Here is a 56,866-nt window from a genome sequence, read left to right on the forward strand (position 1 = left end):
GCAATCAGCTTCAGCCGCAGCCAGACATTCATCTCTTCGCCGGGCTGGCCGGGATTGGCGCGGCGAGGCGCCTGGTTGGTCGAGGTCTTGAAATGCTGGTTGCCGAAACCGCCATTGCCGCCCTTGGCCAGCAGGAAGCGCTGGCCGACCACGGTCAGGTCGCAGATCAGCGTCTCATTGTCCTCGGCAAACACCTGGGTTCCGGCCGGCACCTTGAGCGTCACATCGGCGCCCTTGGCGCCGGTCATGTTGCGGCCCATGCCGTGGACACCAGTCTTGGCCTTGAAATGCTGCTGATAGCGATAGTCGATCAGCGTGTTGAGACCGTTGACCGCTTCCAGCCAGACATCGCCGCCGCGGCCGCCGTCGCCGCCATCCGGGCCGCCGAACTCGATGAATTTTTCGCGCCGGAACGACACAGAGCCGGCGCCACCGTCGCCGGAGCGGATATAAACCTTGGCTTGATCGAGAAATTTCATTGGACTACGCAGTTTCTGTTGGCCTTGCGGCTTTGCTCTAGATCTTGCGCCTTGCTCTAAACCAAGGCGCGGCCAAGGGCGAGGCCGTTTTGCGACTAAAGCGCCGGATGCCCTTTTGTCGGGGACGCGGTAGCAGTGTTCGCGGACGGAGCTTGAGGGGCGCGGGAATGAAGGTTGTGAGCTACAACATCCAGTACGGTATCGGTCTGGATGGCCGCTACGATCTCGGCCGCATCACCGAGGCGGTTCGCGGCGCCGACGTGATCGCGCTGCAGGAAGTGACCCGCAACAATCCGAGGAACGGCAACCGCGACATGGTCGCCGAGATCGGTGAGGCGCTGCCCGAATATTTTGCCGCCTACGGCAGCAATTTCGAGGTCAATGTCGGCTCGCGCCTGGAGGCCGGCCGCGCCATCACCACCACTTTCCAGCTCGGCAACATGGTGCTGTCGAAGACACCGATCCATCTGTCGCGCAATCTGCTTTTGCCGCGCAGCCGCAGCCTTGAGGCGATGAACTTCCAGCGCGGCGCACTCGAGGCGCTGGTCGAGACCCCGCTCGGCTTCATCCGCTTCTATTCCACGCATCTCGACCATCGCAGTCCGGTTGAGCGCGCCAGCCAGATCCGTTTCCTGCGCCAGCGCCTGTTGAACTATGCCTTCGAGGGCGGCGGTCTCTCCGGCATTCCCGAGATCGGACTGCCGGACCTGCCCTATCCCGAAGCCTTCATCGTCATAGGCGACTTCAACATGCTGCCCGGCTCGCCCGAATATGTCGAACTCGTCGGCCGCCCGGACCATGAATTCGGCATGCCCTTGACCGCCGATCTCGCCGTCGACGTCGCCCAGCGCCTGAACACACCAGACGTCGTCACCTGGGTCGATCCCACGCGACCCGAAGACACAAGCCGCCACAAGCGCATCGACTACATCTTTACCTCGGCCTCGCTCGCCGGATCGCTGAAGCGCCTGTGGGTCGACCCGCAAGCGGTCGGTTCGGACCATCTCCCGATTTGGGTCGAGATGGGCTGAGTTGAGCCCGATCCACAACCAACGTTTCCAAACCTGTCGTTTGGAGGCACGCGCCTAGGTGTTGAGATTCAGGTCAGGCCGAGCCGAAAACACTGTCTTTCGAGAACCGGAGCGGAGTGTACTTAAGTACGTGCACCGGAAGCGCATAAAACCCGCGTTTGCAGGCCGGCCTCACCTGAATATCAAAACACCTAGAAATGCACCCAGTTTCGAAGACTGATCCAGGTCTTTCTGTCCAGCCGGTACCGCTCGACCGGCACCTGGCCGGCGACGATCGAGTTCAGCATGCCCTGGCCGGCATACTGGAAGCCGCATTTGTGGATGACCCGGCGCGAGGCCGGATTGATCACCCGCGTCGAAGCCTGCAGCACGTGGATCGACGTCCGTTGGAAGGCAAGGTCGACCAACGCGTGCGCGGCCTCCGTCGCATAGCCGCGCTTCCAATAGGGCTCGCCGATCCAGTAGCCGAGTTCCAGCCCGCGATCGGTCATGTTGAGGCCGGCGCAGCCGACGAAAATGTCGGTGCCGGCGAGCGTCAGGGCGTAGGCGATGCCGGCCCGGCGCGACCGGGTCATAGCCAGGAAGGCGCGTGCCTCGGCCTCGCCATAGGGGTGCGGCATGCGGGCCAGCATCTCGGCGACGTGACGGTTGTCGGCAAGCTCGACCAGTTGCGCGATGTCGGCTTCACACGGGGCGCGCATCACCAGCCGCTCCGTGGCCAGCACCGGGCAATCTATCGCGTAACTTTCGTCTTCGGTGTCTTCCGCTTCGGCAACCATTCGACGTCCTCCAGGCAAGAAAAAAGGGGAGATGGAAAACCCATCTCCCCTGATCCTTTTCCTGGCTCCATTCACTGGTTTGGCCAGACACCGGTTCCCGAGATGGGCGCCGGTTTTATAGTGCGGAACCGGCTACTCCGCGGCTTTGGTAATCGGGTTGACCGATACGTAGGTTCGGCCGTTGGCTTTTTTGTTGAAGGTGACTGCGCCGGTCTCGAGCGCAAAAAGGGTGTGGTCCGTGCCCATGCCGACATTGACGCCGGGATGCCAGGTGGTGCCGCGTTGACGGATGATGATGTTGCCCGGGATGACGGCTTCGCCGCCGAACTTCTTCACGCCCAGACGCTTGGAATGCGAGTCGCGACCGTTGCGCGACGAGCCGCCAGCTTTCTTGTGTGCCATCTAACTAACTCCGATGCGCCCTGGGGCGCTTGAATGGTCTTATGAACGCGTTCGCGTTCCGTTTCAAGTCCGATCCGGCGACCTTGTCGCCGGTTCGTTTTACTTCTTCGCCAGTTCCTTGGCCTGCTCGCGCCAGTCGTTGATCTGGTCGGTGCTGAAGGGCATGTGCGCGTCGATCTTGGCCACGTCCTTGTCCGACAGCTTGGCAAGCTGGGCGAAGGTGGTGATGCCCTGCTCGTGCAGCTGGCCGGCGGCAACCGGGCCGATGCCCTTGATCACGGCCAAATCGTCCGGCTCGCCCTTCGGCGCCTTGAACAGCGGCGCGGCGACGGCGGTCTCCGTCTTGGCTTCATCCTTCGGAGCAGCCTCGGCTTTGGCTTCCTTCTTCGCCTTGGCTTCCTTCGGCGCGGCCTCGGCCTTCGCCTCGGGCGCTACGTCAGCCTTGACTTCCACCTTGGCTGAGGCCTTCTTGGAAGGCTTGGCGCCACCCAGCAGGATCTCGGCGATCCGCACGGTGGTCAGAAGCTGGCGATGGCCGATCTTGCGGCGCGAATTCTGCCGGCGGCGCTTCTTGAAAGCGATGACGGTGCGGTTCTTGCCCTGCTCGACGACTTCCGCCGTGACCAGAGCGCCATCGACGAACGGGGCGCCGAAGGTGACATTTTCGCCTTCGCCATGGGCGAGGACGCTGCCGATTTCGACGATATCGCCGACATTGGCTTCGAGCTTCTCGATCTTCAGGAGATCGTTGGCGGCAACGCGATACTGCTTACCGCCCGTTTTAATGACTGCGAACATTTTTTGCCTTTCGCTGTTCGGTCGGCCTCGATGAGCCGCGTCACGCGGTTCGGCCGTCTTTTTGTCAGTCTGCGGGTTCGAAAAACAAGCGGCGTGGAAGAACCCTCCACGCCGATTGCGCGCTTCCCCTAACCGAAGGTTCGGTACGAGTCAAGGCAAACGGGCGGAATCCTTGGCCACGCCGCCTCCTTGCCGCCCCCGATCTCTCCAGTCGAGGACCGGTTGGCCCCATCTGCCGACGTGGCCGCAACGCAGCCCTCCAGACAGAGCCCGCACAGGAAGCTGAATTCCCCCGCGGATTTGGCCTTGTAACCTGCCCGCCCAGCCGTTATCTAGTGCGCCGCGCCGGCAACGGCCGACCATGACCGCGGAGAGGTGGCAGAGTGGTCGAATGCACCGCACTCGAAATGCGGCATGGGTGCAAGCCCATCGGGGGTTCGAATCCCTCCCTCTCCGCCACCCTACGCCCTGCGGGCTTCGGGTGGCAGGCCACCCGGAACCGAATCTGGGCGTAGGAGTGTCGCCCGAAGCTACGAAGTAGCGTAGGGGGACCGGAACGAAGCAGGATGCCCTCCGAAGCTTCAGCGTAGAGGCTGCCGCTAGGCAACGAGGCCTTGCCTGATCTGGTTTACCTCTTCGATCGGCACGGGATGCCCGGTGAGGAAGCCCTGCATCAAATTTACCCCCAGGCGCTGCAGCAATATGTACTGCTCCTCCGTTTCGACGCCCTCGGCGAGCACGACATGGCCGAGATTGCGAAGCAGCCCGACCATGTCCCGCAACAGGCTCAAGCCACGAGACGTCTGGCAATCGTGGAGGAAGCTGCGATCAATCTTGACCACGTCGAATTTGAAGCGGCGGAGCCATGTCAAGCCGGCAAATCCCGTTCCGAAGTCGTCCAGCCAGATCTGAACGCCGAGTTTTCGCAACCGCTCCACGTTTCTTACCGCTTGCGCCTCCAGAAAGATGTCACTGCCTTCGGTGATTTCGATGGCCAGTTTCTGGGGCGCAAGGCCGTGCCTGCCAAGAATCTCGGTGATCCGGAGTGAAAAGTTAGGAGCCTTGAGCTGAAGAACGGAGACGTTCACCGTCACGACCGAGCCCAATCCGTATTCCGCCATGTCACCGCAGGCTCGATCGATCAGCCACGTACCCAGTTCCACGATCGCTCCGGTCTGCTCGGCAACGGGTATGAATACGGACGGACTGATCATGGTGCCGTCGAAGTCGCATACCCGCATCAGACTCTCGTGCCCCAGCACGCGGCCCGACGCCAGCTCGCGAATTGGCTGGTAAGCGACAGAAACGAGCTGGTTGGAAACTGCCACCTTCAGCAGTTCTGAAAGATTTTCGCCGGAGCGATCCTGGCTGGTGGCGTGCGGGTCGTAAATCGTGAACGTAGCCCGACCGGCAAACTTGGACGCGTAGAGCGCGCGGTCAGCTTCCTGCAGCAGGATTCTAAGCTCTATGCTCTGATCGGCGCGCGTCAACGACGCCCCGGCACTGATCGTTACGATGTTGAGCTTGTCGCCCCGATCAGGGTGGTAGATATCCAAATCCTCTACAGCGCGACAGAATTTCTTCGTTATCTCATGAAGGTGAGCCCGCCCGGTGACCTTGCAGAGAATGACGAATTCTTCTCCGCCATAGCGGGCCGCGATGGCGTTGTTGGCAGCCGCCATCTCGGAGAGGACATGGGCGAGTTTGATCAGGCAATCGTCGCCGGCCTGATGACCAAGTCCGTCATTGAACCTTTTGAAGTAGTCGACGTCGATCAGAATGAGCCCTATCTCGTCGTCGTCCGCGGCCCAGTCTTCGCGCAGCTCCGAGAATTCTCGAATGATCGCCCTGCGGTTCTTCATTCCCGTGAGCGGATCGGTGTCGGCGATTTCGGTTAGCTTCTGCCCCTTCTTGATAGCAGCCTGCTCCTGGAACTGCGCCCGAAGCGCGTGCAGGAAGGTCTGGTACCGCTCCAGGCTCAGCCGCCACGAAAGATAAAGCGACAAGACGAGGCAGTTCACGAAATAGGCCGACAGCACGATGCGGCCGGCGATGTCGGCCTGAAGGGAGAACATCGCGGCGTACACAAAGCTTGCGGCGACCGTCGCGGAGGCAAGGGCTGAAAGCCAAAAACGGAAGTTGAAGAACAGATTCACACCCAGGATGAACACTGTGCCAAAAACCATGAAATGGGAGAGGGCATCCTGATGCTCTGTTCCAACAGCGGAGACGAGCCACCCAAGGGCACCGGAGACAATCGCCAGCGCTGCTACAAGGTGCAAGGTGGCAAGGGCAAAGCCCCGTCGGGCGACAAATTCGACAAGCGCCAGGGAAGTGACCCCTAGCGTAACGCGCGTCAAAACAAGCCGGCCGGCGACATCCGGAAAGAGAAACCAATCGAAAAGGCCATAGGCCACATAGCTGAATACAGCAGCCGCAATACCCCATCGCACAAGACTGCGATTCTCATCGGCATCCTTCTGCAGGAACAGTGCCAGCAGTTCCGGATCGGCGGAATGCCACCGCGGACGTCCAATCGCTGCCGCCACCTTCTGGGCAACGTCCTCGCTCAGTTGCATCGCAACGCTCCTCCGCGATCTGCAGTAGCGAATGCAACAGCCGACGTCGCCTGCGGTCGGGGAATGAAGACGTCCCTGTCCGCAAGAAAAGTCAGATGTCGCTAACCGAGGGTAAACGGGCGGTTCGGATTTAGCCAGTTTGCAGGATTGATGGCCATTCCGTTGATTCAAATTTTACTAAAATTTTATTAAAATTGTTAGCATTGGTTGGCGGCGCACCTATGCTGCTGGCCGGGGACCGGGGCGGTAAACCGGAGAGTAAACGGCATGCCTATCAAGCCAAAACTGCAGCTCGACCAATACAGCCTGGTCACCACCAGGCTGATGAAGAAACATGTTGCGACCTCCGAAGAGGCGGCTGACTCCGACGAGTTGAGGGACAGCACGGCCCAGCTCGCCCTGATACTGGACCTTGCTCATCAAGCCTTTGCGCGAAACAAACCGGCCGCCCCCGTCGTCCATCGTTTGGCGGGGCGACTCCACAAGCTCCGCCGGCAGGTTGCTACCGCGGTTTGGCAGAAACTCGTTCCTTTGGCTCAGCAGCATCGGGTCGCGGAATATTTGCTCCAGGACCCGTTCACGCGGTGGTCGGTCGAAAAACCGCGCGGGTATTCGGGCGATGCAGGCCTGCTGGATATTTACTACAAGCATCCGATCGCCGACGAGATCGTGGCCTCGTCGACCTTACTTGGTCGGCAAATCTATGCGTACACCAGTGAAGCTGCCAGTTCGGTGGCGGGGCGCGAGCGGCGGGATATTCTGGCCAGGACCGTGGACGAGACGGCCAGCAGTGTGGAAAAGGCTGAGGTGCTGGCGATTGCCTGCGGCCACCTCAGGGAAGCCGAACGCTCCGACGCGTTGGCCAGGCATAAACTGCAGCGTTGGATCGGCCTGGATCAGGACCCCGTCAGCGTAGCCACGGTGAACCACGACTTTGCCGGCACGGCAGTCGAGGCAGTCCAGGGTTCCGTACGCGGCATCCTGCGCCGCGCCTACGCCCTTGGCACATTCGATCTCGTCTACGCATCGGGGCTTTACGATTACCTGCCCCGTGCCATCGGCGTCCGCCTGCTTCAAAGAGCCATGGAACTCGTCAAGCCCGGTGGCGAATTCCTGTTTGCCAATTTCAGCGACGAGATAACGACGGATGGTTACATGGAGACTTTCATGGATTGGCCGCTCATCCTACGTTCGGCCGACGATATGTGGGACATCATCAATGCCGCCCTCGGCGGGAGTCCTTTCGACGCGAAAGTCTACTATGGCTCGAACCGGAATATCGTTTACGGCAAGGTGAGGAAGGGCGATATCTAACTAGGCGCGGGAATCGCGCGCGCATCCCCGTAACAAGGTAGGTCTGCCATGACGAGGCCATGCCTTCGCCGGCTTTCCGGCGACGGGCGAGCAGGTCGTCCGGGCTGCGGGCGGCCTACGCCGTGTTCGTTCTGCTTGCCGCCATACAGATGTGGCGGCGGTTCCAGCAGCACGACGGTGCTGCCCGCTCGGCGGGCTGCGTCTGGCCGTGTTGCTGGCACTGCCGCTGATCGCCAGGCTGTCGGTCGTGCAATGCAACGCGACTGGCCGGCCTGATCAGGCCTCGAAATAGCGGGCACGATCGAGATCGGCGATGAGCCCAAGCCCGGTCGGCTGCCATCCCAGCGCAGTGCGGGTCTGCTCACTTGACGCCGACAAGTCCCTGCCGATGAAATGCCCGAGAAAGCCGAAATGCGCAGCCGCCTCCTCGGGGCCTATGGAAACGACCGGCAGGCCGAGCCGGCGGCCGATGATCTCGGCGATCTCTTTGCTCGCCACGCCCTGTTCGGCAACCGCATGATAGCTGACGCCGCCCGCCCCCTTCTCCAGCGCCAGCCTGTACAGGGTGGCGGCGTCGAACCGGTGCACCGCCGCCCAGCGATTTGCGCCGTCGCCGACATAGGCCGAGACGCCCTTTTCACGCGCAATGGCAATCAGCATCGGCACGAAACCGTGATCGCCCTCGCCATGGACGGTCGGCGCCAGCCGCACCGTCGATGCGCGCACCCCGCGCGCTGCGAGCGCCACGGCCGTTGCTTCCGAAGCGCGCGGCATGGAGACCGATGGAGGCGCAGGTTTGTCGTCTTCGGTTGCCGGCCTTCCCTGAGCAAAACCGGCGAGTCCGGAGGTGACAAGCAGCGGCCGCTCGGAACCCTCGAGCGCCGCGCCGAGCGTTTCGATGGCGCGCTGGTCAACTGCGCAACTGGCGGCGAATCTCGAAAAGTCGTGGTTGAAGGCCGTGTGGATGACGCCATCCGATTGGGCAGCGCCGCTGCGCAGGCTCTCGAAATCCTCGATATCGCCGCGATGCGCCTCGGCGCCCGCGGCCACGATCGACTCCGCACCTGCTTCCGACCGCGCGAGGCCAAGCACCTGATGGCCCGCCCCGAGCAATTCCCGCACAACAGCCGAACCGACAAAACCGGTAGCCCCGGTAACGAACACACGCATGATCATTTCTCCTTGGTTTTCGGCGAAGGCCGTACAGGCAGCCCGTTGCCGAAGGAGATAGAAGGTTGCGATCATACGATCTATACTGTAAAATCCGAGATATCTTCGCAATCGTCCGAGAACGCTCATGGATCCGCTGTCAGACGTGCTGTCGCTACTGAAGCCGCGCAATTACCTGTCGGCTGGGCTGGAAACCGGTGGCGACTGGGCGATCCAGTTCCCTGACCAGCAGGCCGCCATCAAATGCGGCGCCGTGGTGTCCGGCCGATGCTGGCTGTCGGTCGAGGGCGTCCCTGACGCGGTGCGGCTGGACGTGGGCGACTGCTTCCTGTTGCCGCGCGGCCGGCCTTTCCGCCTTGCCAGCGATCTCGGCCTGCCGACGGTCGATGCGCGAACGATCTTTTCACCGGCGCGGACCGGCGGCATCACCGTCCATAATGGCGGCGGCGATTTCCTCCTGGTCAGCAGTCGCTTCACGCTGTCCGGCGACCATGCCGGCATCCTGTTGCGGATGCTGCCGCCCATCGTCCATATCCGCGGCGAGAGCGACCATTCGGCGCTTCGCTGGCCGGTCGAGCGGATGATGCAGGAATTGCGCCAGCGGCGTCCCGGCGGCTTTCTCATCGTCGAGCACCTCGCCCACATGATCCTGATCGAGGCCTTGCGCCTGCATATGACGGCGCAAGGCAATGTCGGCTGGCTGTTCGCACTGACCGACAGGCAGATCGGCGCGGCGATCGGCGCCATGCACGAAGACCCGGCCCATGGCTGGACATTGCAGAAGCTGGCCGAGCGCGCCGGCATGTCGCGATCGACTTTTGCGCTCAGATTCAAGCAGACGGTCGGGGCCTCACCCCTGGATTATCTGACGCGCTGGCGCATGATGCTGGCCGGCGACCGGCTGATGCATTCCGGCGATCCGGTTTCCGTCATCGCCCTGGCGCTCGGCTACGAATCCGAAAGCGCCTTCAGCACGGCATTCAAGCGCGTCATGGGCTGTTCGCCGCGGCAGTACAGCCGCCGGGAGCCGGACCTGACTGCGCAGGCCGAACGCGAAGCCGCCTGAGGCGGCGATCCGATCGCCTTGATCACCTTGCCCTTAAAGGCTGTAGCGCGAACGAAACTCGGTGAACGACATCGCCAGATGGTTCTCGTCCACATGGCCGGTGATTCCGTCCACACTGCGCGAGTCGAGTTGTAGCGGGCGAGCCAGAGCGGACAATTGCCGAAGCCGCTCGGATTTCCCAGCGCGCTTCGACCGCTGCGGCCCTTCTGCTCAGATCGATCCCTTGCTTGCTCCATGGCATGCGCTTGACAATCGACTGATTCGCAATCCTTCGGGAATATAAGTATTTCTGTTAACTTAGGGATAATCGGCAGCAGGAACTAGATTTCAGACGCTCAATTGGCACGAGCAAAATCGCGTTTTTCATGCTTTCAGAATGACTTGCTCGCGTGCTGGCGGTTAACCGGCACCAACTTCTCCGATTTCCTTGCCTCTACGGCTGGGTAGCGCAATAGGGTTAATTGCGCGATTGCTAATATGCCTATATCTTAGGCGGCGCGGGGGCCTCATATCTCCCCGCAGTGGCCGGTGCGGTGAAGCCCCACAAGCATGCCCAACCTGCACCGGCCATTCCCTATGGCTGGGTATGGTCTTCGCGCTCGGCAACTTTTCCAAGAGCTTCCGTGAAGCCTCTAGGACGCGTCGCGTTTCGGCGATGGTCGATTGCAGGGAGTCCAGTTGGCTCTCCGCTCGGAGCTGGCTACGGCGGGCGCTTTCAATGAACTGGTGGTCAGGTTCCCACCGGTCTTTCATCAGGCTTAGCCTCTCTGCAGACGAACGAACTTGTCGAGATGCAGGCGTATCCGCTGGCCCTCAGCATAGGACAGCGCAAACGGTTCAATCACGAATGATCGGGTAATTTCCTGGTCTTCCTTGGCCACAGGAACGGACCATTCGCCGCCGGTTCGACCACTTCCACGCAAGGCAATGCTTTGCGGATTGGACCCACGTTTCCACCACAGCCTCTATACGAAAAGCAATGGTAACCTCGAGTTTTATACTCCCGTCGAAAGCGGGTTTTCAACAACAAAGATGGTCTGAATCATACCATTCGGCTCAGCGGATCGCGGCTGCCGACGTAGCGTCTCCAAGGCCGAGAAAACCGCCACCCGCGCGCAACAGCGGGTTTCCATAATCACGGCTACATCCGAGAATCGACCGCTTAGATTCAGGAATGTGTGGTTTGTCGTCACGGTTCCATACAATTTGGAAGGCCATTCCCCTACGGCAGGGTAGCGCCAAAATGAAAGGATAAGCGGGCGGGCAAGTTGAAGGCGTACTGATGCCGGATCGGGCTTTGGTCCAGCAACACCCTTTCAGCCTGGCGTCTCGGAAAGGTGCGCGGCAATGGCGCTGACAAAAATCGCGCCGAACTCCTTGAGCTTGGCGGCGCCGACGCCATTCACCCCGGCGAAATCGTCGAGGTCTTGCGGACGACGCTCGGCCATGTCGATCAGTGTACGATCCGAAAACACCACATAGGCCGGCACCTGGCGTTCCTTGGCCAGACGCAGCCGCAGCGTCTTGAGCGCCGCGAGCAGCGACGCATCTACATTTTCGCTCTGGGGGCTCTGCCCGGCGCGAGCCGCGCGGCGCGCGGCGCGCGTGCGCATCTCGACCCGATACTGGAACGGCACCTCGCCCCGGCCGAGTGCGTGGCCCTTGTCCGCGATGGCCAACCCGCCATGGCCGGCCGGGTCCGGCATCAGGAAACCGTTCGCGACCAGCTGGCGAATCATAGATTGCCAAAAATCCTTCTTGTGCGCGGCGCCATTGCCGAAGGCTGCCAGCCTGTGATGCCCCCTTGCCGCGATCTTTTCAGTCTCGTGGCCGATGAGGATGTCGATGACATGGCCGGCGCCGAAGCGCTCGCCGCTCTGCGCCACCGCCGCCAGGATGAGGCGCGCCTCGGCGGTGCCGTCGGTGCGCGGCGCCTGTTCCAGGCAATTGTCGCAATTGCCGCAAGGGACCGCCTCTTCACCGAAATAACCGAGCAGCACCTGGCGGCGGCACTCGGCCGTCTCGCAATAGCCGATCAGCGTATCGAGCCGGCCATGCGAGCGGCGCTTGTGCTCGACAGCGGCGTCCTCGTCGTCGATGAACATGCGGCGCATGCGGATATCGCCGAGGCCGTAAAGCATATGCGCCTCAGCCGCCCGCCCGTCACGACCGGCACGGCCGATCTCCTGGTAATAGGCTTCCAGGCTGCCGGGCAGATCGGTGTGGAAGACATACGCGACATCAGGCTTGTCGATCCCCATGCCGAAGGCGATGGTCGCCACCATGACGACGCCCGACAGGGTCATGAAGGCGTTTTGATTCGCATCGCGCGCCTCCTTGCTCATCCCGGCGTGATAGGCGAGCGCGGCGACGCCGTTCTTTTCGAGGAAGGCCGCCATCTCTTCGGTCTTCTTGCGCGACAGGCAATAGACGATGCCGCTACGCCCCTGATGGCGTTCGATGAAGTTGAGCAACTGCCGCTTGCTGTCCTGCTTGGGCTCGATAGCGAGCTTGATGTTGGGCCGGTCGAAGCCAAGCACCTGCGTTTCGACACGCCCGCCAAACAGCCGTGTCTCGATGTCTGCCCGCGTCGTCTCGTCCGCCGTCGCCGTCACCGCAATGATCGGTACGTCGGGAAAGATGCCACGCAGCTGCGACAGGTCTTCATATTCGCGCCGGAACGCCGGCCCCCACTGCGAAATGCAATGCGCCTCGTCGATGGCGATCAGGCGGACATCGAGCCTGGCAAGCGCATCCAGCATCCGCTCGGTCATCAGCCGTTCCGGCGCGAGGTAGAGCAGCCGCGTCTGGCCCGACGCGACGCGGCGCCATGCCGCGACATTGGCATCACGATCGATCGAGGAATTGATCGTATCGGCGGCGACGCCGGCGAGGCGCAGTGCCGCGACCTGATCCTGCATCAGCGCCACGAGCGGCGAAACGACAATGGTCAGCCCACCCTTGACCAGCGCCGGAACCTGGTAGCAAAGCGATTTGCCGGCACCCGTCGGCATGACCGCCAGCACGTGGCGGCCGCCAAGCAGTGCCTCCATCACTGCGGCCTGTCCGGGACGGAAATCGTCGAAACCGAACACGTCCTTGAGGACACGTCGTTTGGGATCGTGCGTCGGTACGCTCGTCGTCGATATCTGCATCACTGATGTTTTCGATCGGCCGCCCGAAGCAGCGGCGTGGACAGAACGATTAGCGCAGCCCCTGCGTGACCACAACAAGCAGCAGCAACACCCCACCGGCGATCGACCTGGTTGGCATCGTTAAACCTATCTTCACCATGTTGCGGCACCGTCAAACCCTGCGGCGATGTTTCGAGTACCGCTGCGCCACGAGCGCACAGGCAACAGCCCGCGCCTCCCCAGGAGGCGCGGGTTTCCTGTTTCTGGAATTGCCGAAAAGGTTCAGGCCAGGAAATCGGCGCGGTGCGGGGTAAAGCTGTCGACCAGGCGCCCGGCCTCCAGCGCCTTGACGCCGTGCACCAGATTGGACGGCACGATGAAGCTGCCGCCGGTCTCGATGGTCGCGGTGCGGCCGTCGATGGTCACCTCGAAGCGACCTTCGGCGACATAGCTGGCCTGGACATGCGGGTGCGAATGCAGTGCGCCGACGCCGCCCTTGTCGAAGCCGAACTCGACCATCATCAGCTCATCGGTGGAGACGAGAACGCGGCGTCTGTTGCCGTCCGGCGTCGGCGTCCAGGCGCTCTCGCCGGGCTGTGCGAAAATCTTGGCTTCAATCATGACCATCTCCTCATCGCGCCAGCCAGCCGCCGTCCACGGGAACCACCGCGCCATGCATATAGTCGGACGCTGGCGCCAGCAGGAACACGGCGGCATCGCCTATGTCTTCCGGCCCGCCCCAACGTCCCGCCGGGATGCGTGCCAGGATGGCAGCACTGCGGTCGGGATCGGCGCGCAACGCCTCGGTGTTGTTGGTTTCGATATAGCCGGGCGCAATGGCGTTGACGTTGATGCCTTTTGCCGCCCATTCGCAGGCAAGCAGCCGGGTTATGCCGAGCGCGCCATGTTTCGACGCGGTGTAGGACGCGACACGAATACCGCCCTGGAAACTCAGCACCGAGGCGATGTTGACGATCTTGCCGCGCTGCCCGGAATCGGCCAGCACGCGCCTGGCAAAACCCTGGCTGAGGAAGAACAGCGTCTTCAGATTGACGTCGATGACGTCGTCCCAATCGGCCTCGGAGAAATCGACCGCATCGGCGCGGCGGATGATGCCGGCATTGTTGACCAGCCCGTCGATCGGGCCGGTCTTCTCCCACACCTGGTCGAGCATGGCCTTGGCGGCAACATGATCGGCAAGATCGCATCGCACCGCCTCGAACTGGCCACCGGCTTCCGCGACTTGTCTTTCCGTGTCGTCCATCGCCGAGCGGCCGACACCGATGACGGTGCCGCCGGCGCGCGCGATCGAGACGGCGATGCCTTGGCCGATGCCGGTGTTCGCGCCGGTGACCAGGATACGCTTGCCGGCCAGGCTGAAGGAGGAAGGGCCGCTCAACGCAATTCACCCAGCGGCACCGGGTCGACATCGGTGTAGTCGACATTGTCGCCGGCCATCGCCCAGATGAAGGCATAGTTCGAGGTGCCGGCCCCCGAATGGATCGACCAGCCCGGCGACAGCACCGCCTCCTCGTTAGCCATCACCAGATGCCGCGTTTCGTCCGGCTCGCCCATGAAATGGAAGACGCGCGCCGTCTCCGGCAGGTCGAAATAGAGATAGGCCTCCATGCGCCGGTCATGCACATGGCAAGGCATGGTGTTCCACACCGAGCCCGGCGCCAGCTGCGTCATGCCGACGACCAGCTGGCAGGTCTTGACGCCATCGGCATGGATGAACTGGAAGATCGAGCGCTCATTGCAGGTTTCCTTGCTGCCGAGGTCGAGCCGCTTGGCGTCGCCGATGCGGATCAGCCGGTTGGGATGGGTGTGATGCGCCGGGGCGCTGAGCAGATAGAATTTGGCCGGCGCTGCCTTGTCGGCCGACGCGAACGACACGTCGGTGCTGCCCATGCCGAGATAGAGCATGTCACGTGCCTGCAACTGGTGGGTCTCGCCATTTGCCGTCACCGAGCCGGCGCCGCCGATGTTGACGATGATCAGCTCGCGGCGGTCGAGAAAATTCTTGGTCCCCGTCGGCTTGATCGCCTCCAGCGGCAGCGCTGTCCCTTCCGGCACGGCGCCGCCAACGATCATGCGGTCATAATGGGTGTAGGTCAGGCTGATGCGTCCCTGCTGGAACAGGTCGTCAATATGGAAATTGTGACGCAGTTCGTCGGTGCCCATGGAAGCAGCGGCGACCGGGTCGATGGCGAAACGCGAGGTGAAATCGGTATGCGGGTGACTTTGAGTCATTGCTGCTCCAGCTGAATGAATGGCTATTTGGTTGCCGACGCCTTGACCGAGTCGGCGTAGTAGACCTGGCGGGCGTGCAGCCGCTCGCGGTAGCGCTCTTGGCTGGCGGTTAGATGAGCGCGCATCGCCTCGCGCGCGGCTTCGGCGTCGCCTGAGGTGATCGCATTCAGGATCACCAGATGCTCGCGTTGCAGCCCTCGCTGATAGCAGTCGGATTGCACCAGTTCGGTCGACCAGGGCGAGGTCACGTCGCAAGGAATGGCGCGGCGTCCGAGCACATCGAGCATCTCGACATAGAACGGGTTGTTGGTGGCGCTGGCGATTGCCCGGTGGAAGGCGAGATCGGCCGGACCGGTCGGCTCGCTGTTGAGAAGCAGCCGTTCGAATTCGAAGAACGCTTCCTGGATCGCTGCTTCCTGCGCGGCGTTGCGGCGAATGGCGGCGAGCCCGGCCGATTCGATTTCGACGGCCAGGCGCACTTCGAGCACATTGAGCGCGATGGAATCCTTGCTGCCCATGTCGGCGGCGAGCGCGCCGAACATCGTTGAGATGTGCTCGGTGACGAACACGCCTGCGCCCTGGCGCGCCTCGACCAGCCCGTCGGCGGCGAGCTTGGCCAGCGCTTCGCGGATGACGGTGCGGCTGACGCCGAAGGTCTCGGTCAGTTGTCCTTCGGTCGGCAATTTGTGGCCGGGCAGGATCTCGCCCGCCTGCAGCTGCTTGCGGATCGCTGCGACGACGGTCTCCGACAGTTTGGGTTTTCTCTCGACCCTGAGATCAACAGCGCTATCCGATGCCATATCGCACCCCTGTTTGAAGACGTCTATTTGAAGACGCCCTATTTGAACACGCTCGGCAACCAGAGCGAAATCGCCGGAATATAGGTCACCAGCCCCAGGACCACGATGCCCGCGCCATAGAACGGCCAGATCGAGCGCATCGCTTCCCAGACCGTAATCTTGCCGACGGCACAGGCGACGAACTGCACCGTGCCGACCGGTGGCGTGTTGAGCCCAATGCCGAGATTGAGGATGGTGATGACGCCGAAATGCACGGGGTCGACGCCGTAATGGGTGACCAGCGGCAGGAAGATCGGCGTGCAGATGATGATCATCGGCCCCATGTCCATGAAGGTGCCGAGCAGCAGCATCAAGACGTTGAGCAGAAGCAGCACCACCAGCGGATCGGTGGAGATGGCGTTCATGCCTGCGATCAGCAGCACCGGCACTTTGAGATAGGCCATCAGCCAGCTGAACGAGGCCGCCGTGCCGATGATCAGCAGCACCATTGAGGTCGTGCGCACCGCGCCCTTTGTGGCATGGACGAAATCGCCCCAGGCCATCGACCGGTAGACGAAGACGGTGACCAGCAAGGCGTAGATGATGGCGATGCAGGAGCTTTCCGTCGCCGTGAAAATGCCCGAGCGAACGCCGCCGAAGATGATGCCGATAAGCAGAAGTCCGGGGATGGCGATGACCGCCAGCTGGCCGACACGCGAGAAGCCGGGAAAGGCCTCGACCGGGTAGCCGCGGCTGCGGGCGACGAAATAGGCAGTGACCATCAGCGAAGCGGCGAACAGCAGGCCAGGCAGGATACCGGCGGTGAACAGGTCGGCGATCGAAATCTTGCCGCCGCCGGCGATCGAATAGATGATCATGTTCTGCGACGGCGGCAGAAGCAGCGCGATCAGCGCCGCCATCGAGGTCACGTTGACGGCGTAGTCGGCGCCGTAGCCGCGCGCTTTCATCTGCGGGATCATCAGCCCGCCGACGGCAGCGGCTTCCGCCACAGCCGAGCCGGAAATGCCGCCGAACAACGTCGCGGCGATGATGTTGACCTGACCGAGCCCCCCGCGGACATGACCGACCAGCGAGCCGGCAAAGGAAACGATGCGCTGCGCGATGCCGCCGCGCACCATCAGGTCGCCCGCAAAGATGAAGAACGGGATCGCCATCAGTGAGAACGCCGACATGCCCGACTTCAATTGCTGGAACACCACCAGGGGCGGCAGGCCGAGATAAAGCACGGTGGCGAAGGACGCCGCACCCAGGCAAAAGGCGATCGGCGTGCCGGCAAACATCAAAAGCGTGAAGACGCCAAACAGGATCCAGAGTTCCATCTAGGCCTCCTGCACGGCCGGCATTTCCGGCACTTCCTCGAGATTGATATCCTTGTCGATGTCGGCGCCGGACCAGCGCAGCACGATGCGTTCGGCCGAGAACAGGCAGATCAGAAAGCCGCCGGCGACCAGCGGCAGATAGTCGAAACCGCCGGGAAGCTCGAGCGCCGGGATGATGGTCCGCCAGGTCAGCCCGACCAGCTTGCAGCCGTACCAGACCATGCCGAAGCCGAAGCCGAACGCGATCAGGTCGGACAGGGTGCGCAGCGCCCACTTGCTGCCCTTGGGCAGGATGTAGAGCAGCACGTCGAAGCCCATATGGTAATTCTCGCGCACGCCGACGGCAGCGCCCAGGAAAATGAACCAGTTCATCAGCATGATGGCGGTGACTTCGGTCCAGCTCGGTGACGCGTTGAGCACGAAGCGGGAAAACACCTGGTAGGCAACAAGCGCGGTCATGGCGACCATCCCGATGCCCGCGAGATAGAGCGCACCGTCGCAAATCTTCGAAAGCACCGCGCTGAAGCGCGGTGGCGCTCCGCTCCTGGCCGTTCCCGCAGTCATCCGATCCTCCCGGTCTTTCCGTCCCCTAAAAGCGATTGGCGGGGCGGCGCCATGCCGCCCCGCCAGAAAATCACTTGGTCGCCTGGATGCGCGTCGCGAGGTCCTTGAGCTCCGGCGTCTTCAGATACTTGTCGTAGACCGGCTTCATCGCATCGATCAGCGGCTGCTTGTCGATCTCGCTGACCTTGACGCCGGCCTTCTCGACGATCTCTCGCGACTTCTTCTCCTGCGCGTCCCACAATTCGCGCATCTTGACGACGCTATCCTTGGCCGCCTGCTTGACGATCGCCTGGTCTTCCGGCGTCAGTCTGTCCCAGCTCGATTTCGACATCACCAGCACTTCCGGCACGATCTGGTGCTGGTCGACGGTATAGTGCTTGGCGACTTCGTAGTGCTTGGCGGATTCGAAGCTGGGCCAGTTGTTCTCGGCGCCGTCGATGACACCGGTTTCGAGCGCCGAATAGACCTCGCCATACGCCATCGGCGTGGCATTTGCGCCAAGCGCGTTGACCATATCGACGAACACGTCGGACTGGATGACGCGGAACTTCATGCCTTTCAGATCGGCGATCGAGGTGATGTCCTTCTTGGTGTTGTAGAAGGAACGGGCGCCGGAATCGTAGAAGGCAAGGCCGACCAGATCATGCGTCTCGAAGGCCTTGAGGATCTCGTCGCCGATCGGCCCGTCCATGACATGGCGCATGTGCTCGACCGAACGGAACATGTAGGGCAGCGACGGCACCGCGGTTTCCGGCACGATGCCGTTGAACGGACCCATCGAGACGCGGTTCAGATCGATGACACCGGTCTGCGTCTGCTCGATCGTGTCCTTTTCCTCGCCGAGCTGCGCCGAATGATAGACCTCGACCGAATAGCGGCCGGCGGTGCGCTCCTTGATGAGCTCGCCGAGATATTTGACCGCCTCGACAGTCGGATACCCGTCCGGATGGGTGTCGGCCGAGCGCAGTACGGTCTGGGCGCCGGCAACGCCGATCATCAGCGAGCCGAAGGCGAATGTGGCTGCCATCAGTTTTGAAAAATGCAACATGACTGTCTTCCTCCCTTAAAATTCCACGCGCCCGGCTCACAGCCGGTACGCCTTCTTGGCAAGCGTGTAGGCAAGCTCCCGCGCCAGCTCATGCGCCTCGTCCTCACGCAGCCGGTGCTCGGCGACGAGACGGGCGAGAAAGGCGCAGTCAACCCGGCGCGCCACATCGTGGCGGGCGGGTATGGATGGAAAGGCGCGGGTGTCGTCGTTGAAACCGACAGTGTTGTAGAAGCCGGCGGTCTCGGTGGTCATCTCGCGGAACCGGCGCATGCCTTCCGGACTGTCATGGAACCACCAGGCAGGCCCGAGCTTCAGCGCCGGATAGACGCCGGCAAGCGGCGCCAGTTCACGCGCGTAGCTGGTCTCGTCGAGCGTGAACAGGATGATGGAGAGGTCGCGCTCCAGCCCGACGCAGTCGAGCAAGGGTTTGAGCGCCGCGGCATAGTCGGTGCGGGTCGGAATATCGAAGCCCTTGTCGCGGCCGAATTTTTGGAAAACACCAGGCGAGTGGTTGCGCCATGAGCCGGGATGGATCTGCATGACCAGCCCGTCGTCGCGGCTCATCTTGGCCATTTCGGTCAGCATCTGGGCGCGAAACAGTTTGCGCTCGCGCTCGTCGTCCGAGCCGCGGCGGATGCGGTTGAACAGCTCTTCCGCCGCCGCATCGGAAAGATTGGCGGTCTCGGCCGTCGGATGGCCGTGATCCGACGAGGTTGCGCCGAAACTTTTGAAGAAGGCGCGGCGCTGGCGATGCGCGTCCAGATAGCCGGCCCATGTGCCGGTGTCGCAGCCGGCGATCTCGCCCAGGCGATCGAGATTGGCAGAAAATCCTTCGAAGTCGGGATCGACGACGGCATCCGGCCTGTAGGCAGTGACGACGCGGCCCTGCCAGCCGCTGTCGCGGATCGTCTTGTGCCATTGGAGATCGTCGAGTGCGCCCTCGGTCGTCGCGATGACCTCGATGTTGAAGCGTTCGAACAGCGCGCGTGGACGATAATCGTCGCGCTGCAGCAGGGCGGCGATGGTGTCGTAGTGGCGGTCGGCGGTGTCGGCGTTGAGCGGCTCTTCGATGCCGAACAGATGCTCGAGCACATGGTCGAGCCACAACCGCGTCGGCGTGCCGCGGAAGAGGTAATAGTGCTCGGCGAAGCGCCGCCAGATCGCCCTGGGATCGGTCTCGACCGGCGAGCCGTCGAGGGTCGGGACGCCGAGATCTTCCAGCCGCACGCCCTGGCTGAACAGCATACGGAAAATGTAGTGGTCGGGCACCACCAGCAATTGCGCGGGATCGGGGAATGGCTCGTTGAGCGCATACCAACGCGGATCGGTGTGGCCGTGCGGGCTGATGATCGGCAGGTCCTTGATGCCGGCATGGAGATCGCGCGCGATCGACAGCGCGCGCCCTTCGGCGGCAAAAAGCAGATCCGGATCGGTCAGTCCCGCCACGTCGTTCCTCCCAGGGGCGATATCGGTAGGATTGGAAAGAAATAATGTCAACATACAAAAACTGGATTGTTGTATGATGACTTTTAACCGGCGTCAGGTCATTGTGCGGCGGAAGAGCGGATGTTACGCCGCTAGCAGATCCCGCCCCGCACACCATCCAGCGACAAGCCGCGCCATGACCAGCAGACGCCTTTCCAACGCAACAGTGCAATCCTTGCCGGCCTCGGTCGCCGTCCCCGCCTATGATCGCGCCAGTGTCGCCCCAGGCATCGTCCATCTCGGCGTTGGAGCCTTCCACCGTGCCCATCAGGCCGCCTATGTCGATGACTGCCTAGCGGCCGGCGAAACCGGCTGGGGCATTGTCGGCGTCTCGCTGCGCAGCCCCGACACGCGCGATGCGCTGACGCCACAGGACGGGCTCTACACGCTGGCGGTGCGCGGCAGCGATGGCGAAGCGCTGCACATTATCGGCTCGATCCAGTCGATGCTGGTCGCGCCGGAAGACCCCGGCGCGGTGCTGGCCGCGCTGACCGACCCGCGCACCCGCATCGTCACCCTGACCATCACCGAAAAGGCCTATCTCAGGGCCGCCGACGGCAGCCTCGACGAAAACCATCCCGATATCGTCCACGATCTGGGCAATCCCGGATCTCCCAGGACAGCGCATGGATTCCTGGCGGAAGCGCTGGTGCGACGCCGGGCCGCCGGCACGCCGCCCTTCACCGTGCTTTGCTGCGACAACCTGCCGGCCAATGGCGCCACGCTGCACCGGCTGCTGGTCGGGTTTGCAAAACTGCGCGATGCCGGCGCTGCTGCTTCAGGCGACGCTGCCCTCGCCGGTCATATAGCCGATGACGTTGCATTCCCATCGAGCATGGTCGACCGCATCGTGCCGGCAACCACCGATGCCGACCGGGCGCGCATCGCGGTCGAACTCGGCCTCGAGGACGCCTGGCCGGTGATGACCGAGCCATTCCGGCAATGGGTGATTGAGGACAGGTTTCCAGCCGGACGGCCGGCCTGGGAGAAATTCGGCGTCACCATGGTCGAGGATGTCCGGCCGTTCGAGGACATGAAGCTTCGGCTGCTCAACGGCGCCCATTCGGGCATCGCCTATATCGGCCTGCTCAGCGGCCACGTCACGGTCGACCGCGCCTTCGCGGATCCCGCGATCCGCGCGTTCGTCGACCGGCTCTGGGCCGAGGCCATCCCGACCTTGCCTAGGGATGCCGGGCTCGACACCTCAGCCTATACGGCCGAACTTGCCGAACGTTTCTCCAACACAGCGCTGGCCCACCGCACGGCGCAGATCGCCAATGACGGCAGCCAGAAATTGCCGCAACGCATTGTCGCTACCGCCATCGAGCGCATCCAGGCCGGCCTGGTCCCGGAGCATCTGACGCTGGTGATCGCCGCCTGGATCGCCGCCTGCGAGGCGCGCGGCAAGGACCTGCCGGAAGCCCACTTTACCGATCCGCTCGACGCGGCACTGGCGGCGCTCGGAGCGCAGCCGACGCTGGAACGGGTGGTGACGGTGTTTGACCTCGCCGGCTTCGCCAGCGGCAGCCCCGACCGCCAGACGCTGATCGAACTGGTTGCCGCTCATCGCGAGCATATCCTGCAAGGCGGGGTGGCGCTCGCGCTCGCGGCACTGGGTATACCGGGAAAGACCAGGTGACCTGACGTCGCCCGGATACAAAAAGCCGGGCTTAAGCCCGGCCTGTTTCATACCTTTGCCCGACCATGACCCCTCGGATCACGTCCAGTCATTCTGCGGCTTACGCCGGCAGCAGCGCGCCTTCGAGCGTGGTAAGCTGGCTAAGGAACTGCTCCGCCTTGCTGCGGCTCTGGTCGTCCTTGGCGTCGGCGGCGTCTTCCTTGGCTTCCTGGATGCGGCGGGCGAGATCGGCGCGGTCGATATCGCCGACGGCGACCGCCGATTCGGCGAGCAGCGTGCAGCCGGCAGGGACGATGTCGGCAAAGCCGCCGAACACCACATAGCGTTCTTCCTTGCCGCCGGCGGTCTTCAGCGTGACGACGCCCGGCTTGATCGTGGTCATGACTGGCGCATGGTGCGCCATGACTGTCATTTCACCTTCGGCGCCTGGAATGACGACGGACTCGACCTGCTCGGAAACCAGGAGGCGCTCCGGCGAGACCAGTTCGAACTTGAAAGCTTCAGCCATGTCAATTTAGTGAGTAGGGAATAGTGAGTAGGGAGTAGGGAGAGGACAGCTGTCCTGATCACCCGGCCGCTATTCACTACTGACTACTGACTACTCCCTATTGCCTTGATTACGCTGCTTCAGCCGCCAGGCGCTGAGCCTTCTCGACCGCTTCGTCGATGCCGCCGACCATGTAGAAGGCGGCTTCCGGCAGGTGATCGTAGTCGCCGTTGCAGAGGCCCTTGAAGCCCTTGATTGTGTCGGCGAGGTCGACCAGCTTGCCCGGCGCACCCGTAAACACTTCGGCGACGAAGAACGGCTGCGACAGGAAGCGCTCGATCTTGCGGGCGCGGGCCACCGTCTGCTTGTCCTCTTCCGAAAGCTCATCCATGCCAAGGATGGCGATAATGTCCTGCAGCGACTTATAGCGCTGGAGGATCGACTGCACCTGGCGGGCGACGGCATAGTGCTCCTCGCCGACGACCAGCGGATCGAGCATGCGCGAGGTCGAGTCGAGCGGATCGACGGCGGGGTAGATGCCCTTTTCCGAGATCGCGCGGTTGAGCACGGTCGTCGCGTCCAGGTGGGCGAACGAGGTCGCAGGCGCCGGGTCTGTCAAATCGTCGGCCGGCACGTAGATCGCCTGCACCGAAGTGATCGAACCCTTGGTCGTTGTGGTGATGCGTTCCTGCAGCGCACCCATGTCGGTGGCCAGCGTTGGCTGGTAACCCACGGCCGAAGGAATACGGCCGAGCAGCGCCGACACTTCAGAACCGGCCTGCGTGAAGCGGAAGATGTTGTCGACGAAGAACAGCACGTCCTGGCCCTGGTCGCGGAAATATTCGGCGACCGTCAGGCCGGTCAGGCCGACGCGGGCACGCGCGCCCGGCGGCTCGTTCATCTGGCCATAGACCAGTGCCGCCTTGGAGCCTTCGCCGCCGCCCTTCTTGTTGACGCCGGACTCGATGAACTCGTGATAAAGATCGTTGCCCTCGCGGGTGCGCTCGCCGACGCCGGCGAAGACCGAGAAGCCGCCATGCGCCTTGGCGACGTTGTTGATCAGCTCCTGGATCAGAACCGTCTTGCCGACGCCGGCGCCGCCGAACAGGCCGATCTTGCCTCCGCGGGCGTAGGGCGCCAGAAGGTCGAGCACCTTGATGCCGGTGATCAGGATCTGCGCTTCCGTCGACTGTTCGACATAGGTAGGCGCCGGCTGGTGGATGGCGCGCATCTCGATGCCGTCGACCGGGCCTTCTTCGTCGACCGGCTCGCCGATGACGTTGATGATGCGGCCGAGCATGCCCGGGCCGACCGGAACGGTGATCGGCGCGCCGGTGTCATAGACGTCCTGGCCGCGAACCAGGCCTTCGGTGGAATCCATGGCGATACAGCGCACGGTGTTTTCGCCCAGATGCTGGGCAACTTCGAGCACCAGGCGGTTGCCGACATTGGAGGTTTCGATGGCGTTCAAAATGGCCGGCAGATGATCGCCGAACTGCACGTCGACGACGGCGCCGATGACCTGGCGAACCTTGCCGATGGCGCCGGTCTTCTTGACGGCAACGCTCGTCGTCTTCACTGCCGGGGCCGCGGCCTTGGCGGGCGCGGCCGCCTTCTTGGCCGGAGCGGCCTTCGCCGCTGCTGCCGGAGCCTTTGCGGCCGCCTTGGGGGCCGTCTTCGCGGGGGTCGCTGCTTTCGCCATCGTCTTTACCCTTCTCGTCCTTTGTTTCTCACGCTCCATCAGAAGGTCGATGACCTCCTGGCGGTCGCGCCTAGAGCGCTTCGGCGCCCGAAATGATTTCGATCAGTTCCTTGGTGATCTGCGCCTGCCGCTGGCGGTTATAGGTGATCGACAGTTTGTTGATCATGTCGCCGGCATTGCGCGTTGCATTGTCCATGGCGCTCATTTTGGCGCCCATCTCGCCGGCTGCGTTTTCGAGCAGCGCGCGGAAGACCTGGACCGAGATGTTGCGCGGAATGAGGTCGGTGAGGATCTCGCCCGGCTCCGGCTCGTATTCGTAGACGGCATTGCCACCCGCGGTCGCTTCGGCGGGAGCGGAAGCCACGCCGGCAGGAATGATCTGCTGCGCGGTCGGAATCTGGCTGATCACCGACTTGAACTGCGAATAAAACAGCGTGCAGATATCGAAGCCGCCTTCGCCGAACAGATGGATGATCTTACGGGCGATCGCATCGGCATTGACGAAGCCGAGCTTCTTGACATCGCGCAGGTCGACGCGGTCGATAATCAGCGAGGCATAGTCTCGGCGCAGAATGTCGAAACCCTTCTTGCCGACGCAGATGATCTTGACCTGCTTGCCGTCGGCCAGAAGCCGGCGGATATGGTCGCGGGCCAGACGTGCGATCTGCGAGTTGAAGCCGCCGCACAGGCCGCGCTCGGCGGTGCAGACGACGAGCAGATGCACATCGTCCTTGCCGGTGCCGGTCATCAGCGCCGGGGCATCGCCGCCGCCGCCGATCGCCTGCGTGATATTGGCCAGCACTGCACCCATCCGCTCGGAATAGGGACGCGCCGCCTCCGCTGCTTCCTGCGCGCGACGCAGCTTCGCCGCGGCGACCATCTGCATCGCCTTGGTGATCTTCTGCGTCGCCTTGACCGAGGCGATACGGTTACGAAGGTCTTTTAATGAAGGCATGCTTCAAACCTGATCCCGAGCGTCCGGCTTCTTCTCAAGCGAAGGTCTTGGCGAAGGCGTCGATCTCGGCCTTCAGCTTGGCGCGCAGATCGTCCGACAGCGCCTTTTCCTTGCGGATGCCGTCCAGCACGTCCTTGCCGGCCGAGCGCATATGGCTGAGCAGGCCGTGCTCGAACTTGCCGACCTGGTTCAGCGCAAGCTTGTCGAGATAGCCGTTGACGCCGGCGAAGATCACCGTGACCTGCTCCTCGACCTTGAGCGGCGAGAACTGCGGCTGCTTCAGAAGTTCGGTCAGGCGCGAGCCGCGGTTGAGCAGGCGCTGCGTGGCGGCGTCGAGATCGGAGCCGAACTGCGCGAACGCAGCCATTTCGCGGTACTGCGCGAGCTCGCCCTTGATAGAGCCGGCGACCTGCTTCATCGCCTTGATCTGCGCCGACGAACCGACGCGCGACACCGACAGGCCGACGTTGACCGCCGGACGGATGCCCTGGAAGAACAGGTTGGTTTCGAGGAAGATCTGGCCGTCGGTGATCGAGATCACGTTGGTCGGGATGTAGGCCGACACGTCGTTGGCCTGCGTCTCGATGATCGGCAGCGCGGTCAGCGAACCGCCACCCAGATCGTCGTTGAGCTTGGCGGCGCGCTCGAGCAGGCGCGAATGCAGGTAGAACACGTCGCCCGGATAGGCTTCGCGACCCGGCGGGCGGCGCAGCAAGAGCGACATCTGGCGATAGGCGACGGCCTGCTTCGACAGATCGTCATAGCTGATCAGCGCATGCATGCCGTTGTCGCGGAAATATTCGCCCATGGTGGCGCCGGTGAACGGCGCCAGGAACTGCATCGGCGCCGGATCGGAAGCTGTGGCGGCGACGATGATCGAATATTCAAGGGCGCCGCGCTCTTCGAGAACCTTCACGAACTGCGCGACCGTCGAGCGCTTCTGCCCGATGGCGACGTAGACGCAGTAGAGCTTTTCCTTTTCCGGCCCGTTGTCGTGCACGGCCTTCTGGTTGAGCATCGTGTCGAGGATGATCGCGGTCTTGCCGGTCTGGCGATCGCCGATGACCAGCTCGCGCTGGCCGCGGCCAACGGGGATCAGCGCATCGATGGCCTTGAGGCCGGTCGACATCGGCTCGTTGACCGACTTGCGCGGGATGATGCCTGGCGCCTTGACGTCGACGCGCTTGCGTTCGGTCGCCTTGATCGGGCCCTTGCCGTCGATCGGATTGCCGAGCGCGTCGACGACGCGGCCGAGCAGGCCCATGCCGACAGGCGTATCGACGATGGCGCCGGTGCGCTTGACGATGTCGCCTTCCTTGATGTCGCGGTCGGCGCCGAAGATGACGACACCGACATTGTCGGCTTCGAGGTTGAGCGCCATGCCGCGGATGCCGCCGGGGAACTCGACCATTTCGCCGGCCTGGACATTGTCGAGGCCGTAGACGCGAGCGATACCGTCACCGACGGACAGCACCTGGCCGACTTCGGAGACCTCGGCCTCCTTGCCGAAATTCTTGATCTGGTCTTTGAGAATTGCGGAAATTTCCGCGGCGCGGATGTCCATCAGCCGACCTCTTTCAGTGCAAGCTTGAGCGAATTGAGTTTGGTTTTGAGCGACGTATCGATCTGGCGCGAGCCCATCTTGACCACCAGCCCGCCGAGCAGCGACGGATCGACGGTAACAGTGATGGCCACGTCCTTGCCGGCGACGCTTTTCAGCGCGGCCTTGAGTTCCGTCTGCTGGGCAGCCGTCAGTTCATGCGCCGAAGTGACCTCGGCTGATGTCTCACCGCGCTGTTCGGCAGAGATCCGGCGAAATGCCTTGATCATGCCGGGCACCGCGAAGAGCCGGCGGTTGCGGGCGACGACGCGCAGGAAATTGCCGGTCAGGCCGGTGATGCCGGCCTTGTCGGCGATCGACGCGATTGCCTTGGCCTGGTCCTCGCTGGAGAACACCGGGCTGTTGATGAGGCGCGTCAGGTCGGCGCTGTCATCCAGCATCTTGGCGAAACTGTTGAGGTCGGCCTCGACCTTGGCCACCGAATTCGACTGCCGCGCAAGTTCGAACAGCGAACCCGCGTAGCGTTCTGCGACACCTGAGATTGGCGATGACGATTGAGCCACGGACCGTCTTTTCTCTTGTCTGAGGGGCCGCAGATTGTTGGCGCGAGCAAAAACTCTGGCTAAATCTTTGACCTTACTAAGTTTTTCCAAGCACGGAGGCGCGGCTTCCGCTATCCCCGGCCGAAAGTCGATTGCCGTCTAGCACAGGCATTTTAAGACCGCAATGCGTCGTTCCGCATGCTTTTCGGGCACTATTGTCGCATCCGGCCGCAGAGTTCAACCGAAGCCTTTGGATTGGCTGCCGATTCAGGGCAGAAAGCCGAAGACGAAGGCGAGCGGCAACGCGGCCAGGACGAGTTCGACGACGATCGACGCCCAGTTGAAAGGCGTGTTGGCGCCGTCCGACATCATCGACAGCAAACGGCCAAAAGCGGTGAACAGCCAGGAAAAGCCGAGTGCCATATAGAGCCACGGCTGCGCCAACAGAATGCAGCACAGGCTGACGCCGAGATAGAAGCCCGACATCCGGCCGCGCCCTTCCGCGATTGCCGCTGCCCTTTCGGCCCGGACCTGCAGCCGCAGAATCCGAAATGCCAGCCCTGGCGCGAGGAAAAACAGCAGACCGAGCGCCAAGGTGACGACGGCGCTAGACCAAGCCAGCCATTCGCCCTGGCTGGTCGGCCACGGAAACGCGAATTCCATCTTGCTTTCATCCCCTCACAGCAATGCCGGATGCATTGAATGTCGCTGCAAAAAGAAGTCAAGCGCGCGGCAGTTTTGGCGCGCAATTCGTGAAGGAGCGGAAGGCTGTTTAGGCCGCGCGCGCGTCCGGCCAGCATCGTGGCCAACCTGTATTGTCAGGCGACGCCTCCCTCCTATCTGCAGGACCGGTTTTGCACAGCCAAAGGCCCCGACACCGGTCGCCTTTATTTCCTGACCGGGCACCTCAATCTGGCCGGCACTGAAGCAGATCGATGGAAGCTGAAAGTGGCCGGCAGCGGCAATGTCGCCGTGGCTGCCCAGCCCTGATCCTTGTTTTGACCCTTCAGGGCAGCATGAATGCGACCGCCGCCTCGGCATGGATGCGCGTGGTGTCGAACACCGGAATGTCGAAATCGCGCTCGCCAATCAACATGGTGATCTCGGTGCAGCCCATGATGACGCCATCGATCTTCTCATCGCGCCGCAGACGGGCGACCTCGTCGATATAGGCCGCCTTCGATGCCGCGTTGACGATGCCCCGGCAAAGCTCGTCGTAGATTACCTGGTGCACCATGTCGCGCCCGGCCTGGTCCGGCACCACGGGCTGCAGCCCGTATTTCTCCGTCAGCCGGCCCTTGTAGAAATCCTGCTCCATGGTGAAGCGGGTCGCCAGCAGCGCCGGCCGCTTGACGCCGGCGCCCTTGACCGCGACGGCCGTGGCGTCGGCAATGTGGATAAGCGGGATCGACACCGCCGCCTGCACCCGGTCGGCGAGCTTGTGCATGGTGTTGGTGCAGATCAGCAGACCCTCGGCGCCGCCCGCCTCCAGCTTGCGCGCCGCATCCGCCAGCAGCACGCCCGCACTGTCCCAGTCGCCATGATGCTGCCGGTCGGCGATTTCGGCGAAGTCGAAGGAATAGAGCAACAGTTTTGCCGAATGCAGCCCGCTCAGCCGCACGCGCACGATCTCGTTGAGCAGGCGATAATAGATCGCCGTCGATTCCCAGCTCATGCCGCCGATAAGGCCAAGGGTTTTCATGCGCTGAGCCTCCAGCAGGACCGAACGATCTCTCTCACAGAAAAGCTTTACGGGTCGATGTCAATCTTAACGCGCGCCGTACCACGCTCTTCGGCCCGCCTCCACAAACATCACCGCGCGCCCGATTCGGTCATCCTCGCATTGGCGCCGAGATGATGCAGGCTTTGTATCGTGTGCCTTGAACTCCAGGCAACCGGCGGATCGGGCAGATCGAGATCGAACTGTGCCCGCCCGAGCAGCGAATTGACGATCTTGGCGCTGCGCCAAGCCATCAGGCTGAGCTGCGGCTCGGCTATGCCATGGCTGAGCCGGCCGGCATTGAGCGCGTAGATCCGGCGGTCGTCGGGCCCGTCCCATTCGACCTCGAAGCTGGCGTTGAGCCTGTAATGACCGCGCTCGTCCAGCGCGATCCTGTTCATGAGCGGCGCCATGCAATCAGGAATGGCAAAGGCATAGCCGGTGGCCAGAACCACCGCATCGACGGTGCGCGTCTCGATGGCGCCGTCGAAGCCGTTGCGCATGATCAGCCGGTATTCGCTGCCTTCCCGCCTCACGTTCAGCACTTCGCGGTGCGGCGTCATGTTGACCGCCGTCGTTTCCTCCGAGAGGTGCCGCAGCGTGTAAAGCTGGCGATAGATCGCCTTCAGTGTGCTCGTCGATGCGCCGTCACCGGCAAGCAGTTGCTGTTCCAGGATCGTCTCACGCCGCCCTTGCGGCAGCCGATGGAAGCTTTCGACATAGCCCGGCGTGAAGAGTTCGTCGGTGAAAGGCGAGTCGTCCAGTGGCAGGAAATTCGGCCGCATCGAGATCCACTCGATTTCGCGGCCGGCGAAGCGGTCGGAGGAGATCAGATGCAGAAGCACTTCGGCGCCGCTCTGGCCACCGCCGATCACGGCGACACGCTGTCCGCTCAGGCGATCGAGGCGGTTGGCGGCCTGGGCGTTGTGGAAGCATTGATCGGAGGCCGCCGCCCGCGCCCAGGCGGGGATGTTGGGCACCAGCCCGACGGCAATGGCGAGATTGCGCGCGTTCACCTGCTCGCGGCCGATACGCAGCCTGAAATTCGTTCCGTCGAAGTCGATCCGGTCGACGGCGCTGGCGAAGCGCAGCGAAGACAAGTTCTCGCCGACCCATCCGAGATAGCGGGCGAATTCCGGCCGCGGGATGGCTGAGAAATCCGCGTTGAGGAATTCATAGAACCGCTTCTGCGCGACCAGATAGGACATGAACGACCATGGGCTGGTCGGATGCGTCGCGGTGACGAGATCCTTGAGGAAGGATGTCTGCAGTTCGACGCCCGGCAGCATCATGCCCGGGTGCCATTCGAGCCGCGTCGCCCGATCGAAGAAGCGCGCTTCGACGCCGTCCACCGCATCGAGATGGGCGGCGAGGCTGAGATTGAACGGCCCGATGCCGATGCCTGCGAGGTCAAGCGTATGGGTCATGGCGAACTCCTTATGGAGCTGGCTGGGCTGATGGGAGATCGCCGGGCTGACTCGGGGTTAAGCGGATTGTCGAGCGGTGTGCCAAGGTCGGGCAGAGGGCGTTCGCCGCTGTCGCCGTAGCCGATGGCGAAGCGCACCTTGTTGATGGCGATGCGTGGGATCTTCGGAGCAAACAGATCGAAGAGCGCGAACCGTTCCGACAGCTCAGGGTTCTGCGCCTGGTAGCGCCGGATGGCGGCGGCCAGGATGGCGTAGAAAGTCCTCTCGTCGAAGCGGTCATAGGCGGCCAGCGCCTCGGATAGGAAGCGCAGAACGCTGACGATGTGTCCCGTTTGCAGATGCTGGAGAAGATGTGCCGGCGGCCGGCGCTTCAGCGTCGACAGGATTTTGGGGTCGAGGCCGGCCAGTTCGGGAAACGGCTGGTCGACGAGATCGAGGTCGCCCTGGAAATCCTTGACCGCCACGCCGAGAGGCGTCGCTCCGTCGAGGATGATGGTGACGTTCTGGCCATGGGCGATGAAGCCGACGCCGTAACGGCACATGAAGTGGTAGAGCGGCACAAAGGCCGTGGAGAACAGGCGATCGAGCCATGCCTCCGGACCAAGGCCGGACTGCTCCATCAGGGCGCTGGCGATCGGCCTGCCATGGGCGTCGCGCTGCGGCAGGGCGCCCATCATCATCGGCCGCTGGCCCGCTGTCAGATCCTTTTCGGGGCTTTCGCGCCATATGGCGCCCAGCATCTCGCAAAACTGATAGGGCGCGCCTTCAACGCCGGTATAGTGCGGATGCGGATAGAAGGCGCCGGCGACTTCCTTCAGCACCTTGACGTCCTTGAGCACCGGGTCCGCGGCCGCCACCGTGGCCAGCCAGCGCGACAGATCGGCGCCGATCGCCATGTATTTGCCCGGCACGCCGCGCCACGCTGAGGTGTTGAGGACGGTCAGCGGCAGCTTGACGTGCAGCGCCTCGGGCCGTGCCACGTTGGCAAGAGTGCGCAGCGACTGCAGGGGCAGGAACGCGTCGCCGAACTGGCCAAGCGGCACCAGCCGGCCGGCGGCGATCTCGCTACCATATTGCGAGGCGATCATCGCCTGCCACTGCCAGGGGTGGACCGGCAGCAGCCTATGCGTCGATCGCGAGGCCCCGGCGGCAGTGAAGGCCGCTTCGAGCCTTGCGCGTTCGTAGTCGCCGAGTGCGGCCTGCAGCAGCGCCTCTTCGTCGAGCCCGCAGTCAAGCGCCAGCAGGCAGCGATCGCTGGCGGCGGCAAGCCAGAAGAGCTGGAATGCGGCAGCCGATTCTGGCGCGTAGCCGTCCCGTCCCCAGCCAAGCCGTCCCTTGTTGGCGGGCGCCTTCGGATGGCCGTCGAGCAATGCCTGCAACTCGGTATCCGGCAGCGCGGCTAGATCGGCGGCCGGTCGATTGCCGCGGGCTTTGGCGATCCGCATGTCGGCCATCAGCGTGTTGTAAAGCTCCTTCGCATAGGTGCAGAATGTTGCCGGCGACATGCCGAGCGTCTCGCGCGCGTCGGCGAAGAAGGCGACCGCATCGTCGACCGGCAGCTCGATGCCGGCATCGCGGGTCAGCGTCTCCGGACGGACGGCGATCTGACCCCACAGGCGCCGCGTCGCGGCAAAGCGATAGGTCACGCCGGGGCCGGGCGTCAGTTTCCATCGGCCGGGCGAAAGCTCGCGGGGCGACAGGCACTCCTCGAAGGTCAGTTCGGAAATGGCCTTGGCGACGGCGTCGCGGTTGATCGCAGCCCAGCGTGTCGCCTCCTCCGCTTTGGCAATCGGTTGCTGCACCGTCACAGCGGCACCTCGCGGAAGAAGCGCTCGCGTTCGCAGCAGACCAGCGCCGCGCGCTTGTGCGGGAAGTCGAACTCCTTGACCTTGTCGTAGGCGGCGTCGGCGCAATAGCTCAGCATCTTCTGGTGCGCGGCGCGTGGCTCGCCGACGATGCGCTGCGTGCGCGGCTCGTCGAGGAACAGATAGTGGGTGACGGAACGGAACAGAGCCAGCGTCTTCGGCCGGCCGAGATGGCGCGTATTGCCGATCAGCCCATGCCAGCCGCGATCCCAGTCGAGCGGCTCGTAATAAGGCCCGAGCCGGTCCTCCTTGGCCCAGTAGAACTCGAAATAGCCGGTCGGCTCCCCATCGAAGCTGGCGATGACGCCGAAGATGTGCGGATCGCTTTCCTGCTCGGCGAGATATTTGTCGAGCTCTTCATGGCTCTGGGCAAGTTCCCAGAAGAAGGCGACACGGCCATCGTTCATCCAGCGATGGAAGAGGTCGAGATCGGTCCGGCGATCGATCGGACCCAACGACACGGTGAGACCGAGCTCGGCAATCCAGCGTTCGTACATCGGGCCGCAGGGGCGCGGTTGGCGCAATGGCGGCAGCCGGTCTTGCGGGCCGATAGCGGTCATCAATGCCGGATAGGTGACATGCGAGGCCTGGCTGCGCCACAGCAGCGGCAGCTGGCGCAGGACCGAGCGATGGATGACGGCGCGTTCCGGTTCACCCGGAACCGTCTCGGTAGCCAGCGCCGAAACCGGCCACAGCGTCTTGGCCGCCGGCAGGAAGGCGCGGTCGAAGGTAGGATGCAGGCGCAGTGCCGCGTCAACGAGGCCCGCCAGGACCTGCGGCTGATCGAGACGGCCTCCCGTGAACGCGACGTCATCGATGAGCAGGCGGCCATCCGCGATGGAGATGCGGGCCTGTCCCACCGCTGTTCCCTCAGCGTTGACCAGGCTGACATGGCCATCGCCGGCACGGATGGCGAGCGGCTCCGCGGCCGAGGCCAGATGCTGCCATCCTTCGTTGCCGGCGACGGTGGCGGGTGACCAGTTTTTCGCAGCCTCGATGTTCATGCGTATTCTCTCACATGCAGGGGGTTGGGAAGCTCGACGTAACCGGCCAGCGGGTCGGTCACCTCGGTGTTCTCATTGATGTCGCGCAGCGCGATCAGGAAATTGCCCTTGGCAGCAAGCGTCGGCGCGTTGAGCAAATAGTCGACGCAGGACCGGTCAGCCATCGGCGTGGCGGCCAGCCGCTCGAGCGAGCGGCGGAATATCGCCAGCAGATCGTCTTCGTTGGTGAGGCCAGCGGCGGCAAGGGCTGCGACGGCGGCGAAAGCGCCATTGACGACCAGATAGTAGCCGAACAGCTTCGCGGCCGCTTCCGCTGGGAAGACATGATCGCCCGCCTGACCAGCCTCGGGCAGGAATTCGCGCAGCCTGGGCAGGAATTCCTCGACATAACCGGTGCCCTGGCTGTCGCGGAAATAGAGCGCATCCGGCCAGCCGCCCGCGAGGCCGACGACGAGGTTTTGCTGGTGGGCGCCGAACAACAGGCCGAATTCCGAGAAGGCCACAATAAACGGCACGATGGCAGTTTCGAGGAAACGCTCGAACCAGAAACGCGCCGTTTCCTCGACAGGTCGCTTCTCGTTGCGGGCGATACGGTGGACCAGGTCGGACAGATGGCTTTCGGTACGGCCGGGATGGCGCTCGCAAAGCGCGCCGAGAACGGCAGCCGGCGGACTGCCCGTGCCGCGAAACGGGTTTTCGCGGAGCGAGACGATGGTGTCCGTCATCAGCCGGCCGTCTTCGTCGCGCAAGCCGAACCAGGCCGGCTCGCCCAGCACCGTCATGGTCGGGCAGCGCCGCTGCAAGGCATCGCCAAGCTTGCCCTTGACCAGCCGGTGGACCGAAAGGCCGCGCCGGCACTCATGCTCCTCGACGATGCGCCGGGAATTGGTCAGGCGCAGGCTGAGCGAGAATTTCAGCATCCACTCGGCTTCAGCTGAATGAATTGTCCGCAGCGAGGTCGTGGCGCGCCACGCTTGTCCGCCGAGGCCAAGATCGACAATGCGGCCAGCGCGGAACAGGCTCTCGACGCGGTCTTCTAACGTGAGCCGCGCGGCCTGCCACGGATGCATCGGAACGAGAACCTTGCCCTGCTGCTGGCCGGCACGGGCGAGCAACTGCGGATCGCTGACGGCAAGCCCGCGGGCCATCTCGCTGACATCTAGCGGCTCGACGCTGCCCCCAGTGAGTATGGCCGGGTCGACGGCCCACCAGCGCAATTTGAACGCATTGCCGTATTCATGCCCGAAGCGCTCGGAATCAGTCTGCGTGAACTCTTCGCGGCTCATCGGCGCCGGGTGCACCGCGTGGCCGAAACGCAGGGCGCTTTCGGCATCGATGAAATCAGGATCGCCTTCGGAGAAGGGCCGCGACGATCCACGCGCCGCAGTCGCGTCAGCGATTGCGGCGATGCTGGCCAGGCTGCGGCGCAGGAAGGTCAGTCGGCTTTTCGCTGTCGCCCGGCCGGCAATGTCGGGATCCGCCAGGATCAGCGCCAAAAGGCTGAAAATGTCGATCTCAGTCGCTTCGCCATCGGCCCCGTCGTTACTAATATCGAGGCGCCAGAGCGGCATCGCTAAATCGTGGTAACCAACCTTCGAGCGATGCCGCGCCTCGACGAGCACCGCCGCGCGCCAGGCAGGGAAATTCAGACGCAGCACGGCTGCCTGCGGCCGAAACAGCCCGGTTTGCCTGGCGTCGACGAATTCCCAGCCATCCCATTCCCGCAGCAACGCGTTGAGGAACGGGCTTAATGCAGAGGAAGATTCTGGTTTTACTTGTTCCATGTGCATCCTCATAAATCATAATATACTGCATGTATTGCATTTATACGTTGTCGTCTTTAAACATTTCTGTTGATTATCTATTCTGAACAAGAAATAAGCTTGGTCTTGTGACGACCCGTATGAAAAATCGATCTTCGCTTCTGCGCCGCCTGGCGATCGCGGTCTCGGCAATCGGCTTCGGCCAGTCGGCCTTCGTATCGCTCGTTCCCCTGGTGATGGAGCGGCTGAGGCTCGACACGTTTGCTATCGGCGCGGCAACTGCTGTCGGCGCGGCGGCCTTTCTGGTCGGCTCGCCGCTGTGGGGTCGCATGGGCGAGCGGCTTGGCCATGCCAGGCTGCTGCGCTTGCTCGGCCTCGCCATGCTGGCCGGCCAGGCGGTGTTCGCCATGCTGCTGATAGCCGGCATGGGAGCCGCGCTCGGCATCGCTTTGCTGATGCTCTCGCGAACCGTGTACGGTTTTGCCGCGTCCGGCGTCATGCCGACGGCGCAGATCTGGGCCAGCCGCTCGGTTGCCGATGACAGGCGACAGGCCGCGCTGGGACTGCTTGGCGCCGGCGTCAGCATGGGGCGGCTGGCCGGCGCGCTGGCGGCGACGGCTGCCGTCCTGTCGCCGCTGCTGCCGCCCATCCTGTTCCTGTTCAGCCCGCTGTTGCTGTGGCTCGCGCCGGGCAAAGGGGAAGCCGGCGGACGGACCGACGGCAGGGCGGCCGACGTCGGCCGTGGAATATCGCCCTTCGATCGCCGCGCTCTGCCTTGCCTGGCGATGGGCTTGTGCCTGACGCTCGGCTTCGGACAGGTGCAGATGATGCTCGGCCCGATGACCCAGCAGCGTTTTGGCCTTGGTGCGACGCAGGCCACGACGTTGACCGGCCTGGCCCTGATGCTGGTCGCCGTCGTCATGGTTCTGGTCCAGGGACTGCTCATGGCGCGCCTGCGGCTGGCGGAGCGCAACAGCGTCGTCGTCGGCTGTCTCATGGTTTGCGTCGGCATGACGGCGCTGGCCGTCACGGCCAGCCATGTTGCCTCGGCAGCGTCTCTGGTGGTGGCGGCGGCCGGCATTGCCCTGGCTACACCCGGCTACACCGCCTGGCTGATGAAGCGCCTGGAGCCCGGCGAGCAGGGCGCGGCGGCCGGCTGGCTCACCAGCACCCATGTGCTCGGCCAGAGCATCGGCGCATTGGCCGGCGGCTTCGCCTTCACGCTCTGGCCCTTTGCGCCGCTGGCCGGCTGCGCGGCGCTGGCTCTGGCCGCAGCCGGTCTTGCAGCCATGGTTCATAAGCACTAGCGAACCCGCACTCATTCGGCGACCTTCGGCAGCGGCATCGGCGTTCCTGGCTGGGTCTTTGCGGTATCGGCGAAATGGGCATTCAACATGCGATAGGTCGCCACCACGGCTATGCCCGACAGCACGGTCGCCAGGGTGAACAGCGCGGAGTAGCCGAGCATGTCGGCGAGGCGCCCGGCAAGCATGGAGCCGACGAGGTAGACGATAAGCTGGGCGCAGGACAGGATGGTGAAGTCGGTGCCCGGCTGGTCCGACGACGTCACGGCCATGAACAGGCTGTAGAGCGCCACGATCTCCATGTAGCGCACCAGCGTCTGCAGGAACGAGGCGCCGAAGATCGGCCAGAAGCCGGCGATAGCGCCGAAAGCGTGCAGCGCGAAGATCAGGAAGCAGATGGTTCGCAGCGCGCCGAGCAGGCCGAGCACCGAGGCGGCGCCCCTGTTGTGCAGCAGCCACGCCGCCAGCGCCGAGCCGCCGAGCCCGACGGTGAGCGCGGCACCGCCCGAGAGATAACCGATGATATCGAGCGGCACGCCGGCATCGACGAGATAGGAGCCTTCCATCGACTTCACCAGCCCCTCGCTGGCGCGGTAGATGAGCGCGATCCACAGGATCTGGCGTGCCTCCGGCCGGCGCAGAAAGCGCAGGATCGAGGGGCGGTCGATGGCCGCCTGCGGCGCGCTGGCGACGGGATCGGTCTCGCGCATGGCGAAGGCGGCGACCAGCGGGATGATGGACAGCGCGGCCACCATGGCCACCATGGTTTGCCAGCCGGCATGATGATAAGCCAACAGGCCGAGCGTGCCGCCGAGAACGACGCCGAGCGCGACGGCGCCGCCCTGGATCGCATTGCCGATCGGCCTGTCCTTCGGGTCGAGATATTTGGCCGCGTAGCCGTCGGTGGCGATGTCCTGGGTCGACATCAACAGGCTCACGACAAGGCCGACGGCAAAGATACCGGCGACATCGGTCGGCTCGATCCAAAGCATGGCGGCGATGCCGGCGATGACGCCGATCTGGGTGATGATGACCCAGCCGGCGCGATGGGCGCGGACCACTGGCCGAAAGCGATCGACCAGCGGCGCCCACAGGAATTTCAGCACCAGCGGCAGCATCAGCAGCGCCATCATGCCGATGGCGGTGCGCGACACGCCTTGCTCACGCAGGATCGGCGGGATCGCCGCGGCAAACAGATAGCTCGGGACGGCCTGCGCCAGATAGAGACAGGCCAGGACGACGAAAAGCCGCAAGCGCGAAAGCCCAGCAGGCGCCAGCCTGTCTGCGTCGGCGCTCATTCGTCATAGTCCTTCGGTGCGTAACCGTTCAGGAAGGCGCCGGCCTCCGCCCGGCTGCGGGTGACGAGCACTGGAAAGCCGAACAGGCTTTGCCAGACGCGCTGCATGTTCTCGTCGGCGGCGGGGCGCACCAGCGCACAGGCGCGGCAGGCTTTTTCGAGCTGCTCGCGTTCCGCCTTGTACCAGAGGTTTTGCGCCTTGCGCTGGGCGTCGCTCAGCGCGATCTCGATGCGGATATCGACCAGGAGCACGAACGGCTCCCGTTCCTGCGAAAGGCGGCCGAGCGCCTCGATATAGCGCGCGCCATCCGCCGGATCGGCTGGCGCTTCTGCCAGCAGCGAGACTAATGCACCGTTTCGTTGGAGAGACACCGCCACCGCCGCCCCTCAGAATGTGATCTGGTAGGACAACGCAACCGAACGTCCCAGACCCGGAACGTCGGCGCCGCGGGTCGCCGATGCGGAAGGGTTGATGTAGTAGGTGTCGAACACATTGCGCACGGCAAGGTTCAGCACGCTTTCATTGCCGAACGTCTTCGAGACGGCGAGATTGACCAGTGCTGCACCGTCCAGTTCCTGGGTGGCGATGCGGTCGCGTCCGGAAAACAGCTCCAACTCGCTGCGCAGGGTCAGCTCGTTCTCGAAACGGGTGGTGAGATAGACCAGGCCCTTGTAGGTCGAGGGGACACGGTTGTTCGGCAGATACTCGTTCGCTTCGATGTGGCCGTCGCGATCCGCGTCGTATTTGCCTTCGACATAGCCGACCGATCCGCCCAGCGTGAACATGCCGCTGAGGTCTGCCTCGAGATTGGCTTCGACGCCCCAGATACGTTCCTTCTGCTGCGATACCCGGTTGTTGACGATGTCGTAGCTGACGCCGTTGTCCGAGGTCGACAGATAGGTGCTGACGCCGCCGCGATAGTCGCCCCAATCGCCGCGCAGACCGGCTTCCCAGGTGTTCACCAGCTGGGGTTCAGGCGCGATATCGGCATAGCTGATCGCGTAATCCGGCGCGTTGGTGCATGGCAGCAGCGGCCGGATGGCGGTGCCATAGGCGTCGCAGGTTTCGGCGTTGGAGTTCAACCCGGCCCGGCGGGTGAAGCCGCCAATGTCGGTCAGGCTGTAGCCTTGCGAGAAATTGCCGAAAAGCTGCATCCTTTCGGTCAGATCGTAGACGGCGCCGGCGTTGAAGGTGACGGCGTCGTAGTCGAACGAGCCGCCGGTCACCTGGATCGCCGGCAGGCCGATAATGTTCCGGCCTAGCAGAACGGCAGCGGCAGGCCGGGTGAAGTCTTCAACGTTGAGATAAAACTGGTCGTAGCGCGCGCCGCCGCTGATGCGAAAGCGATCCGTCACCGAAATTTCGCCCTGCGCAAACAAGGCAACCGAGTTCTGGGTCGTGGGCGAGATGGCGTCCTGGCCGTTGGTCAGCTGCTGATCGGTGGCATCGAAAACGTAGTCGGCGCCCCAGGTCAGTGTGCTGCCCTGAGTGATAAAGTCCATCGGCGTGTTGACGGTCAGGTTGACGCCGCTGCGCCGCGATTGCAGCGCCGTCTGGTTGAAGTCGGCGGTCGGGTCCGTACCCGGCGGCAGGATCACCGGCCGCGTCGGGTTCGTCGGTAAATACACCTGGCTGTTGACGGCCGAGAATTTGGTAAAGGGCGACTGCTTGAAGATGTCGTTGTAGAACGCCTTGACCTCGAGGTTTCCGAGCGCGAAGTCGCTGTCGGTGTATTTGGCGGTCAGATATTTCGAATCTTCCTTCAGCGGCTTGCCTTCATAGGGATCGCCGAAATCCGGGGAGACGGGATTGGTCGTGTAATCGGTGAACCAGTCCGGCTTCTGGTTAGCATAGGTCCAGTCGACGCTGGCCTCGAAGCGCCTGGAATCGAACTGGTAGCCGGCCACGCCGAAGAGATTGCCCGTGCCGGTGCGGTCGCCGCCGCCTTGCCCAAGCATGGCGTCGGAAGCCATCTCGTTGCCGTGGCCGTCATAGGTGCGGCGCGACAGATCACCGGACGCCGAGAAGAAATAGTCGAAATCGCCTTTCTTGCCCTCGACCGAGACACTGGTGCTTGGCCCGGCCGACTTGCCGGGGTTTTCGGTGAAGGCGGTGACGCCGGTGCGCACCGTCACCTTCGGCTTGTCGCTGTCGCCGCGCTTGGTGATGAAGTTGATCGTGCCGCCGGTGGCGCCGGCGCCATAAAGGCTGGACGCGCCATTGATGACTTCGATGCGCTCGACCGAATTCAGGTCGATCATCGACAGGATGCGTGAGACGTCCCGCAGCGGTGTGTTGCGCGGCACACCGTCGACCATGATGAGAAGACTGCGCCCGCGGAAGGTTTCCGAAGCGCCGGAAATGGTCTGGTTGCGTGGCGCGTAGCCGGGGACGATGCGGCTGATCAGGGTCGCGGCGTCGATATTTTCCTGCGCGGCTTCCTCGACCTGTTGCCGTTCCACGACCTGGACCGACTGGGCAACGCTGGAAATGGACCTTTCATTGCGGCCGGTGACCAGGATCTGGTCGAGCACCGTGGCTTCCTGCTTGCCTGTCGGGGCGGCTTCCTGGGCAAATGCCGCGCCTGCCAGGATCGACCAACCCAAAGCCGATGACCAAAGAAGTGAACTGTAAAATCTGCGCATGCTGCCCCCATCCATGCCCTGGTCCCCAGTGCCAGAGCGGAAAGGCCCAGTTATAATTCATGACAAAAGGAGTCAACATTTATTTGATGAGTTCTTTGATCAGGATTGTTCCGCAACGGACGGGGGCTGTGCATATGAGCAGAACGTATTTTAGCGGGCGCTAAGATGTTGAGCTTTCTTGACAAAACGGCATAGGGCAGCCGGCGGCGTCGTCAGCCTTTGTGCTTACAAGAAGCTCTGCGGATCGATGTCGACCTGCACGCGAACCGAGCCGCGCTGCTTCGGCCCTTCGGCCAGCATGGTGCGGATGAAGCCTTGGATGTCGGCGCGCTTTTCACCCTGGATCAGCAAGCGGAAACGATGGCGCCCACCAAGCAGCGACAGCGGCGCCTCGGCCGGGCCGAGCACGAACAGGTCGCTGGCCTGGGGTGCTGCACGGCGCAGGCCGCGCGCGTGGCCTTCGGCCTCGGCCCGCGTCACCGCACTGACGATGACGCCGGCAAGCCTGCCGAAGGGCGGCAGGGCTGCCCGTTCGCGCTCAGTGATCTCGCGTTCGTAAAAGGCCTCGGGATCGCCCGAGACGATCGCCCGCATCACCGGATGGTCCGGCTGGAAAGTCTGCAGCAGGCCGAGGCTCTTCTTGCCGGTGCGGCCGGCGCGTCCAGTCACCTGGCTGAGCAATTGGAAGGTCCGTTCGGCGGCGCGCGGATCGCCATTGGCGAGGCCGAGATCGGCATCGACGACACCGACCAGCGTCATGTTGGGAAAGTTATGGCCCTTGGCGACCAGCTGCGTGCCGATGACGATGTCGGCCTCGCCATTGGCAATGGCCTCGAGCTCCAGACGCAGCCGGCGCACTCCACCCATCAAATCGGACGACAGGACGATCGTGCGCGCGTCGGGGAAATGCGCCACGACTTCTTCAGCTATCCGCTCGACGCCAGGCCCGCAGGCGACCAGATGGTCGAGCGTGCCGCATTCCGGACAAGCCTCCGGCCGCTTCTCATTGTGCCCGCAATGATGGCAGACGAGTTGGCCGCGAAAGCGGTGCTCAACCAGCCAGGCCGAACAGACCGGGCAGCCGAAGCGGTGGCCGCAGACACGGCACAGCGTCAGCGGCGCATAGCCGCGCCGGTTGAGGAACAGCAGCGACTGCTCCTTCTTCTCCAGCGTACGTTGCATCTGGTCGATCAGCAGCGGCGACAGAAAGCCGCCCCGGGCCGGCGGCGCGCGCCGCAGGTCGATCGTCTTGAGATCGGGAAGCGCGGCTTCGGCAAAGCGCGCCGACAGCACCGCCCTGCTGTAGCGGCCCTGCTGCGCATTGACCCGGCTTTCGACCGATGGCGTCGCCGACGCCAGCACCACCGGGAAGCCGCTGATATGGCCGCGCACCACCGCCATGTCGCGCGCATTGTAGAAGACGCGATCCTCCTGCTTGTAGGCGGGGTCGTGCTCCTCGTCGACGACGATCAGCCCGAGCTCGCGGAACGGCAGGAACAGCGCCGAACGCGCCCCGGCAACGACGCGCACGCCGCCTTCCGCCACCTGCCGCCAGACCTTTTCGCGCATTCGGGGCGGCAGGTCGGAATGCCATTCCGCCGGCTTGGCGCCGAAGCGCTGCTGGAAGCGTTCGAGGAAGGCATGCGTCAGCGCGATCTCCGGCAAAAGGATCAGCACCTGCCTGCCCTGGTCCAGGGCTGCCGCCACCGCTTCGAAATAAACTTCCGTCTTGCCCGAGCCGGTGACGCCGTCGAGCAGCGTGACGTTGAAAGCAGCGGCCGTGACATTGGCGCGCAGCATGGCGGCCGCGTCTGCCTGGTCCGGCATCAGCTCCGGCATGGCGTAGGAGGGATCGGGCGCGGCGACCACCGGTCGAGGCGGGATCATCACTGTCTCGAACACGCCTTGCGCCTTGAGCCCCTCGACCACCGTCGACGACACGCCCGCCGCGTGCGCCAGGCCGGATCGCGTCCAGGCAAGCCCCCCTTCCGCCGTCTCCAGCACGCGCGTCCTGGCATCCGTCATCCGGTCGGGCATGACGAGGGTCCGCTGCAGGCCCTCGATCCATGGTTCGGGATCGAACGCCTCCGGCGCGCGCAACAGCATGCGCGCCACCATGCCGGGCGGCGACAGCGTGTACTGCGCCAGCCAGTCGACAAAGCGGCGCATGCCGCGGTCGATCGGCGGGCAGTCGAAGACCTGTTCGATCGGGCGCAGCTTTTTGGCGTCGATATTCTCGACCGCACCATCCCAGACGATGCCGGCAACCTGGCGCGGACCGAGCGGCACGCGCACGATCGAGCCCGGCACCACGCGCACGCCGGCAGGCAAAGCGTAGGTGTAGGGCCGTTCGGCCGGCATCGGCACCAGCACCGGCGCGGCTGCGACAAAGGGCGAATCTTCGATCATCGGGCGTGACCTTGCCCCGACTTTGGTCTAGATCAAAGGGCAACCCCGAATGTGCATGGCATGCACATGGAAATCTTTCAGGAGACCCCCATGAAATTTTTTGTCGACACCGCTGACATCAAGGACATCAAGGAACTGAACGACCTGGGGCTGCTCGACGGCGTGACCACCAATCCCTCGCTGATCCTGAAATCCGGCGGCAAGATCGCCGAGGTCACCAAGCAGATCTGCGACATCGTCAAGGGCCCGGTTTCGGCCGAGGTCGTTGCGGTCGAATACAAGGACATGATGGCCGAGGCCAACATCCTGGCCAAGATCGCCGACAATGTCTGCATCAAGGTGCCGCTGACGCTCGACGGCCTGCGCGCCTGCAAGACGATCCGCACCGAGATGAACCGCATGGTCAATGTAACGCTGTGCTTCTCGGCCAACCAGGCGCTGCTGGCGGCCAAGGCCGGCGCCTCGTTCATCTCGCCCTTCGTCGGCCGCGTCGACGATACCGGCGCGGACGGCATGGAGCTGATCCAGGAGATCCGGCAGATCTACGACAATTACGATTTCGACACCGAGATCCTCGTCGCTTCGGTTCGCACCGTGAACCACGTCAAGCAGGCAGCCCTGATCGGCGCCGATGTCGTTACCGCGCCGGCCGCGACGCTGAAGGCGCTGGTCAAGCACCCGTTGACCGACAAGGGCCTGGATCAGTTCGCTGCCGACTGGGCCAAGACCGGCCAGAAGATCGGCTGAGATCGGGTTCGCTACAAAAAGGCCGGGAAACCGGCCTTTTTCTTGCGGACTGCTAAAGTCGAGTTGGCAAGGCTAGGAAACGCTCAGGCCTTCTTGCCGTGCCTGACCAAGTCCTGGGCGACCGACAGGCTCACCATTTCAGCCAGTTCGCGTGCGGCGCGGTTCTCGGCGTCGAGCTGCGCCCGGTAGGAGGCGAACTCCTGCGTCGGCTTGTCGAAGGATGATGGGATCGACCGCTTGCCGGTGGCGATCACCACGCCGGTCCTGGCATCGGTCAGCACATAGTTTGCGGTCAGCGTCACCGTGCCTGCCGTCGGCTCGTCTTCGTCGGTCTGAATCTGCACCACCGCGGCCGATTCGACCAGTTCGGTGACACCGAGATCGAGCATGTAGACCGGTGCCGTCGTCTCGCCGGCACCCTGGCCGAAGGCGAAGATCAGATTGTTGCGGACCTGCTGGGCATAGCGGGTCTTGACCGGCTTGACCGCGATCGAGGCGAGCTCCGCCGACGCGCTGACAGTCGAGCCTGCCGTCAGCGGCGCGCTCGAATAGAGCGGCCTGACAGTGCAGGCCGAAACCAGCGTCATCGAGGCCACCAGCCCGCAGAGCGCGGTGCGGCGCAGCACATGCGTCGTCTTTCCGAAGTCAAGCCCCGTCTTTTTGAAATCAGGCAACGACATTGACGATCCTCTGCGGCACGATGATCACCTTGCGGGGCGCCTTACCTTCCAGCGCTTTCTGCACGAAGTCGAGAGCCAGAACCGCTTTTTCGACCGCACCTTGGTCCGCGTCGCGGGCAATTGTCAAATCGCCGCGCTTCTTGCCGTTGACCTGAACCGGCAGCACGATCTCGTTGTCGACCACCAGCGCCGGGTCGTAGACCGGCCATGGCCGTTCGGCGACCAGATCGGTGCCGCCGAGCGTGTGCCAGCACTCTTCGGCCAGATGCGGCATGACCGGCGCGACCACATGCACAAGGATCTCCACCGCCTCGCGGCAGGCGCCTTTCAGCGCCGCATCGGCCTTGCCCTCGGCAACGTCGTTGAGCGGCGTGTTCAAGGCATTGGCAAGTTCGTAGATGCGGGCGATGGCTCGGTTGAAGCCGAGCTTCTCGATATCCTCGCCGATCGCTTTCAGGATCTTGTGCGCGGCCTTGGAAACGGCACCGGCCTCGCCATCCTGCGCCGCCTGTGGCTTGACGCCATCGAGCGTCTCGGCGGCGATCGACACCAGGCGCCAGACACGCTGGATGAAACGGTGCGCGCCGGCGGCGCCATCGTCCGTCCACTCGACGTCTCGCTCGGGCGGCGAATCCGACAGCATGAACCAGCGTGCGGTGTCGGCGCCGTAGCCGTCGGTGATGTCTTCCGGGCTTACCGTATTCTTCTTCGACTTCGACATCTTTTCGAGTGAGCCGATCGCCGCCTCTTCGCCGGTGGCGATCTCGATGGCGCGGCGCTTGCCGCCGACATCCTCGATCCTGACCTCAGCCGGCGACAGCCAGCGGCCATTGTTCGACGCACCGCCGACGCGGTAGGTCTCATGCACCACCATGCCTTGCGTGAACAGGCCCTTGAATGGCTCGGCCAGGTCGAGATGCCCGGTCGCGCGCATGGCGCGGGTGAAGAAGCGCGAATAGAGCAGATGGAGGATCGCGTGCTCGATGCCGCCAATATACTGGTCGACGGCCAGCCAGTCATCGGCAGCCTTGGGCTCCGTCGGCTCATTGGCCCAGGGCGCGGTGAAGCGCGCGAAATACCAGGACGAATCGACGAACGTGTCCATCGTGTCGGTCTCGCGGCGCGCATCCTTGCCGCATTGCGGGCACTTCACATGCCGCCAGGTCGGGTGGCGGTCGAGCGGATTGCCGGGACGGTCGAACTCGATGTCGTCGGGCAGCTTGACCGGCAGATCGGCCTTCGGCACCGGCACGACGCCGCAATCCTCGCAATGGATCATCGGGATCGGGCAGCCCCAGTAGCGCTGACGCGAAATGCCCCAGTCGCGCAAGCGGAAGTTCACCTTGCGCTCCGCCATTGGCCGCCCGCCTATGGTCTTCTGCTCCAGGAGCTTTGCCACCTCGTCGAACGCCTGCTCCGGCTTCATGCCGTCGAGAAAGCGCGAATTGATCATCACGCCGTCATCGACATAGGCCTCTTCCGTGACCTGGAAGGTCTTGGCGTCGGCATCTTCCGGCATCACCACCGCGATCACCGGCAGGCCGTATCTGTTGGCGAAGTCGAGGTCGCGCTGGTCGCCCGACGGACAGCCGAATATGGCGCCGGTGCCGTATTCCATCAAAACGAAATTCGCGACGTAGACCGGCAGGGTCCACGAGTCGTCGAACGGATGCACGACGCGGATGCCGGTGTCGAAACCTTTCTTCTCGGCCGTCTCCAGTGCGGCCACCGACGTGCCCATATGCCTGATTTCGTCGATGAACTTGGCCAGATCGAGATTGGTCTCGGCGGCCTTCCTGGCCAGCGGATGGTCGGCGGCAACCGCCATGAACGACGCGCCGAAAATGGTGTCGGGCCTGGTCGTGTAGACCTCCAGTTCCTTCGCATCGCCAACCGGAGCGGCCAGCGGCCAGCGGATCAGCAGCCCTTCCGAGCGGCCGATCCAGTTCTGCTGCATCAGCTTGACCTTTTCCGGCCACTCGCCGAGACCATTCAGCGAGTCCAGCAGGTCCTGCGCGTAGTCGGTGATCTTGAAGAACCACTGCGTCAGCTCGCGCTGTTCGACCAGCGCGCCCGAGCGCCAGCCACGGCCGTCGATGACCTGCTCGTTGGCGAGCACCGTCATGTCCTCCGGGTCCCAGTTGACCTTGGAGGATTTGCGCGTCACCAGCCCCTTTTCGACGAAATCGAGGAACAGCATCTGCTGGCGGTGGTAATAGTCGACGTCGCAGGTGGCGAACTCACGCGCCCAGTCCAGCGACAGGCCCATCATCTTGAGCTGCTCGCGCATGGCGGCGATGTTGGCGTAGGTCCATTCCTTGGGATGGACCTTGTTCTGCATCGCCGCGTTTTCGGCCGGCATGCCGAAAGCGTCCCAGCCCATCGGGTGCAGCACGTTGAAGCCCTTGGCCCGCTTGTAGCGCGCCACCACATCACCCATCGTGTAGTTGCGGGTGTGGCCGATATGGATCTTCCCCGAGGGATAGGGGAACATCTCCAGCACGTAGTATTTCGGCTTTGGATCGTTGTTATGCGCTTCGAACAGCTTCTTTTCGGCCCAGGCCTTCTGCCATTTGGGCTCTGACGCGCGCGGATTGTATCGTTCGGTTGCCATCGGATGATTTTCACTTAAAAGCAGGCGCAGACCGCCGGACAAGGCCCGGTGGCCAAGGTAAATGTCGTCGCGGTGTTCACCATGGATTGCCGGACCCGTCAACTGCGGCGAGCCGGCCAAGATGATTAAAGACAGGCAGGATATGGACATGGCCAGCGCCGTCGAACAGTTTTTCGCCGTCAAGACGAGGATCGCTGCCGCCGAGCGCGAGGCCGGCCGCGACGCCGGTTCGGTGACGCTGGTTGCGGTGTCGAAGACTTTTGAGGCCGACGTCATCCGCCCGGTCATCGAGGCTGGCCAGCGCGTCTTCGGCGAAAACCGCGTGCAGGAAGCGCAAGGCAAATGGCCGGCCTTGAAAGCGGAATTCCCTAATATCGAACTGCATCTGATCGGCCCGCTGCAGTCGAACAAGGCGAGGGAAGCCGTCGCTCTCGCCGACGTCATCGAGACCGTCGACCGCGAAAAGATCGCCGCCGAACTCGCCAAGGAAATCGTGCGCCAGGGCCGCACGCCGAAACTCTACGTCCAGGTCAATACCGGCTCGGAGCCGCAAAAGGCCGGCATCGAGCCGCGCGACGCCGTCGCCTTCGTCGCCCGCTGCCGCGATGTCCATGGCCTCGCCATCGAAGGCCTGATGTGCATCCCGCCGGCCGACGAAAACCCCGGCCCGCATTTCGCCTTGCTGGAAAAGCTCGGCAAAGAGGCCGGGGTCGCAAAACTGTCGATGGGCATGTCCGGCGACTTCGAGACCGCCATAGCCTTCGGCGCCACCAGCGTCCGCGTCGGCTCGGCGATTTTTGGCGGCCGATAACCTCGGTGATCTCGCGGCCCTAACAGTAGCATTTGTTGCTGCATCGCTGCAGCGATGCTATATCTAGCCAAGCTAGCTAGGTATCTTCCATGAACTGGCATCTGCAGGACGCAAAAAACAATCTCTCGAAGCTGGTTCAGCAGGCTCGTGAAAAGGGCCCGCAGACCATCACCTTGCGTGGAAAGCCCGCTGCTGTCGTGTTGGCCGCTGAAGAATACGAAAGGCTCGTCGGCTCTAAGCCCTCACTTGCGGAATACCTTCTTTCCGGTCCCGAGTGGGACGACGACTTCGTCGAAGAGGTCAATCGCCGCTCCAAGGGGCCCGGCAGAGACGTGGACCTCTGATGTTTCTTCTGGACACGAACGTCGTGTCGGGTGCGCGAAAGCGAGAGGGGCCAGTGGCGGATTGGATAATCAAGCAAGAGCGCCAGTCTCTGTTTCTAAGCGTCATCACGCTCGGTGAAATCGCACGCGGAATCGAAATGAAGCGGCGAAACGACCCCGACACTGCAAACCATTTAGCAGCGTGGTTCCACGGTCTGCGCCACAGCTACGAAAACCGAATTCTCGGCATAGACGAGAGCATCGCTGCCCAATGGGGTCGCATCTCCGCGATCCGCACGCGCGGCGACGCAGATGGGCTTATAGCCGCGACGGCGCTCTTCCACGACCTCATACTGGTCACACGCAACGTCGCCGATTTTGACGATACTGGCGTCACAATGTTCAACCCTTGGGAAGCCTGACCCGCCTGTGTTGATCCGGTGTTGGGGTCGGCCGCAGGTTGAGCCAGAGCCGGCCCATCATTGCGCCACGACTGGAAACGAAACGCGCCGTTCCTATTTGCTTGGCGTCATCACCAATCTGCTGGAGCCACCATGCGCTACAATCAACTTGGAAATACGGGGATGTTCGTCTCGGAACTCTGCCTCGGCACCATGACCTTCGGCGCCGCGGGCGAGAATGCCCAATGGGGCCTGATTGCCAGCCTCGACCAGAAGGGCGTCAACGACATCGTTGCCCGTTCCATCGCCGCCGGCGTTAATTTCTTCGACACGGCCGACGTCTATTCATTCGGCCAGTCCGAACGCCTGCTTGGCCAGTCGCTCAAGGATCTTGGCGTCAAGCGCTCGGACGTCGTCATTGCGACCAAGGTGCATGGCGCCATGGGCCAGGGCCCGAACGAGCGCGGCTCTTCGCGCGGCCACATCATGGATTCGGTCGAGGGCAGCCTGGAGCGGCTGCAGCTCGACCATATCGATCTCTACCAGCTGCACGGCACCGACACGGTGACCCCCATCGACGAGACGCTGCGGGCGCTCGACGATCTCGTTGCCAGCGGTAAGGTCCGCTATGTCGGCGTCTCCAACTGGGCGGCTTGGCGCATCTCTAAGGCCCTCGGCATAGCCGAGCGCAAGGGGTTTTCCCGCTTTGAGACCATCCAGTCCTATTACTCGATCGCCGGCCGCGACCTCGAGCGCGAGATCGTGCCGCTGATCAACGAGGAAAAGCTCGGCCTGATGGTCTGGTCGCCAATGGCCGGCGGCCTGCTGTCGGGCAAATACGGCCCCGGCGCGCCCGGCAATGGCGAAGGCCGCCGCGCCGCCTTCAACTTCCCGCCGGTCGATGAGGACCGCGCCTGGGCGGCTGTCGCCGTGATGCGCGAGATCGCCCAGAAGCACGGCGTCAGCGTCGCCACGGTGGCGCTCGGCTATGTCCTGGCCAAACCTTTCGTCATGAGCGTCATCATCGGCGCCAGCCGCATGGAGCAGCTCGAGCAGAACCTAGCCGCGGCCGAGGTGAAGCTCGACGCCGACGATCTCGCCAAACTTGATGAGGTCAGCGCGCTGCCGGCCGAATATCCCGGCTGGATGCTGGAGCGCCAGGCCGCCGGTCGCCGCCCGGCGCCGTTCACGCCGAAGAAGTAGTCGCCGCCGGTTGGATGCTGGGGAGCCAAAGGGGCTCCCCAAAATCGTTCAGGCTCTGTTTTTGTTGAGCATGATCTTTTCCGAAAACCGGATTCCCCCTTTCGGGATCATGCTCCCATCCGAACGCTCTCGACCAGAAAGTCGAGAAAGGCCCGCACCCGTGCCGGCAGATGCCGGCCCTGGCCGACATAGACGGCGTGGGTAGGCTCCTCGTCGCCCGGATCGAAATCCTCCAGCAGCGCCGTCAGCCGGCCCGCCGCGATGTCATCGGCCACATGCCAGTGCGCCAGCCGGGCGATGCCGGCGCCGCCGACCGCCATCAACCGCATCGACTCGCCATCGCCGACCAGTGTGTTTCCCACGGTGGGAACCGTGATGGCATTGTCAGCTGCGTCGACAAACTGCCAGCCATCGACATGCCGGACAAAGCCGAAAGCCATGCGATTGTGCCGGCTGAGATCGGCTGGAATCAGCGGTGTGCCATGTGTCTTGAGATAGGACGGTGCGGCAACGACCGTCATCCGGGTTTGCCCGAGCTTGCGCGCCACCAGCCGCGATTCGCCGAGCGGCCCGGCGCGGATGGCGACGTCGGCACGCTCAGCCATCAAATCGATGACGCTGTCGGTCAGCACCAGATCGACCGATATCTCGGGATAGCGTTCGAGGAAATCAGGCAGCAGCGGGATCAGCCGATGCACCCCAAAGGGCACATAGGAGTTGACGCGCAGCCGTCCGCGCGGCGCGGCACCCACGGCCGCCTCGCGCTCGGCCGCCGCCATATCGGCCAGGATGCGCACCCCGCTGTCATAGAACGCCGTCCCTTCCGGCGTCAGCTGCAGCTTGCGCGTCGAGCGGGTGACCAGCCGCGCGCCGAGCCTTGCCTCCAGTCGCGCGATCAGCTTGCTCACCGCCGACGGTGTCATACGCAGCGAACGAGCCGCAGCCGAGAAGCTGCTCGCCTCGACGACGCGTACGAACACTTCGATCTCGCCGGAACGGTTGATATCGGGTCTGGCCATCTGTGAATCTATTTCACAGGAAATATGCCCGAGGCAAGTCTGGTTCACAAGGCATGGCAACACGATCTCTGCGGTCGGGGCGCGGGTCTGGACAGCGCGCTCATTCGAGTTCGAACTGGAAACCGCCATGCCTCTTGCTCTCTACGCCCTCGCTGCCGGCGCCTTCGGCATCGGTGTCACCGAATTCGTCATCATGGGGCTGCTGATTGATGTCGGCAAAGATCTCGGAGTCTCGATCTCGGCCGCCGGCCAGTTGATTTCGGGCTACGCGTTGGGCGTCGTCATCGGCGCGCCGCTTTTGACCATTGCCACCGGCAACTGGCCCCGCAAGACCGTCCTTCTGGCCCTTATGGCGATCTTCACGCTCGGCAACCTCGCCTGTGCGATCGCCCCCGACTACTGGACGCTGATGGGCGCCCGCATCATCACCGCCTTTGCCCATGGCACTTTCTTTGGCGTCGGCTCGGTGGTCGCCACCGGCCTGGTCGCACCCAACAAGAAAGCCTCGGCGATCGCGCTGATGTTCACCGGCCTGACTATCGCCAACATCCTCGGCGTGCCCTTCGGCACTTGGCTCGGCCAGACCTTCGGCTGGCGCGCCACCTTCTGGGCTGTAACCCTGGTCGGCTTGGCAGCCTTTGCCGTCATCCTGCTTCTGGTGCCGCGCAGCAAGGAAGCGCCCGAGAAGACCAATCTGCGCGCAGACCTCGCAGTGCTGCGCCGCACGCCGGTGCTGCTCGGCCTCGCCACCACCGTGCTCGGCTATGCCGGCGTCTTCGCCGTCTTCACCTACATCGCCCCGCTGCTCACCGAGATCACCGGCTTCAGGGAGGCCGCGGTGTCGCCGATCCTGCTCGTCTTCGGCGGCGGCCTCATCGCCGGCAATCTGCTTGGCGGCAAGGTCGCCGACCGCTGGCTGGTGCCGGCGGTGCTCGGCAGCCTCGTGGTGCTGGCGTTGGTGCTGGCCACAATGACCTTCGCCGTCCACAGCCAAATCCTGGCCGTCATCTATGTCGGCCTGCTTGGTGCCGCCGCCTTCGCCACCGTGGCGCCGCTGCAGATGTGGGTGCTGGAAAAGGCGCAAGGCGCGGGCCAGAGCCTCGCCTCGTCCTTCAACATCGCCGCCTTCAACCTCGGCAATGCCGCCGGCGCTTGGCTTGGCGGCGCGGTGATTGCCCATGGCCTCGGCCTCGGCTCACTAACCTGGATCGCCGCTTTGCTGCCGGTCGCGGCTCTTGGCGTCGCTGCCCTGGCGCTGCGCCTCGATCGCGCCCCCACAATCGGGGCGCCGGTCTGCGCCCAGTCATGAGCATCACGCGCAATCCTTCTTCGACATCATCAAGGAGCATAAAATGGATTATCGACGTCTCGGCGCATCGGGCCTGAAAGTGCCCGCACTCTCTTTCGGCGCCGGCACTTTCGGCGGCTCCGGGCCGCTGTTCGGGGCCTGGGGCAACAGCGACGCCAAGGAAGCGCGGCGGCTGATCGACATCTGCCTCGAGGCCGGCGTCAATCTGTTCGACACCGCCGATGTCTATTCGAACGGCGCCTCCGAGGAAGTGCTTGGCGAAGCCATCAAAGGCCGCCGCGACGCGGTGCTGATCTCGACTAAGACTTCGCTGCCGATGGGCGACAGACCGGCCGACTACGGCTCGTCGCGCTCGCGGCTGATCAAGGCCGTCGACGCGTCCCTGAAGCGCATGGGCACCGATTACATCGACCTGCTGCAGCTGCACGCGTTTGATGCCGGCACGCCGATCGAGGAGGTGTTGTCGACGCTGGACGATCTCGTGCGCGCCGGCAAGCTGCGCTATGTCGGCGTCTCCAACTTCTCCGGCTGGCAACTGATGAAGTCGCTGGCCGAGGCCGACAAGCATGGCTACCCGCGTTATGCCGTACACCAGGTCTACTATTCGCTGGTCGGCCGCGACTATGAGTGGGAGCTGATGCCGCTCAGCCTCGACCAGGGCATCGGCGCGCTGGTGTGGAGTCCGCTCGGCTGGGGCCGCCTGACCGGCAAGATCCGCCGCGGCCAGCCCCTGCCGGAAAAGAGCCGGCTGCACGACACCGCCGATTTCGGCCCGCCGGTCGCGGACAAACATCTCTACCGGGTCATGGATGCGCTTGATGCGATGGCTGAAGAGACCGGCAAGACCGTGCCGCAGATCGCCATCAACTGGCTGTTGCGGCGCCCGACCGTGTCCTCGGTCATCATCGGCGCCCGCAACGAGGAACAGCTGCGCCAGAACCTCGGCGCCGTCGGCTGGGCGTTGACGCCGGAGCAGGTCAAAAAGCTCGACATGGCAAGCGAAGTGACCGCGCCCTACCCGTACTTCCCCTATCACCGCCAGGAAGGTTTCGCCCGACTGAACCCCCCGGCGGTGTGATCGCCGACGTTGAAGCTGCCAATCTCCCCGCAAGGGGGGAGATCAGCTATACTGCCGCTCAGTGCAGCACGAACTCCCCATCCACCTTCCGCCATTCGTTCGGCGCGATCAGCTTCTGGTGCGTGTAGCTGATCGAATGCAGCGGCCCGTCGAGCCTGGCCTTCCAGAACTCGATGAACTTGATCAGCACCGGAAACTTCGGCGCCAGATCGTAATCCTGCCAGATGAAGCTCTGCAGCAGATGCGGGTGGTCGGGAAAATGGTACAGAATCTTGGCCGTGGTCAGGCCATACCCCTTGAGCATCAGGTCCATTTCGGAATGATCGCGCATGACAGCCCCTTGGCCTAGTTGATTCTCCATTCCTCCCAACACCGAATTGTGCGCGCCGTTCCTTAACTGTCTATGATTTTCCTGATCCCAATCGGGTTTTACACACGAAAACATGCGGTTAGCAGCGACCGCCGCCGAGTGCTGATACAACCGAAAACGGAAGCTGCGGCATCCCGCCACGCGAATCCAACGTCTAATGTTGCCGTCAGCGCGGAACTGTTAATAATGCCGCCGAATTCGCGGCTGCGTCGCCGTGATCCTGGCGGTGGTCAAGCCGGCGGGCTCGTTTGGGAGGTAAGTGAAGACATGTCCGAGGTGAAGATCCACCGCGTCCAGCCGGCGTGGAAGAAGAACGCGCTGATCGACAATGACACCTACCTCAAATGGTATGCCGACAGCGTGAAAAATCCGGACAAGTTCTGGGGCAAGCACGGCAAGCGCATCGAGTGGTTCGAGCCGTTCAGCAAGGTCAAGAACACCTCCTTCGACGGCAAGGTCTCGATCAAATGGTTCGAGGACGGCGAGACCAACGTCTCCTACAACTGCATCGACCGCCACTTGAAGAAGCGCGGCAACCAGACAGCCATCATCTGGGAAGGCGACAATCCCTACGACGACAAGAAGATCACCTATAACGAGCTCTACGAGCATGTCTGCCGGCTCGCCAATGTGATGAAGAAGCACGGCGTCAGGAAGGGCGACCGCGTCACCATCTACATGCCGATGATCCCGGAAGCGGCCTACGCGATGCTGGCTTGCACCCGCATCGGCGCCATCCACTCGATCGTCTTCGGCGGCTTTTCACCGGACGCGCTGGCCGGCCGCATCGATGACTGCAAGTCGACCTTCGTCATCACCGCCGACGAAGGCCTGCGCGGCGGCAAGCCGATCCCGCTGAAGGAAAACACCGACAGAGCGATCGAAATCGCCGCCAAGGCCGGCACCAAGGTCGATAAGGTGGTCGTCGTTCGTCGCACCGGCGGCAAGACCGGCTGGGTCCAGGGACGCGACATCTGGTACCATGACGAGATCGCCACGGTGAAAGGCGACTGCAAGCCGGAGAAGATGAAGGCCGAGGATCCGCTGTTCATCCTCTATACCTCAGGCTCGACCGGCAAGCCGAAGGGAGTGCTGCACACCACCGCCGGCTATCTCGTCTATGTCGCGATGACCCACCAATATGTCTTCGACTACCATGATGGCGATATCTACTGGTGCACCGCCGATGTCGGTTGGGTCACCGGCCACAGCTATATCGTCTATGGCCCGCTCGCCAACGGCGCCACCACGCTGATGTTCGAGGGCGTGCCGAACTACCCCTCGCAGTCGCGCTTCTGGGAAGTCATCGACAAGCACAAGGTCAACATCTTCTACACCGCGCCGACGGCGCTGCGCGCGCTGATGGGCGCCGGCGACGAACCGGTGAAGAAGACCTCGCGCAAGTCGCTGCGCGTGCTGGGCTCGGTCGGCGAACCGATCAATCCGGAAGCCTGGGAGTGGTATTTCAACATCGTCGGCAACGGCAAGGTGCCGATCGTCGACACATGGTGGCAGACCGAGACCGGCGGCATCCTGATCACGCCGCTGCCCGGCGCCACCGACCTCAAGGCCGGTTCGGCGACGCGGCCCTTCTTCGGCATCAGGCCGCAGCTGGTCGACGGCGAAGGTAGGGTGCTGGAAGGGGCGGCCGACGGCAATCTCTGCATTGCCGATTCCTGGCCCGGCCAGATGCGCACGGTCTATGGCGATCATGACCGCTTCGTGCAGACCTATTTCTCCACCTACAAGGGCAAATACTTCACCGGTGACGGCTGTCGCCGCGACGCCGACGGCTATTACTGGATCACCGGCCGCGTCGACGACGTCATCAACGTTTCCGGCCACCGCATGGGAACGGCCGAGGTCGAATCGGCGCTCGTCAGCCATGAGAAGGTGTCGGAAGCAGCTGTCGTCGGCTATCCCCACGACATCAAGGGCCAGGGCATCTACAGCTACGTTACCTTGATGAAAGGCGTGGAGCCGAGCGAGGAACTGCGCAAGGAGCTCGTGGCCCATGTCCGCAAGGAGATCGGCGCCATCGCCTCGCCCGACAAGCTGCAATTCGCGCCCGGACTGCCGAAAACCCGCTCCGGCAAGATCATGCGCCGTATCCTGCGCAAGATCGCCGAGGACGATTTTTCCGCGCTCGGCGATACCTCGACACTGGCCGATCCGGCCGTGGTCGATGATCTGATCGCCAACCGCCAGAACAAGAAGGGCTGAGGGGATTTGATGGCTGCACTGGGCGCAGTCACGGAGCTCTGGCGTTACCCCGCAAGTTCGCTTGCCGGCGAACGCCAGGACGCCATTTCGGTCGGCCTTGAAACCATCGACGGCGACCGGCTGTTCGGCCTTGTCGATGTCTCGGACAATGAGATCGCGCGGCCCGACCGCGACGCCAAGTGGCACAAGGTGCCGCGCATCCGCACCCGGCTGAGCAAGGACCGCAAGCTGGAGATCGCCGTTCCCGACGGCGACTGGCTGGCAGTGCCGGGTGTGGAATGCGACCAAGCCATCTCGGCCTATCTCGGCTTCGCCGCCTCGATCAGGCCGTTCAGCCAGGACAACGCTCCCGGCTACACCGGCCCGCTCACCGCGGCGCGCTACCGCAAAGCGCCGATCCATCTCTTGACCACCGCATCGCTGGCGCGGCTCAAGGCGCTGCACCCCGAAGGCATTCCCGATCCGCGCCGCTTCCGCCCCAACATCGTCGTCGACATGGCGGCGGTCAAAGGCTCGTTTCCCGAGACCGAATGGATTGGCCGCAAGCTCGCCATCGGCGATCTGCTGGTGACCGTCTCGGAGCCGTGCCGCCGCTGCGGCTTCACCATCATCAGCCAGGACGGCTTCGACCACGATCCCGGCATCCTGCGCAATCTGGTCCGCCACAACGCGCACAATCTTGGCGTCTATTGCACTGTGGACAGGCCTGCCCGCGTCGAGATCGGCGCGCCGATGCGGTTCGTGTAGGCCTCTACCGCGAGGCAGCGAATCGCAGACCTTGGAAAGCGTGGGGTTCGGCCCCGAATCCTATCTCTACCGATACAGATCCGCCCGTGTCGGCGGCAGCCCGCTCGGCCCGCGTGCGCGTTTGGTGACGACGGTCTGAAAAATCTGCGCCGAGGCGCGCTCGAAGGTGATCGAGCAGCCGGTGAGATAAAGCAGCCACAGCCGTGCCTTGGCCTCGCCGACTTCGGCGACCGCCTCGTCGAAGCGAGCCTGTAGCCGCTCGGCCCACAGCCGGCAGGTGCGCGCATAGTGCTCGCGCAGATTCTCGACGTCGTAGACCAGGAAGCCATGCGCCTCCAGATTGCCCAGCGTCATGCCGATCGTGTCGAGTTCGCCGCCTGGGAAAATGTATTTGAGCAGCGCCTTGAACTCCGGCCCCTTGCGCAAGGTTTTCTTCAAGTCGCCCTTGCTGCGCCTGGTGATGGCGTGGTGCAGATAGATGCCGCCGGGCTTCAGCAAGCGATGGATGGTCTTGAAATAGGTGGCGTGGTTGGCGAGGCCGAGATGCTCGAACATGCCGATCGACGATATCTTGTCGAAGGAGCCTTTGAGCTCCGTATAGGATTTGATTTCGATGGTGATGCGGTCCTGCAGCCCTTCGGCGCGGATGCGCTCGCGGGCGAGATCGGTCTGCGCCTGCGACAGCGACACGCCATGGCCGACGACGCCGTAATTTTTGGCCGCATGGATCAGCATGGCACCCCAGCCGCAGCCGATGTCCAGCAGCTTTTCGCCCGGCTTCAGCCTGAGCTTGCGGCAG

At 63.5% G+C, this 56,866-nt stretch carries 50 protein-coding genes and 1 tRNA gene (2 of these 51 cut by a window edge); 16 read left to right on the forward strand and 35 right to left on the reverse strand.

Features of this window, described 5'->3' with window-relative positions; translation table 11 throughout:
• Positions 1-479, reverse strand: partial view of a GTPase ObgE gene (obgE, locus tag ACYG97_RS21640; RefSeq protein ID WP_023668691.1) — the beginning only. 553 nt of this gene lie to the left of the window's left edge; only the first 479 of its 1,032 coding nucleotides appear in the window; the start codon lies at positions 477-479; the stop codon falls past the left edge of the window.
• A 167-nt stretch (positions 480-646) separates the two neighbouring features.
• Here obgE and ACYG97_RS21645 point away from each other — a divergent pair, with 167 nt between their 5' ends.
• Positions 647-1,510, forward strand: coding sequence for an endonuclease/exonuclease/phosphatase family protein (locus ACYG97_RS21645; protein WP_023732982.1), 864 nt, complete (start codon positions 647-649; stop codon positions 1,508-1,510).
• Between the two features lie 191 nt (positions 1,511-1,701).
• Here the strand turns inward: ACYG97_RS21645 and ACYG97_RS21650 are convergent, their stop codons facing one another.
• From ACYG97_RS21650 to ACYG97_RS21660, 3 genes are all read right to left on the reverse strand, one after another.
• A complete protein-coding gene (locus ACYG97_RS21650; RefSeq protein WP_023684119.1) occupies positions 1,702-2,289 on the reverse strand; it encodes a GNAT family N-acetyltransferase in 588 nt (195 codons plus the stop codon).
• Between the two features lie 132 nt (positions 2,290-2,421).
• Entirely contained in the window at positions 2,422-2,691 is a 270-nt protein-coding gene (gene rpmA, locus ACYG97_RS21655) for a 50S ribosomal protein L27 (RefSeq protein WP_015315190.1), read from the reverse strand.
• A gap of 99 nt (positions 2,692-2,790) precedes the next feature.
• Positions 2,791-3,489 carry a 50S ribosomal protein L21 gene (locus ACYG97_RS21660; protein ID WP_023668688.1) on the reverse strand — a complete coding sequence of 233 codons (699 nt, stop codon included), beginning with the start codon at positions 3,487-3,489 and terminating at the stop codon, positions 2,791-2,793.
• 369 nt (positions 3,490-3,858) lie between these two features.
• Between ACYG97_RS21660 and ACYG97_RS21665 the strand changes: the two genes are divergently transcribed.
• A tRNA-Ser gene (locus ACYG97_RS21665) sits at positions 3,859-3,948 on the forward strand.
• 140 nt (positions 3,949-4,088) lie between these two features.
• Here ACYG97_RS21665 and ACYG97_RS21670 read toward each other — a convergent pair.
• Positions 4,089-6,068: a putative bifunctional diguanylate cyclase/phosphodiesterase gene (locus tag ACYG97_RS21670; protein ID WP_023732981.1), complete on the reverse strand. Its 1,980-nt coding sequence runs from the start codon at positions 6,066-6,068 to the stop codon at positions 4,089-4,091.
• A 267-nt stretch (positions 6,069-6,335) separates the two neighbouring features.
• On the opposite strand from ACYG97_RS21670, the gene ACYG97_RS21675 reads away from it, so the two are divergent.
• Entirely contained in the window at positions 6,336-7,382 is a 1,047-nt protein-coding gene (locus ACYG97_RS21675; protein WP_023732980.1) for a class I SAM-dependent methyltransferase, read from the forward strand.
• Positions 7,383-7,658: 276 nt separating this feature from the next.
• Here the strand turns inward: ACYG97_RS21675 and ACYG97_RS21680 are convergent, their stop codons facing one another.
• A complete protein-coding gene (locus ACYG97_RS21680) occupies positions 7,659-8,552 on the reverse strand; it encodes an SDR family oxidoreductase (RefSeq protein ID WP_023732979.1) in 894 nt (297 codons plus the stop codon).
• Between the two features lie 127 nt (positions 8,553-8,679).
• Here ACYG97_RS21680 and ACYG97_RS21685 point away from each other — a divergent pair, with 127 nt between their 5' ends.
• Positions 8,680-9,618, forward strand: a complete 939-nt coding sequence (locus ACYG97_RS21685) for an AraC family transcriptional regulator (RefSeq protein ID WP_023668685.1) — start codon at positions 8,680-8,682, stop codon at positions 9,616-9,618.
• Positions 9,619-10,934: 1,316 nt separating this feature from the next.
• Here the strand turns inward: ACYG97_RS21685 and recQ are convergent.
• The 9 genes from recQ to uxaC all read right to left on the reverse strand — a co-directional run bounded on the left by recQ (position 10,935) and on the right by uxaC (position 20,182).
• Complete coding sequence (gene recQ, locus ACYG97_RS21690) at positions 10,935-12,773, reverse strand: DNA helicase RecQ (RefSeq protein WP_023732978.1); 1,839 nt, start codon at positions 12,771-12,773, stop codon at positions 10,935-10,937.
• Between the two features lie 261 nt (positions 12,774-13,034).
• Entirely contained in the window at positions 13,035-13,373 is a 339-nt protein-coding gene (locus tag ACYG97_RS21695; protein WP_023684110.1) for a cupin domain-containing protein, read from the reverse strand.
• Positions 13,374-13,383: 10 nt separating this feature from the next.
• On the reverse strand, positions 13,384-14,151 hold the full coding sequence (gene kduD / locus ACYG97_RS21700) for a 2-dehydro-3-deoxy-D-gluconate 5-dehydrogenase KduD (protein ID WP_023684109.1): 768 nt from the start codon (positions 14,149-14,151) through the stop codon (positions 13,384-13,386).
• Complete coding sequence (kduI, locus tag ACYG97_RS21705; protein WP_023732977.1) at positions 14,148-15,005, reverse strand: 5-dehydro-4-deoxy-D-glucuronate isomerase; 858 nt, start codon at positions 15,003-15,005, stop codon at positions 14,148-14,150. The genes kduD and kduI overlap by 4 nt, the downstream gene beginning before the upstream one ends.
• Positions 15,006-15,028: 23 nt before the next feature.
• Positions 15,029-15,805 carry a FadR/GntR family transcriptional regulator gene (locus ACYG97_RS21710; RefSeq protein ID WP_023732976.1) on the reverse strand — a complete coding sequence of 259 codons (777 nt, stop codon included), beginning with the start codon at positions 15,803-15,805 and terminating at the stop codon, positions 15,029-15,031.
• Between the two features lie 38 nt (positions 15,806-15,843).
• Entirely contained in the window at positions 15,844-17,124 is a 1,281-nt protein-coding gene (locus ACYG97_RS21715; protein ID WP_023684106.1) for a TRAP transporter large permease, read from the reverse strand.
• Positions 17,125-17,688 carry a TRAP transporter small permease gene (locus tag ACYG97_RS21720; protein WP_023688890.1) on the reverse strand — a complete coding sequence of 188 codons (564 nt, stop codon included), beginning with the start codon at positions 17,686-17,688 and terminating at the stop codon, positions 17,125-17,127.
• A 70-nt stretch (positions 17,689-17,758) separates the two neighbouring features.
• A complete protein-coding gene (locus ACYG97_RS21725) occupies positions 17,759-18,736 on the reverse strand; it encodes a TRAP transporter substrate-binding protein (RefSeq protein WP_023684104.1) in 978 nt (325 codons plus the stop codon).
• A gap of 36 nt (positions 18,737-18,772) precedes the next feature.
• Complete coding sequence (uxaC, locus tag ACYG97_RS21730) at positions 18,773-20,182, reverse strand: glucuronate isomerase (RefSeq protein ID WP_023732975.1); 1,410 nt, start codon at positions 20,180-20,182, stop codon at positions 18,773-18,775.
• A 175-nt stretch (positions 20,183-20,357) separates the two neighbouring features.
• Between uxaC and ACYG97_RS21735 the strand changes: the two genes are divergently transcribed.
• Positions 20,358-21,860 carry a mannitol dehydrogenase family protein gene (locus ACYG97_RS21735; protein ID WP_023732974.1) on the forward strand — a complete coding sequence of 501 codons (1,503 nt, stop codon included), beginning with the start codon at positions 20,358-20,360 and terminating at the stop codon, positions 21,858-21,860.
• A 100-nt stretch (positions 21,861-21,960) separates the two neighbouring features.
• Here ACYG97_RS21735 and ACYG97_RS21740 read toward each other — a convergent pair whose 3' ends face one another.
• The 6 genes from ACYG97_RS21740 to ACYG97_RS21765 form a co-directional block, all read right to left on the reverse strand.
• The gene (locus ACYG97_RS21740; protein WP_023668674.1) at positions 21,961-22,368 is read right to left on the reverse strand and encodes a F0F1 ATP synthase subunit epsilon; all 408 of its coding nucleotides are present in this window, start codon (positions 22,366-22,368) and stop codon (positions 21,961-21,963) included.
• Positions 22,369-22,477: 109 nt separating this feature from the next.
• Positions 22,478-24,049, reverse strand: a complete 1,572-nt coding sequence (gene atpD, locus ACYG97_RS21745; protein WP_023698224.1) for a F0F1 ATP synthase subunit beta — start codon at positions 24,047-24,049, stop codon at positions 22,478-22,480.
• A gap of 70 nt (positions 24,050-24,119) precedes the next feature.
• Complete coding sequence (locus tag ACYG97_RS21750) at positions 24,120-25,004, reverse strand: F0F1 ATP synthase subunit gamma (protein WP_023668672.1); 885 nt, start codon at positions 25,002-25,004, stop codon at positions 24,120-24,122.
• 34 nt (positions 25,005-25,038) lie between these two features.
• On the reverse strand, positions 25,039-26,568 hold the full coding sequence (gene atpA, locus ACYG97_RS21755) for a F0F1 ATP synthase subunit alpha (protein WP_023684101.1): 1,530 nt from the start codon (positions 26,566-26,568) through the stop codon (positions 25,039-25,041).
• On the reverse strand, positions 26,568-27,128 hold the full coding sequence (locus ACYG97_RS21760; RefSeq protein WP_023732973.1) for a F0F1 ATP synthase subunit delta: 561 nt from the start codon (positions 27,126-27,128) through the stop codon (positions 26,568-26,570). The genes atpA and ACYG97_RS21760 overlap by 1 nt, the downstream gene beginning before the upstream one ends.
• Positions 27,129-27,374: 246 nt before the next feature.
• Positions 27,375-27,770 carry an AGROH133_08824 family phage infection protein gene (locus ACYG97_RS21765; RefSeq protein ID WP_023688886.1) on the reverse strand — a complete coding sequence of 132 codons (396 nt, stop codon included), beginning with the start codon at positions 27,768-27,770 and terminating at the stop codon, positions 27,375-27,377.
• A 138-nt stretch (positions 27,771-27,908) separates the two neighbouring features.
• Here ACYG97_RS21765 and ACYG97_RS21770 point away from each other — a divergent pair, with 138 nt between their 5' ends.
• A complete protein-coding gene (locus ACYG97_RS21770; protein ID WP_023693181.1) occupies positions 27,909-28,097 on the forward strand; it encodes a hypothetical protein in 189 nt (62 codons plus the stop codon).
• Positions 28,098-28,113: 16 nt separating this feature from the next.
• Here the strand turns inward: ACYG97_RS21770 and ACYG97_RS21775 are convergent, their stop codons facing one another.
• From ACYG97_RS21775 to ACYG97_RS21795, 5 genes are all read right to left on the reverse strand, one after another.
• Positions 28,114-28,809 carry an aspartate/glutamate racemase family protein gene (locus tag ACYG97_RS21775; RefSeq protein ID WP_023709271.1) on the reverse strand — a complete coding sequence of 232 codons (696 nt, stop codon included), beginning with the start codon at positions 28,807-28,809 and terminating at the stop codon, positions 28,114-28,116.
• A gap of 110 nt (positions 28,810-28,919) precedes the next feature.
• Positions 28,920-30,254 (reverse strand): lysine N(6)-hydroxylase/L-ornithine N(5)-oxygenase family protein, encoded by a 1,335-nt coding sequence (locus ACYG97_RS21780; RefSeq protein WP_023732972.1) that lies wholly within the window; start codon positions 30,252-30,254, stop codon positions 28,920-28,922.
• Entirely contained in the window at positions 30,251-32,062 is a 1,812-nt protein-coding gene (locus ACYG97_RS21785; protein ID WP_050590365.1) for an IucA/IucC family protein, read from the reverse strand. Before ACYG97_RS21785 ends, ACYG97_RS21780 begins: the two co-directional genes overlap by 4 nt.
• Entirely contained in the window at positions 32,059-33,123 is a 1,065-nt protein-coding gene (locus ACYG97_RS21790) for a GNAT family N-acetyltransferase (protein WP_031262005.1), read from the reverse strand. The genes ACYG97_RS21785 and ACYG97_RS21790 overlap by 4 nt, the downstream gene beginning before the upstream one ends.
• Positions 33,120-34,907, reverse strand: a complete 1,788-nt coding sequence (locus ACYG97_RS21795; RefSeq protein WP_031262003.1) for an IucA/IucC family protein — start codon at positions 34,905-34,907, stop codon at positions 33,120-33,122. Before ACYG97_RS21795 ends, ACYG97_RS21790 begins: the two co-directional genes overlap by 4 nt.
• A 119-nt stretch (positions 34,908-35,026) precedes the next feature.
• Between ACYG97_RS21795 and ACYG97_RS21800 the strand changes: the two genes are divergently transcribed.
• Positions 35,027-36,193 (forward strand): MFS transporter, encoded by a 1,167-nt coding sequence (locus tag ACYG97_RS21800; protein WP_023732968.1) that lies wholly within the window; start codon positions 35,027-35,029, stop codon positions 36,191-36,193.
• 11 nt (positions 36,194-36,204) lie between these two features.
• Here ACYG97_RS21800 and ACYG97_RS21805 read toward each other — a convergent pair whose 3' ends face one another.
• The 4 genes from ACYG97_RS21805 to ACYG97_RS21820 all read right to left on the reverse strand — a co-directional run bounded on the left by ACYG97_RS21805 (position 36,205) and on the right by ACYG97_RS21820 (position 42,542).
• The gene (locus ACYG97_RS21805; protein ID WP_023732967.1) at positions 36,205-37,488 is read right to left on the reverse strand and encodes a RhtX/FptX family siderophore transporter; all 1,284 of its coding nucleotides are present in this window, start codon (positions 37,486-37,488) and stop codon (positions 36,205-36,207) included.
• Positions 37,485-37,859: a hypothetical protein gene (locus ACYG97_RS21810; protein WP_156937164.1), complete on the reverse strand. Its 375-nt coding sequence runs from the start codon at positions 37,857-37,859 to the stop codon at positions 37,485-37,487. Before ACYG97_RS21810 ends, ACYG97_RS21805 begins: the two co-directional genes overlap by 4 nt.
• Positions 37,860-37,874: 15 nt before the next feature.
• Positions 37,875-40,133 carry a TonB-dependent receptor gene (locus tag ACYG97_RS21815; protein WP_023732965.1) on the reverse strand — a complete coding sequence of 753 codons (2,259 nt, stop codon included), beginning with the start codon at positions 40,131-40,133 and terminating at the stop codon, positions 37,875-37,877.
• A 225-nt stretch (positions 40,134-40,358) separates the two neighbouring features.
• Positions 40,359-42,542, reverse strand: a complete 2,184-nt coding sequence (locus ACYG97_RS21820; RefSeq protein WP_023732964.1) for a primosomal protein N' — start codon at positions 42,540-42,542, stop codon at positions 40,359-40,361.
• A gap of 90 nt (positions 42,543-42,632) precedes the next feature.
• Here ACYG97_RS21820 and fsa point away from each other — a divergent pair, with 90 nt between their 5' ends.
• Positions 42,633-43,289: a fructose-6-phosphate aldolase gene (gene fsa, locus ACYG97_RS21825; RefSeq protein WP_023688874.1), complete on the forward strand. Its 657-nt coding sequence runs from the start codon at positions 42,633-42,635 to the stop codon at positions 43,287-43,289.
• 83 nt (positions 43,290-43,372) lie between these two features.
• Here the strand turns inward: fsa and lptE are convergent, their stop codons facing one another.
• Both lptE and leuS read right to left on the reverse strand, forming a co-directional pair.
• Positions 43,373-43,969 carry an LPS assembly lipoprotein LptE gene (gene lptE, locus ACYG97_RS21830; RefSeq protein ID WP_023698237.1) on the reverse strand — a complete coding sequence of 199 codons (597 nt, stop codon included), beginning with the start codon at positions 43,967-43,969 and terminating at the stop codon, positions 43,373-43,375.
• The gene (leuS, locus tag ACYG97_RS21835; protein ID WP_023732963.1) at positions 43,956-46,583 is read right to left on the reverse strand and encodes a leucine--tRNA ligase; all 2,628 of its coding nucleotides are present in this window, start codon (positions 46,581-46,583) and stop codon (positions 43,956-43,958) included. Before leuS ends, lptE begins: the two co-directional genes overlap by 14 nt.
• A 148-nt stretch (positions 46,584-46,731) precedes the next feature.
• On the opposite strand from leuS, the gene ACYG97_RS21840 reads away from it, so the two are divergent.
• From ACYG97_RS21840 to ACYG97_RS21855, 4 genes are all read left to right on the forward strand, one after another.
• The gene (locus ACYG97_RS21840) at positions 46,732-47,394 is read left to right on the forward strand and encodes a YggS family pyridoxal phosphate-dependent enzyme (RefSeq protein ID WP_023732962.1); all 663 of its coding nucleotides are present in this window, start codon (positions 46,732-46,734) and stop codon (positions 47,392-47,394) included.
• Positions 47,395-47,483: 89 nt separating this feature from the next.
• Complete coding sequence (locus tag ACYG97_RS21845; protein WP_023684084.1) at positions 47,484-47,738, forward strand: type II toxin-antitoxin system Phd/YefM family antitoxin; 255 nt, start codon at positions 47,484-47,486, stop codon at positions 47,736-47,738.
• Entirely contained in the window at positions 47,738-48,139 is a 402-nt protein-coding gene (locus ACYG97_RS21850) for a type II toxin-antitoxin system VapC family toxin (RefSeq protein ID WP_023728699.1), read from the forward strand. The genes ACYG97_RS21845 and ACYG97_RS21850 overlap by 1 nt, the downstream gene beginning before the upstream one ends.
• A gap of 132 nt (positions 48,140-48,271) precedes the next feature.
• Complete coding sequence (locus tag ACYG97_RS21855; RefSeq protein WP_023732961.1) at positions 48,272-49,321, forward strand: aldo/keto reductase; 1,050 nt, start codon at positions 48,272-48,274, stop codon at positions 49,319-49,321.
• 107 nt (positions 49,322-49,428) lie between these two features.
• On the opposite strand, the gene ACYG97_RS21860 is transcribed toward ACYG97_RS21855, so the two are convergent.
• Positions 49,429-50,340, reverse strand: coding sequence for a LysR family transcriptional regulator (locus ACYG97_RS21860; protein WP_023732960.1), 912 nt, complete (start codon positions 50,338-50,340; stop codon positions 49,429-49,431).
• A 127-nt stretch (positions 50,341-50,467) separates the two neighbouring features.
• Here ACYG97_RS21860 and ACYG97_RS21865 point away from each other — a divergent pair, with 127 nt between their 5' ends.
• The gene (locus ACYG97_RS21865) at positions 50,468-51,649 is read left to right on the forward strand and encodes an MFS transporter (protein ID WP_286440168.1); all 1,182 of its coding nucleotides are present in this window, start codon (positions 50,468-50,470) and stop codon (positions 51,647-51,649) included.
• 43 nt (positions 51,650-51,692) lie between these two features.
• Positions 51,693-52,727, forward strand: a complete 1,035-nt coding sequence (locus tag ACYG97_RS21870; protein ID WP_023732959.1) for an aldo/keto reductase — start codon at positions 51,693-51,695, stop codon at positions 52,725-52,727.
• 58 nt (positions 52,728-52,785) lie between these two features.
• Here ACYG97_RS21870 and ACYG97_RS21875 read toward each other — a convergent pair whose 3' ends face one another.
• Positions 52,786-53,058: an usg protein gene (locus ACYG97_RS21875; RefSeq protein ID WP_023668649.1), complete on the reverse strand. Its 273-nt coding sequence runs from the start codon at positions 53,056-53,058 to the stop codon at positions 52,786-52,788.
• 306 nt (positions 53,059-53,364) lie between these two features.
• Between ACYG97_RS21875 and acs the strand changes: the two genes are divergently transcribed.
• Together acs and ACYG97_RS21885 are read left to right on the forward strand one after the other, a co-directional pair.
• On the forward strand, positions 53,365-55,320 hold the full coding sequence (gene acs / locus ACYG97_RS21880) for an acetate--CoA ligase (protein WP_023732958.1): 1,956 nt from the start codon (positions 53,365-53,367) through the stop codon (positions 55,318-55,320).
• Between the two features lie 9 nt (positions 55,321-55,329).
• On the forward strand, positions 55,330-56,067 hold the full coding sequence (locus ACYG97_RS21885) for an MOSC domain-containing protein (protein WP_023688865.1): 738 nt from the start codon (positions 55,330-55,332) through the stop codon (positions 56,065-56,067).
• A 66-nt stretch (positions 56,068-56,133) separates the two neighbouring features.
• Here ACYG97_RS21885 and ACYG97_RS21890 read toward each other — a convergent pair whose 3' ends face one another.
• On the reverse strand, positions 56,134-56,866 hold the 3' portion of the coding sequence (locus tag ACYG97_RS21890; RefSeq protein ID WP_023688864.1) for an SAM-dependent methyltransferase. It continues 536 nt past the right edge of the window; 733 of the gene's 1,269 nt are visible here — the last part of the coding sequence; its start codon lies beyond the right edge, outside the window; the stop codon is at positions 56,134-56,136.

The organism is Mesorhizobium sp. W067, from assembly GCF_054719525.1.

Excerpts from the sequence above, each read along its gene's own strand:
- ACYG97_RS21645 (WP_023732982.1), top strand. The coding sequence starts at position 647 with ATGAAGGTTGTGAGCTACAACATCCAGTACGGTATCGGTCTGGATGGC.
- ACYG97_RS21650 (WP_023684119.1), bottom strand. The coding sequence starts at position 2,289 with ATGGTTGCCGAAGCGGAAGACACCGAAGACGAAAGTTACGCGATAGAT.
- rpmA (WP_015315190.1), bottom strand. The coding sequence starts at position 2,691 with ATGGCACACAAGAAAGCTGGCGGCTCGTCGCGCAACGGTCGCGACTCG.
- ACYG97_RS21660 (WP_023668688.1), bottom strand. The coding sequence starts at position 3,489 with ATGTTCGCAGTCATTAAAACGGGCGGTAAGCAGTATCGCGTTGCCGCC.
- ACYG97_RS21670 (WP_023732981.1), bottom strand. The coding sequence starts at position 6,068 with ATGCAACTGAGCGAGGACGTTGCCCAGAAGGTGGCGGCAGCGATTGGA.
- ACYG97_RS21675 (WP_023732980.1), top strand. The coding sequence starts at position 6,336 with ATGCCTATCAAGCCAAAACTGCAGCTCGACCAATACAGCCTGGTCACC.
- ACYG97_RS21680 (WP_023732979.1), bottom strand. The coding sequence starts at position 8,552 with ATGCGTGTGTTCGTTACCGGGGCTACCGGTTTTGTCGGTTCGGCTGTT.
- ACYG97_RS21685 (WP_023668685.1), top strand. The coding sequence starts at position 8,680 with ATGGATCCGCTGTCAGACGTGCTGTCGCTACTGAAGCCGCGCAATTAC.
- recQ (WP_023732978.1), bottom strand. The coding sequence starts at position 12,773 with ATGCAGATATCGACGACGAGCGTACCGACGCACGATCCCAAACGACGT.
- ACYG97_RS21695 (WP_023684110.1), bottom strand. The coding sequence starts at position 13,373 with ATGATTGAAGCCAAGATTTTCGCACAGCCCGGCGAGAGCGCCTGGACG.
- kduI (WP_023732977.1), bottom strand. The coding sequence starts at position 15,005 with ATGACTCAAAGTCACCCGCATACCGATTTCACCTCGCGTTTCGCCATC.
- ACYG97_RS21710 (WP_023732976.1), bottom strand. The coding sequence starts at position 15,805 with ATGGCATCGGATAGCGCTGTTGATCTCAGGGTCGAGAGAAAACCCAAA.
- ACYG97_RS21715 (WP_023684106.1), bottom strand. The coding sequence starts at position 17,124 with ATGGAACTCTGGATCCTGTTTGGCGTCTTCACGCTTTTGATGTTTGCC.
- ACYG97_RS21720 (WP_023688890.1), bottom strand. The coding sequence starts at position 17,688 with ATGACTGCGGGAACGGCCAGGAGCGGAGCGCCACCGCGCTTCAGCGCG.
- ACYG97_RS21725 (WP_023684104.1), bottom strand. The coding sequence starts at position 18,736 with ATGTTGCATTTTTCAAAACTGATGGCAGCCACATTCGCCTTCGGCTCG.
- ACYG97_RS21735 (WP_023732974.1), top strand. The coding sequence starts at position 20,358 with ATGACCAGCAGACGCCTTTCCAACGCAACAGTGCAATCCTTGCCGGCC.
- ACYG97_RS21740 (WP_023668674.1), bottom strand. The coding sequence starts at position 22,368 with ATGGCTGAAGCTTTCAAGTTCGAACTGGTCTCGCCGGAGCGCCTCCTG.
- atpD (WP_023698224.1), bottom strand. The coding sequence starts at position 24,049 with ATGGCGAAAGCAGCGACCCCCGCGAAGACGGCCCCCAAGGCGGCCGCA.
- ACYG97_RS21750 (WP_023668672.1), bottom strand. The coding sequence starts at position 25,004 with ATGCCTTCATTAAAAGACCTTCGTAACCGTATCGCCTCGGTCAAGGCG.
- atpA (WP_023684101.1), bottom strand. The coding sequence starts at position 26,568 with ATGGACATCCGCGCCGCGGAAATTTCCGCAATTCTCAAAGACCAGATC.
- ACYG97_RS21765 (WP_023688886.1), bottom strand. The coding sequence starts at position 27,770 with ATGGAATTCGCGTTTCCGTGGCCGACCAGCCAGGGCGAATGGCTGGCT.
- ACYG97_RS21775 (WP_023709271.1), bottom strand. The coding sequence starts at position 28,809 with ATGAAAACCCTTGGCCTTATCGGCGGCATGAGCTGGGAATCGACGGCG.
- ACYG97_RS21780 (WP_023732972.1), bottom strand. The coding sequence starts at position 30,254 with ATGACCCATACGCTTGACCTCGCAGGCATCGGCATCGGGCCGTTCAAT.
- ACYG97_RS21790 (WP_031262005.1), bottom strand. The coding sequence starts at position 33,123 with ATGAACATCGAGGCTGCGAAAAACTGGTCACCCGCCACCGTCGCCGGC.
- ACYG97_RS21795 (WP_031262003.1), bottom strand. The coding sequence starts at position 34,907 with ATGGAACAAGTAAAACCAGAATCTTCCTCTGCATTAAGCCCGTTCCTC.
- ACYG97_RS21800 (WP_023732968.1), top strand. The coding sequence starts at position 35,027 with ATGAAAAATCGATCTTCGCTTCTGCGCCGCCTGGCGATCGCGGTCTCG.
- ACYG97_RS21805 (WP_023732967.1), bottom strand. The coding sequence starts at position 37,488 with ATGAGCGCCGACGCAGACAGGCTGGCGCCTGCTGGGCTTTCGCGCTTG.
- ACYG97_RS21815 (WP_023732965.1), bottom strand. The coding sequence starts at position 40,133 with ATGCGCAGATTTTACAGTTCACTTCTTTGGTCATCGGCTTTGGGTTGG.
- ACYG97_RS21820 (WP_023732964.1), bottom strand. The coding sequence starts at position 42,542 with ATGATCGAAGATTCGCCCTTTGTCGCAGCCGCGCCGGTGCTGGTGCCG.
- fsa (WP_023688874.1), top strand. The coding sequence starts at position 42,633 with ATGAAATTTTTTGTCGACACCGCTGACATCAAGGACATCAAGGAACTG.
- lptE (WP_023698237.1), bottom strand. The coding sequence starts at position 43,969 with ATGTCGTTGCCTGATTTCAAAAAGACGGGGCTTGACTTCGGAAAGACG.
- leuS (WP_023732963.1), bottom strand. The coding sequence starts at position 46,583 with ATGGCAACCGAACGATACAATCCGCGCGCGTCAGAGCCCAAATGGCAG.
- ACYG97_RS21840 (WP_023732962.1), top strand. The coding sequence starts at position 46,732 with ATGGCCAGCGCCGTCGAACAGTTTTTCGCCGTCAAGACGAGGATCGCT.
- ACYG97_RS21845 (WP_023684084.1), top strand. The coding sequence starts at position 47,484 with ATGAACTGGCATCTGCAGGACGCAAAAAACAATCTCTCGAAGCTGGTT.
- ACYG97_RS21850 (WP_023728699.1), top strand. The coding sequence starts at position 47,738 with ATGTTTCTTCTGGACACGAACGTCGTGTCGGGTGCGCGAAAGCGAGAG.
- ACYG97_RS21855 (WP_023732961.1), top strand. The coding sequence starts at position 48,272 with ATGCGCTACAATCAACTTGGAAATACGGGGATGTTCGTCTCGGAACTC.
- ACYG97_RS21860 (WP_023732960.1), bottom strand. The coding sequence starts at position 50,340 with ATGGCCAGACCCGATATCAACCGTTCCGGCGAGATCGAAGTGTTCGTA.
- ACYG97_RS21865 (WP_286440168.1), top strand. The coding sequence starts at position 50,468 with ATGCCTCTTGCTCTCTACGCCCTCGCTGCCGGCGCCTTCGGCATCGGT.
- ACYG97_RS21870 (WP_023732959.1), top strand. The coding sequence starts at position 51,693 with ATGGATTATCGACGTCTCGGCGCATCGGGCCTGAAAGTGCCCGCACTC.
- ACYG97_RS21875 (WP_023668649.1), bottom strand. The coding sequence starts at position 53,058 with ATGCGCGATCATTCCGAAATGGACCTGATGCTCAAGGGGTATGGCCTG.
- acs (WP_023732958.1), top strand. The coding sequence starts at position 53,365 with ATGTCCGAGGTGAAGATCCACCGCGTCCAGCCGGCGTGGAAGAAGAAC.
- ACYG97_RS21885 (WP_023688865.1), top strand. The coding sequence starts at position 55,330 with ATGGCTGCACTGGGCGCAGTCACGGAGCTCTGGCGTTACCCCGCAAGT.